Consider the following 54,162-nt stretch of genomic DNA (forward strand, 5'->3'; position numbering starts at 1 on the left):
GTCTCGGCCGGCGACGCGACCAGCCGCCGCACCCAGCGGAGGCGGTCGTAGACGCGGAGCCGCTCGCGGCTCTCCGCCCAGCGGTCCGCGCTGCTCCGGTCTGCGGATCTCCTGTCTGCGTCGCGGCCGGTCGCCGCGCCGCCGTCGAACCGCGGGGAGCCGCCCCGGTCGCCGGGCTCGTCCGTCGCGTGGCGCACGCCGGTGACCGAGGTGGTGTCCGGGTCGTCGAGCGACGACGCCGCGACGGTCTCGGTGCCGCCGACGCCCTGCGTCACGCTGTCGACGTAGACGACGAAGCCGAAGGTGGCGAGCGGCACGCCGAGGTAGACGACGACGCGGAGGAGCGGGAGGGTGTCCTGTAAGACGAGGCCGATGACGACGAGGATGGTGATGAAGAAGAGCGGGCCGGCGACGAGCGCGGTCACGTACGCCTCGGCGAACGTCGAGAGCAGCTCGAGGTACTGCTCCTGTTTCGCCTCCGCCTCCGCCTGGTAGCGCTCGTACTGGTCGTTGAGGAACGCCGACACCGACTGCCCGGTGCTCAGGACGGAGGCGAGGTTCTCCGAGAAATCCGCCAGGTCTTCGCTGGGCGTCCGCCGCGAGATCCGCTGGAGCGCGGTGAGCGCGTCGGTGCCGAAGGCGTTCATGTCGCGGACCGCGACGGAAAGCTCCGTGGCGGCCTCGCCGTACACCGCCTCGTTCTCCGCGAGCGTGTCCATCACGCGCGGGAACGCCATCCCGGAGCGCGAGAGCGCGTACATGAACGCGACCGTCCGCGGCAGGGTGGCGTCGATCTCGGCCGCGCGGGCGTAGGCCCGCTGATCGAGCAGCCGCCAGCGAGCCACGTACGCGCCGAGCGCGAGCCCGGAGCCGACGGTCGCGGAGACGACCGCGAGCAGGACGAACAGCCTGCCGAGCCCGAGGTCGGCGAGCCGCGCGACGACGGCGACGAACTCGACGGAGGCCGGGAGCGCCTCGCGGATCGCCGCCTCGCCGACGTCGAGCGCGGCGAGCAATCCCCCGGCCGCGTACACGCCGATCACGCTGCCGGCGACGCCGAGGACAGCGGCGTACAGCAGCGTCCGGGAGGCGTACACGCGGTGGGTGGTGCCGGCGACGTGCGCCGCGCGCATCCGGTCGCGCTGGGCCTGCCGCCGCGCCTCGTCCTCGCCGACGTAGTCGCCGAACGCCGACAGCGCGACGCGGGTGACGAACAGGTCCGCGCGGTCGTCGACGAACGGCAGCGCGAGCGCGAGGCAGGCCGCGACCGCGACGGCGAGCGGGAGGTACTCGATCATCGGTCCGCGGCGTCTGGGTCGACGCCGTCGGCGGCCCCGGGACCGCGGTCGGCCCCGTCGCCCGCCGCGACCGCGTCGGTCTCGTCCGCGAGGTCGTCGGGATCGACGCCGTCGGCCGCGGCGGCGCGGTCGTCGAGCTTCTCCATCACGCGGTCGGCGTCCGCGTAGTACTCGTTGACGAGGGCGGTGAACGTGCGGTAGTCGTCGATGCCGAGCGCGGAGAGCAGTTCGATGAAGCGCTCGCGGCGCCGGACCTCGCGGAGCAGCTCGGACCGGGACCAGCCGCGCTCGTCGGCGATCTCCTCCAAAAGCGAGGAGTCGTTACGCCTGAAGCTGTCGGTGTCTGGCACCCACTCGAACGCGGAGGAGTAGTCGAGCTCGCCGGTGCGCTGGTCGATGCCGCCGATCTCGCCGATCGTCTTCGCGCGGCGGACCCGCTCGTCGTCCGAGCGCGTGAGCGTCTGGACCGAGAGCATGTCGAGCGACTGCACCATCGCGCGGGGGACGTTTATCGGCTCGTTCTCCAGCCGGTTGATCACCGTCTCGATCGAGTCCGCGTGCATCGTCGAGAAGGTGGTGTGGCCGGTGTTCATCGCCTGGAACAGGGTGATCGCCTCCTCGCCGCGCACCTCGCCCACGATGATGTACTCGGGGCGGTGGCGCAGCGCCGAGCGCAGCAGGTCGTACATGTCGATGTCCGTCCCCTCGTACCGGCGCTCGCGGGTGACCGCGGAGAGCCAGTTGTCGTGGTACAAGGAGAGCTCGCGGGTGTCCTCGATGGTGAGCACCTTCGCGCGCGGCGGGACGAACATCGACACCGCGTTCATCGAGGTGGTCTTCCCGGAGGCGGTGCCGCCAGCGAAGATGAGGCTCTTGTTGTGTTCGATACAGAGCCAGAAGTACGCCATCTGCTCGACGGAGAAGGTGCCGTACTCCACGAGGTCGACCGGGGTGAACGGGTCCTCCGCGTACTGGCGGATGGTGAACGCCGAGCCGCGCGGGGTCACCTCCTCGCCGAGCGCCAGCTCCGCGCGCGACCCGTCGGGGAGCGTCGTCTCGACGATGGGGTCGCCGACGGAGACGTGGCGGCCGGACTGCTGGGCGAGCCGGATCACGTAGCTGTCGAGCGCCTCCTGGCCGAACGAGACGTTCGTCTCGATGTCCGTGTACTGGTCGTGGTAGACGAAGATCGGGAGGTCGTAGCCGTCACAGGAGACGTCCTCAATGTGGCGGTCGTTCAGGAGGGGGTCGACCTTCCCGTAGCCGCGGAAGTCGCGGTAGAGGTAGTACGCGAGCGCGTGGAACGTGTCCATCCCGGCCTCGACGCCGTACCCCTCGAGCAGCGTCACCAGCTCCGTTTTGAGCGTCTCCTCGTCCGTCTTCCCGGTTCCCTCGCGATAGAGGAGCGGGTCGCGGATGTCGTCGACGATGCGGTCGAGGAGGCCTCGCTCGAACGCGTCGAGCTCGGGCTCGACCGCGTAGTACCGGTGCTCGCTCTCGACCTCGTCGTAGGTGATCACGACGTACGCGTACGGGGCGTTCACCCAGTACCGGTCGACCTCGCGCTCGTCCTCGGGAACGACGAACGACGCGAGCGGGCCGTCCTCGCCCGGGCTGAACGGGCGGACGTCGAGCGTCGATCCCTGGAGCAGCTCCCACGTACGCGAGAGGCGCCGCTGGAGGTCCTCGATCCGGTCGCCGAGGTCGCTCCCGCCGGCGTCACTCGCCATGGATACGAGGACGTAGTGGCGGGGGGAAGTTAAACTACCCCCGACGATTATCACGAGCGAGGCCGGGGACGCTCCAGGGCGGTGCCGACACAGTGCGGACGACCGGGGGCACCGTCGACGCGGACGACCGGGGGCACCGTCGATGCGGCGCTGTCGGCTCCGCGGCCCCGATCCGCCCGTTACGTTGATACGGCCGGACCGCAAAGCGTTCGATAGGAAATGCGGCGTGACTACTTCGATCTGACCGTCGAGGGCGTCGGGGACGGCGCCGACTCCCGGTCCCCACCGCTGGTGCGGATCGACTTCCACGGGCCGGAGGAGCTGCTTCGCGAGCGACTCTCCGGGGGCGAGAGCGACGGCGCCGACGACGGCGACCTGCTCGCGGCCGACCAAATCGACGTCGCCTTCCGGCTCCGCGAGCCGCTCGGCGAGGCGGACGACCCGGAGGGCGTCGTCGGCGTCACCAACCGGTACACCGGCGACTTCGTCCTCGAACTCAACGAGACGGCGACGGACGTCCTCCCGTTCATCCATGCCGCGCGCGACGCGACCGACGACGGCGACGCCCGGTACCGTGTCGAAATCGACGTCGACGGCGACCGACTCGTCGCCTACGACAAGGACACCTTCCTCGTGTACGACCACGAGGGGAACCTGCTCCGCAGCGAGAGCCTGATCCCCTCGGGCGTCGAGCTGTAGGCGCGACGGTTTTTCCGCGAGTCAGAGGCTGACGCTGTCCGGCACGAACCGCACCGAGTCCCCGGGCCGGAGGTCGAACGCGCCGTCGCCGCGGCCGTCGTTGACGTCGCACTCCGCGTAGCCGTGGCTCCCGACGGTGACGAGGCGCTCGCCGGGGTCGACGGCGCCGAACGTCTCCGCGACCGGCGTGAGGTCGCCGTCGACGCGGACCCAGTCGCGGCCGCGGACCAGTTCGCCGGGGACGTTGGTGATCACGTTGCCGAACCGGTCGATAGCGAGCACCTCGCCGTCGACGGCGATCACCTCGCCGTCGCCCTCCTCACTCCCCTCGGCGCGCTCGACCGTCGGCTCCGGGAAGCTGATGTCGACCGGGTCGCTCGCGGGCGTCAGGTCCTCCATCGCCGCGAGCGTCTCGGCGACCGCGTCGGCGTCGGGAGCGCCGTTCGGCGCCCCCGAGACCCCGTCGAGCGCCGCCCGGATCCGGGCCGCGGTCGGGGCGAACACGTCGCGGCCGTGGAACGTCTCGCTCGCGGGGTCGTCGACCGCGACGGTCCAGGCCTCGACGTCCGACTCGTCGGCCGCCAGCGCCCGGGCCGGCGGCATCGCGAGGCCGTTGTCCGGAGCCACGACGACGTGTGCGCCGGCGCGGACGACCAGAGCGTCGCGGTCGGTGCCGACGCCCGGGTCGACGACGGCGCAGTGGACCGCCGGCGGGAACTCGGGGAGGACGAACCGGAGCCAGAAAGCCGCCGCGCGGGGGTCCCCGCGCGGGAGGTCGTGCGCGACGTCGATCATCTCGGCGTCCGTGTGCCGGCGGATCACTCCCTTCATCGCGGCGGGGTACGGCGAGCCGAAGTCCGAGGTGAGCGTGATCATGTCAGAACCCGCGGTCGGCGCAGATTTAAAAGGAACGGGCGGCCGCGCCGCTCACTCGACGACCGCGGTGGCGCGTGCCGACGAGCGCCCGGAGGGCGTGAGCGGCAGCGAGGCGCGACGCGCCTCTGGCAGCCGGCGGCCGCGCCGCCGGCGACGAGGCTGGGGCTTTGGAGGTAGTCGCCGTCGATTCTGGAGCAGCTATGTATCAGCAGTCGGCTTGCCCGTTTGAGGCAGTCACCGCCCGGGCAACGATATATAAACAGCCGCCGGGTCGCATCGACGCGTCCGAAACGCGGTGAGCGACCTACTGATCCGAGGGCTCGTCGCCTAACGTGTCGGTCTCGGCGATCCGGCGGATGCGCTCGACCCCGTCGACCTCGCGGATCACGTCGACGACGGCGTCTGGGACGAGGTCCTCCCAGTCGCGGCCGCGGATCATCCGCTCCCGGAGCTCGGTGCCCTCCAGCACGTCGCGGCGGAACATCGGCGACTGGCGCACCTCGACCCCGGCCTCCTCGAAGAGGCGGACCACGAGCGGGTTGTTCGAGTACGCGACGTCGAACCGCGGGGTCATGCTCTGGACGTGGCTCACCCAGACGGAGTTCCGGTCGAGGTCCTCGATGGGGACGACGTAGGTGGTGGCGTCCAGCTTCTCGACCGCCTTGGTCACCATCATCACGCGCTCGCCGGCCGTGAAGGGGTTCCGCGTGGTGTGGGAGTCGCCGGCGGAGCCGATCCCCAAGACGAGCTCGTCGACCTCCGCCGCGATCTCTTCCACCATGTGCCGGTGGCCGTCGTGAAACGGCTGATACCGGCCGATGTAAAACCCCCGCATGAATCTACGTACCGTCGGCGTCATTTATAAACCCCGTGGGAACGGTCGCACGTCGAAATCGGGGGATATAAGCCTTCAAAACGGTGTTTGCTGCCACCCAGCCGGTGCCTCCGGGGGGAGAAAGTATATCAGTAGCCGACCCGTCCTTTTGGATAGCGACACCCGATTCTATGAGCAACGAGAAGGACACGAACGACCCGACGGCCGACGACCCCGACGAACCGCCCCACGGCGGCGTCGACGACTCGAGTCCGGCGGGGAACGGCGAGGACGCCGAGCGAGGCGACCCCGAGCCCGACGACGGTCCGGCGAACGAGCCCGGCGTCGAGGAGGTCCCGGACTCCGACGGGGAGTCGACCGCGGACCCCGACGGCGAGGACGACCCCTGGGACGACGGGGTCGTCGTCGACGACGACGGGTTCGACGGGACCGACGTCGTCGGGGAGGGTCCCGACGGCGGCCGGAACGGCGACGCCGCCGAGCCGGCCGACGACGGCGACATCGACGAGCTCGGCAGCACCGTCGAGGTCGAGGGCGCCGAGATCGAGGAGGACCCGGACGAGGACGACCTCCTCGGCGGGCTCAAGATCGACACGACGGCCGAGATCGAGATCCCCGACCGGCTCGTCGACCAGGTCATCGGGCAGGAGCATGCCCGCGACGTGATCATCAAGGCGGCGAAGCAGCGCCGCCACGTGATGATGATCGGCTCGCCCGGGACCGGGAAGTCGATGCTCGCGAAGGCGATGTCCGAGCTCCTCCCCAAAGAGGAGCTCCAGGACGTCTTAGTGTATCACAACCCCGACGACGGCAACAAGCCGAAGGTGCGGACGGTGCCGGCCGGGAAGGGCGACCAGATCGTCGAGGCGCACCGCGAGGAGGCGCGCAAGCGCAACCAGATGCGGTCGCTCCTCATGTGGATCATCATCGCCGTCGTGCTGGGCTACGCGCTCATCATCGTCGGCCAGATCCTCGTCGGCATCATCGCCGCCGGGGTCGTCTACCTCGTCTTCCGCTACCTCAACCGCGGGTCGGACGCGATGATCCCGAACCTGCTGGTGAACAACGGCGACACGAAGACGGCGCCGTTCCGCGACGCGACCGGCGCGCACGCCGGCGCGCTGCTCGGCGACGTCCGGCACGACCCGTTCCAGTCCGGCGGGATGGAGACGCCCAGCCACGACCGCGTCGAGGCGGGCGCCATCCACAAGGCGAACAAGGGCGTGCTGTTCATCGACGAGATCAACACGCTCGACATTCGCAGCCAGCAGCACCTCATGACGGCGATCCAGGAGGGCGAGTTCTCGATCACGGGCCAGTCCGAGCGCTCCTCGGGCGCGATGGTCCAGACCGAGCCCGTCCCGACGGACTTCGTCATGATCGCGGCCGGGAACCTCGACGCGATGGAGAACATGCACCCGGCGCTGCGCAGCCGTATCAAGGGGTACGGCTACGAGGTGTACATGGAGGACACCATCGAGGACACCCCGGAGATGCGCCGCAAGTACGTGCGGTTCATCGCCCAGGAGGTCGCGAAGGACGGCCGCCTGCCAGAGTTCTCCGCCGAGGCCGTCGAGGAGATCATCCTCGAGGCCAAGCGGCGCTCCGGCCGGAAGGGCCACCTCACGCTGAAGATGCGGAACCTCGGCGGGATGGTCCGCGTCGCGGGCGACATCGCCCGGGGCGAGGACGCCGAGATGACGACCCGCGACCACGTGCTCCAGGCGAAGGGGCGCTCGCGGTCCATCGAACAGCAGCTCGCGGACGACTACATCGAGCGCCGGAAGGACTACGAGCTCCAGGTCTCCGACGGCTACGTCGTCGGCCGCGTCAACGGTCTCGCCGTGATGGGCGAGGACTCGGGGATCATGCTCCCGGTGATGGCCGAGGTGACGCCGACCCAGAGCGGCGGGCAGGTGATCGCCACCGGCCAGCTGAAGGAGATGGCCGAGGAGTCGGTCCAGAACGTCTCGGCGATCATCAAGAAGTTCTCCGACGAGAACATCTCCGAGAAGGACATCCACATCCAGTTCATCCAGACGGGCCAGCAGGGCGTCGACGGGGATAGCGCGTCCATCACGGTCGCGACCGCCGTCATCTCCGCCCTGGAGAACGTCGGCGTCGACCAGAGCCTCGCGATGACCGGCTCGCTGTCGGTCCGCGGCGACGTGCTCCCCGTCGGCGGGGTCACCCACAAGATCGAGGCGGCCGCGAAGGCCGGCTGCGACCGTGTGATCATCCCCGCGGCCAACGAGCAGGACGTGATGATCGAAGACGAGTACGAGGAGATGATCGAGGTCATCCCCGTCTCGCACATCAGCGAGGTCCTCGACATCGCCCTGGAGGGCGAGACCGAGAAGGACTCGCTCGTCTCCCGGCTGAAGTCGATCACCGGGTCGACGCTGAAGGACGGCAACGTCTCCGGGCCGTCGAACCCCAGCCCGCAGTAGACGGTTCGGCGCTTCCCCTCCGATTCTCCGCTCTCGCTCCGCCCCGCGAGCCGCCGCGCCGCGAGCGGGTCGCGGAGTCGGAGATCCCGGGCGTCTCCGATGCCCCCGATCGGCTCGGCGGCGATGAGATCACCGAGGGCGCCGTCGCTCGGGGCGGCGACGACGAGGAGCCGAACTCACGGCCCGCTTCGGGGTGGTTCGAAACGCGGTGCGCTTTTATAATGCCACATAATTCGGCGTGCCGCCCATTACGGGCGTGGTTTTAGGCACACCTAAATGACGGCCGCGCTGGTCGACGTTCCGCCGGACGAGTGGATCGAACTGGTCGACGTGCCGGACGACGAGTCGCGCGCTCGGTTGCTGCGGCTCGGCCTCCTCGACGGCCGCGTCGAGTGTCGCCGGCGGATCCGTAACGGGCCGGTCGTCGTGCGGCGTCGCGGGACGGAGGTGGCGCTGGGACGGTCGCTCGCTCGGGACATCACCGTCGAGCGAGCGGGACGCGACGGCGAACGCCGATGACGGCGAACGGGGAGGCGGCCGGCGGGCTCGGGACCGGCGACGGCGAGGCGATCGTGGCGCTCGTGGGCGCCCCGAACGCGGGCAAGAGCGTGCTCTTCGGCAGGCTCACGGCCGAGTACGCCGACGTCTCGAACTACCCCGGAACAACGGTCGAGACGACCGCGGCGACCGTCGGTTCGACCCGCCTGACCGACACTCCCGGGGTCCACGGGATCTCGTCGTTCTCCGAGGAGGAGCGAGTCACCAAGGAGGCCGTCCTCGAGGCGGACGCGGTCGTCAACGTCGTCGACGCCACGCAGCTCGACCGAGACCTGTTCGTGACGCTACAGCTGCTGGACATGGGCGTTCCGACGGTCGTGGCGTTGAACATGATGGACGAACTCGAGGCCGACGGTGTCGACGTGGACGTCGACGCCTTGGAGGCGGCCCTCGGCGTCCCGGTCGTGCCGACCGTCGCCGTCACCGGATCCGGCGTCGACGAACTCAGGGACCGCCTCCCGGAGGCGTCCGCCCCCGCGTCGACGCCCGTCGACTCGTACTACGACGCGCTCCCCGACGCGGTCGAGGCAAGCCGGGCGGAGAAGACCCTCCTCGTCGAGGGCGACGAACCCACGGCCCGGCGCGTGGCCGCCCGCGGCCTCGTGGCCGACGGGCGAGACGCGCCGCTCGCGGACGCCGGAGCGCGGGAAGCGGTGTACCGCGAGCGCCGGAGTCGGGTTCGGTCCATCGTCGAAGCGGTCGAACGGGAGGCCGGCCCCGGGTGGGCCGCCGAGCAGCGGCTCGGCGACCTGCTGATGCGGCCGATGACGGGAGTGCCGATCGCGATCGGACTCCTCGTGGCGGTCTTCTACGTCATGGGCGTGGTCGTCGCGCAGCGGGTCGTCGGCTACGCGGAGGGCGTGCTCTTCGACCGGTATTACAACCCCGCGGTCGAGGCGGCCGTCGCGGACCTGTTCCCGGCGGGCGAGTGGGCCGCGCCCGTCGAATTCCTGCTCGTCAACGGCAACCTCGGACTGCTGACGATCACCGTCCAGTACGTTCTCGGCGTCCTGCTCCCGCTGGTGGTCGCGTTCTACCTCGTGATCGGGACGCTCGAGGACGCGGGCGTCCTGCCGCGACTGGCCGTCTTGACCGACAGGGGACTCAGCCGGATCGGCCTCAACGGCCGCGCGGTCGTTCCGCTCGTCGTCGGCGTGGGCTGCGTGACGATGGCGGTCATCTCGACCCGAATGGTGGGGTCGCGTCGGGAGCGCCTCATCGCGACGGCGCTGCTGGGGCTCGCGATACCCTGCTCGGCGCAGATCGGCGTCATCACGGGGCTGCTCGCCGGGCTCGGACTCGCCTGGTGGGTCGGTTATCTGGCGGTGCTGCTCGGGGTCCTCGGGGTCGCCGGCGTCTTCCTCGACCGGACGCTCCCCGGCCGAGCGGAGCCGCTGATCGAGCAGCTGCCGCGACCGCGCGTCCCCCGCCCGGGCAACGTCGCACGGAAGACGGCGAACCGGAGCGCCGCGTTCCTCAGAGAGGCGATCCCCCTGTTCGGGGTCACTGCGGCGGCGGTGTCGACGCTGGATTACGTCGGGGCGCTGGACGCGATCGTCGAGGGGCTCCGACCGCTGACCGCGGCGCTCGGCCTACCGCCGTCGTTCGGTCGGGTTCTCGTCTTGGGGCTGATCCGGCGCGACTTCGCCGCCGCCGGGATGACGGACATGGCGCTGTCGGCGTCCCAGACGTTCGTCGGACTGATCGTCGTCACGCTGTTCGTCCCCTGTATCCTCACGATGGCGATGATTCTCAGGGAGCGCGACGCGCGGAGCGCGCTCCTCGTGTGGGTCGGCTCCTGGGTCACGGCGTTCACCGTCGGCGGGGCCGTCGCGGCCGCGCTGGAGGTGATCGCGTGAACTGTCCGCGCTGCGAGTACGAGTTCGACCCGGCGAACGGGCTCTCGTGTCCGCGGTGTGGCGCCGCCGTGTCCTGTTCGGACGTCTCCTGTGCCGAGTGCGGCGCCTGTTCGCGGCCCTTCCATCGCCTTCGGCACGGGGTCGCCGAACGGCTGCGCGGCGGGAAGCGGCGCGACGACGGAGACGGTCGTGACGAGTCCGCGGAGGAGTCCTGACGGCCGCCGCGACGACGCCCGACGGACATCGCGACGGACGGGGCGCCGAGCCGGCGAACGGCGAGCGGACGCGGGGACCGGCGCGCGGCATATCCCGACGCGGACGGCCCCCCGCGTCAGCCGACCGCCTCCCCGCGTCACCCGACCGCCTCCCCGCGTCACCCGACCGACTCCCCGCGTCACCCGACCGACTCCCAGTTCCGGTACAGCGCCACGCCGAACGCGAGGACGATCCCGCCGACGCCGACCTGCCGACCGACCGTCCCGAAGTCACCGTCGAGCCCGGCGAAAACCGCTCTGACGGCCATTATCGTGGTGACGAGCGCGACGAGCGCCAGCACGGCGTGCCGTGTCTCCATGGGCGACCGTAACCGCTTCGCCACCCAAAGAGGCGGGTTGGCGCAGGACAACCGCGGGGCGCCTCGTCGAGGGCTCGACGCCGGGAAACGGGGGGTCCGACCGGCGCTTGTCCTGTGCCAACTCCGGGGTTATGGACGAGGAGTACGGAGCGTCGAACGAAGCGATCGACCGCGGCGCACGGCGGAGCGACCCTCCGAGACAGCCACACCCACAATATGATCGACCCAGTACTCGCAAGCCGATTCCAGTTCGCCCTGACGACGATCGTTCACATCATCTTCCCGGTGATGAGCATGGGACTGGCTCCGTTCCTGATCTACTTCACGTGGAAGGACATCCGGGGCGGCGATCCGGTGTACGAGCAGTTGCGTCGGTTCTGGACCAAGATCTTCGCTATCTCGTTCGTCGTCGGGACGGTCACCGGCATCGTGCTCGAGTTCGAGTTCGGAACCAACTTCGCGGCGTTCTCGACGACCGCCGGCGAGCTGTTCGGCGGCCCGCTCGCCGTCGAGGGGATGATGGCGTTCATGCTGGAGGCGACGTTCCTCGGCATCTTCGTGTTCGGTCGCGAGCGCGTTTCCGACCGGCTCTACATGGTCTCAAGCCTCGCCGTCGGCGTCGGGACGTGGCTGTCCGCCGTCTGGATCCTCATCGCGAACTCGTGGATGCAGATGCCGCGCGGCTACGAGCTCGTCGCCGAGGACGGACAGGAGGTGGTCCACCTCGTCGACCCGGTCGCGGCGTACCTGACCCCGCGGTTCGGGTACATGTACGTCCACATGCAAAACGCCGCCGTCGAGTCGGTGGCGCTGTTCATGGCCGGCGTCTCCGCGTACTACGTCTACCGACACCACGTCTGGGGACACCAGACGGAGAACATCGCCTTCTGGCAGAAGACGCTCAAGATCGCGCTGGTCGCGCTGCTGATCACGGCCCCGCTACAGGTGCTCCAGGGCGACCTGTACGCGCGGCACGTCTACGAGACGCAACCGCAGAAGTTCGCCGCCATGGAGGCGGTCTGGGACACCGAGGCGTACGTCCCGGAGTACATCTTCGCGATTCCAACTGACCTGAGCCAGTTCACCGACCCCCGCGCGAAGGAGCTGTTCGGCATCGGCATCCCGGGCGGGGCGTCGTGGCTCGCCAGCGGAGGCGACGCGACCGCGGAGATCCGCGGACTGAACACGTTCGACACGGAGGCGCCGCCGGTCGCCATCGTGTTCTGGTCGTTCCGCGCGATGGTCGGGATGGGCTTTTGGTTCATCCTGCTCGCGTTCTGGGGCGGCTACCGGTGGTACACGGGCGAGCTGTTCGAGGACGGGCTGCTCCACAAGGCGCTGATGGCGTCCAGCCTGCTCGGGATCGTCGCGGTCGAGCTCGGGTGGGTCGTCACGGAGGTCGGTCGTCAGCCCTGGGTGATCCAGGGCGTGTTGAAGACGAGCGAGGGGGTCTCTCCCGGCCTCACCGGGACGGAAGCGATGGTCACGCTCGCCGGGTTCGTCGGCGTCTACGCCGGCATCCTCGCGCTGTACACGTACGTCGTCGCGCGGGTGATCCGGGAGGGGCCCCCGAGCGTGCCAGGACCGCGTCCCCGCGCCGAGCGCGACACCGGGCCCGCGGAGGTGCCCGGCGATGACTAGCGCCGTCGACGCGCTCGCGGCGGGGCCGGTGTTCGGCCTGCCGCTCCCGGAGCTGTGGTTCGCGCTGGTGTTCGCGATCCTCGGAACGTTCCTGTTCCTCGACGGCTTCGACTTCGGCGCTGGCGCGATCTTCGCGACGCTTCGCGAAGACGCGGCGCGCGAGGCGGTGCTGTCGGCTATCGGGCCGTTCTGGGACGGGAACGAGGTGTGGCTCGTCGTCTTCGGCGGCGCGCTGTTCGCCGCCTTCCCGTCGGTGTACGCGGGGCTGTTCAGCAGACACTACCTGCTGATGTTCGGCATCCTCGGCGCCCTCATCCTCCGGGGACTGGCGCCGGAAATGTACGAACAGCGCCACGACGAGCGCTGGCAGCGGTGGTGGGGGCGGTCGTTCGTCGCCGGCAGCGTCCTCGCCCCCTTCCTCCTCGGCGCGTTCGCGGGCAACTGGCTCGTCGGGACTCCCCGGTCGCTCACGCTCGCCGGCGTCGTTACGGGCGTCACAGTCACGGCGCTGACCGTCGTTTCCGGCGCCGCGTTCCTCCGGCTGAAAGCCCGGGACGCGCTTCCCGAAACGGTGACTCAGATCGGAGTCGGGGCGGTCGCGGCGTACCTCCTCGCCGTCATCGCGACCCTCGGCGTCCTGGCGACCCGACTCCCGGCCGGCGTCGACGCGCTCCTGTCGCTCCCGGTGCTCGCGCTGGTCGCCGCCTCCGTCGCGCTCGGCGTCGGCTACGCCGTCGCGCTTCGACGCGGGGCGAACGTCGCCGCGCTCGCGGCGGCCGCGGGACTGACGTACGGGCTGACCGCGGTCGTCGCGGTCCTCATGTACCCGCGCATCGACCCGGCGACCGGGGCGACGGTGAGTGACGCCGTTGTCTCGACGTTACCGCTGAACCTCATGTCGATCGGCGCGGCGCTGCTGTTGCCGCTGATCGCCACGTACTTCGCCGTCCTGTACTCGGCGTTCAGCGGCCCGATATCGGCCGAGGAGGCGTACTGAGATGAACGACGACCCAGCGGCGAACGCGCCGAGTCGGCGGTCGCCGGTCGGAACGCTGCTGCTCTCGCGCGTGCTCATCACGTGGGCGGAGCTCACCGTCGTCGGGTTCGGCGGGGCCGTCGCGGGCGGCGCCGCGTCGGGGCCGCCGCAGCTCGTCGTCTACTTCGCGACGGTCCTCGCCGCGGTCGCCGTGTTCATGTACAACGTCGACCGGCTCGTCACCGCTCGCGTTCGGGAGGCGACGTGAGCCGAGCGCCTCGCCAGCGGGCCCGCTCGCGGTGCCGTGCGGGGGCGAACGACCGTCAGTCCCCTCGGCGGTTCGACGGTCCGAACGGGCCGATACCGTGGCGCTTGGCGACGATGCCGAACAGCAGCGCGGCGCTCGGGAGGAACAGCAGCGCGCCCAGCGCGGTGACCGCGTCGTCGCGGGCGAGTCCGAAGGCAAACCCGCCGATCCCGCCGACGAGCGCGACGAGGGCCGGGATCAGGAGGCGGCTTCGGAGCGCGGCCGGCGTTCCCCGATTCGAACGTGGAAGCACCATACGAGATAACGTAAGTGCGTCGGGCCCGTATCAGGCGTGTTGTCGAGGGCCAACTTCCCGCCGGAGCGCGGCCGACCGCGACGGTTCGGTCGCCCGTGAGGCGGACGCGGCGAACCGAAATCGCACGACAGAACGAGCTCCCCGTCAGATGTACGACTTCACGTTCACCATAACCTACGAACCCGGCGCCGACGAGTACGTCGACCTGTTCATCGACCGCGAGTCCCTCCAGTCGGAGGCGACCTACTCGTGTCTCGATCCCACGGAGCTGTGGAAGCTCGAATCGGTGACCGGCGACGCGGCCGACCTCGACGCCGTCGACGAGCTGCTCCTGGACGAGTCCGTCGACCGCGAGTCGATCAGCGCTCGGGAGTGTCGCTCGAACCGCACGACGAGCCTGTTGACCCACGAGCAGCGGCGGCGAGTGACGTACACGTACGTCTCGGACGTGGACTACTGCGAGTCCGTGCCGCTGATCGCGGCGAAGTACGTCGACGGAGGCGTCCTCTTCGAGCAGACGCGGTCCGGCGATACGGTCCGGTGGCGCGTGTTGGTCCAGGACGACTCGAAGATCGGGCTGTTGTACGACACGCTGGCCGCGAAGCTCGGCGACGGGCTGTCGTTCTCGTTCGAGCACCTGACCGAGGTCGACCACTGGGAGAGCGAGCTGCTCTCCCGACCGGACGTCCCCGCCGAGCAGCGCGAGACCCTGCTGCTCGCGGTCGAGCGCGGCTACTTCGAGACGCCGCGGGGCGTGACGCTCGACGAGCTCGCGGCGGAGCTCGGAGAGCCCCGCTCGACGGTGTCCTACCGGCTGCGACGCGCGACCGCTGAGTTAGCGAAACGATTCGCGGACCAACAAGCATGACCGCCGAACCCCCCACGGACGACGATCAGCGAGACCCGACAGCCGCGTCGACGGGCGGCCGCTACCCGACGGACGTGCTCGTTAGCGCCGACTGGGTGAACGCCCGGCTCGACGAGTTCAGCTCCGTCGCGACCGACCTGCGGCTGCTCGAGGTCGACGTCAACGCCTCGTTCTACGAGGAGGGGCACGCGCCCGGCGCCGTCGGCGTCGACTGGCGGACCGACCTCCGGTCGGCGGAGGCACACGACATCCTCTCCCCGGCGGAGATGACTGCCTTCCTCGAATCGCGCGGGTTCACCGAGGAGACGACCGTCGTCATCTACGGCGACAACAGGAACTGGTTCGCGGCGCACCTGTACTGGCAGCTCGCCCACTACGGCCATCCGGACGTCAGGATCATGGACGGCGGCCGCGAGTACTGGACGGAACACGGCTACCCGACCACGACGGAGCCGGTCGCGCCGCCCGACGTGACGTACGGCGACGCCCCCGACGCGCCGGCCAGACCGGAGGTGCGCGCCGGGCGCACGGACGTGCGGGCGGCGATCGGGACCGACGCGAAGCTCGTCGACGTGCGCCTGCCCGAGGAGTTCCGCGGCGACGTCACGAAGCCGCCCGGCAGCGACGAGGGAGCGATGCGGGGCGGACACATCCCGGGAGCGACGAACGTGTTCTGGGCCGAGAACGTCCGCCCCGACGGCCTGTTCAAGTCGCGCGAGGAGCTCGCGGACGTGTACGAGTCTCGAGGGGTCACCCCCGACGACGACGTGATCGTCTACTGTCGGATCGGGGAGCGGTCGTCGGTCACGTGGTTCGTCCTCGAGGAACTGCTCGGATACGAACACGTGCGACACTACGACGGCTCCTGGACCGAGTGGGGGAACATGATCGGCGTCCCGATCGAAGTCGGCGAGCCGGGCGGCGACAGTTAGCCGCCCGGAGCGGTGGCGGCGGAGTTGTCCTGCGACAAACGGACACACTAGCCGCTGTGCGTGTAATCCCCGATGATGAGCGATCCTCACGTCGAGTCGAAGGCGGAGCGCACAGGAGACGGGGACGGAGCCCGGAGAAACGAGCCCGCGTCACCGGTCGTTCGCGATGAGTGACGCCGGCCCGAAACGCGACGAGTCGCAGTTCGTTCAGCGGCTCCTCGACGCCCTGAGCGAGGAGACGAACCGGACGATCCTGACCGCGCTCGACGAGCCGACCTCGGTCGCCGAAGTGGTTGAGGAGTCCGGTATCCCGATGTCGACGGTGTATCGGCGCTTGGACGTGCTCAACGAGTTGGACCTAGTGACGGAACACGTCTCGATAGACGCCGAAAAGGGACGGTACCGGCGCTACGAGCGGAACGTGAGCCGCGTTTCCATTGCCGTCGACGAGCGCGGGGGGCTCAGGACTCGGGTCGAGCGCCCGAACGGCGAGCCCGACGAGTCGGTGACTTGGGGGCCGCCCGCGGGGTAACGCCGCCCTCGACGACGGGCGCCCGCGGTGGACCTGTGGCGGGAGTCGCCTCCCGTGACGCTCCGGCGGGCGGCCGCGCCGGGCCGCCGGAGCGGGCCTCCGTCGCCCCGCCCCCTTTTTATCCCGGGGACGTTTACGGCGGACGATGAGCGGGAAACCGACGGTCGGGGAGTACATGACCCGCGAGGTGGAGACGGTCAGTCCGGACGAGACGGTAGCGACCGTCGCGCGCCGCATGGCCGACAGCGACGGGCACAACGGGTTCCCCGTCACCCAGGGCCGCACCGTCGAGGGGTTCGTCTCGGCCGGGGACCTGCTGCTCGCCGACGACGACGCCCCCGTGTTCACGGTGATGACCGAGAACCTGATCGTCGCGCACCCGGACATGAAGGTGACCGACGCCGCCCGCGTAATCTTACGCTCCGGCATCCAGCGGCTCCCGGTCGTCGACGACGCCGACAACCTCGTCGGGATCATCTCGAACACCGACGTGGTCCGCTCGCAGATCGAGCGCGCGACGCCCGGCAAGGTCGGGAAGCTGATGCGAACCCTCTCGCAGATCCACGGCGTCGAGCTCGACGAGGAGCGCCGCGAGGTGGCGATCGCGGACCTGACGCCGACGCAGGCCCGCGTGTACGCCGACGAGCTGGAGGGCCGACAGTACGAGCTCGAACACGGGCTCGCCGAACCCCTCGTCGTCATCGACAACGGCGGCACCCTCTACCTGGCCGACGGCCACCACCGGGCGATGGCCGCGCGCGAGGCCGGCATCGAGACGATGGACGCCTACGTGATCGTCCCGCGGACCCCTGTCGATCTGGGGATGGCGAAGACCGCAGAGAAGGAGGGGCTCCGCGTCGTCGCCGACATCGAGATCGTCGACTACGCGCGACATCCCCTCGTGGAGACGACGAAGCGGCTTCAGTGACGCCGTTCTGCTGCCCGGGGAGCACCCACCCCATCCGCGGTCCCGTCCGGCGATAGATTGATAGTGCTGGTGTCAGGAGGAGTGGCACATGGCAACGGGGAACACATTAGTCGAACTCGACGAGGTGACGAAGCGGTTCGGCGACCTCACCGCGGTCGGCGGCGTCGACTTCTCCGTTCGAGAGGGCGAGTTCTTCACGCTCGTCGGTCCCTCCGGCTGCGGCAAGACGACGACGCTCCGGATGATCTGTGGCTTCGAACACCCGACCGAGGGAGAGGTCCGGATAGACGGCCAATCGATGGGATCGGTTCCCCCGGAGGCCCGGGAGACGAACCTCGTGTTCCAGCAGCTCTCGCTTTTCCCGCACATGAGCGTCGGCGAGAACGTCGGGTACGGGCTCGCGAAGTCGGGCGTCGACGCCGACGAGCGGTCGGAGCGCGTCTCCGAGTACCTCGAACTCGTCGACCTCGACGGGTTCGAGGACCGGAACCCGACGGAGCTCTCCGGCGGCCAACAGCAGCGCGTCGCCCTCGCGCGAGCGCTGGTCAACGAGCCGGCGGTGCTGCTGCTCGACGAGCCGCTCTCCAGCCTCGACCGGAAGCTCCGGAAGCAGATGCAGGTCGAGCTGCGCCGGATCCACAAGCAGACGCAGGGGGGCTTCTTCTACGTGACCCACGACCAGGAGGTCGCGATGACGCTCAGCGACCGGATCGCCGTGATGAACGACGGCCACATCGAGCAGATCGGTCCGCCGGAGGAGATCTACCGCGAGCCCGCGTCCGAGTTCGTCGCGGACTTCATCGGCGACACGAACCTCATCGACGCGCGGACCGTCGAGCGGGACGGAACGACCGTCGCGGAGGTCGGCGGCGAAGGTGGGTTTACCGTGCCGGCGCCGGACCGAACCGGCGAGGTCACCGTCTCGATCCGACCGGAGGACTTCACCATCGCGGACGGGGACGGCGTCCTGCGCGGCACCGTCGTCGAGCGGTACTTCCAGGGCGACCAGACGAACTACCTCGTCGAACCCCACGGGGACGTGGACGAGCTCCAGGTGGTCATCCAGGGGCGCGAGTCGGCGGTCGACACCGGCGACGACGTCGCACTGGCCGTGGTCGACGGCGCCCCGACGGTGTTCTGATCGGTCGTCGCCCTCCGTCGGACCGTTTCCGCGGTCACGGTCGGGGCGGCGAAAGTAACCGGAAAGCGGGGCCGCCCGCTCGGGGCCTCACTCCTCCTCTTCGGTGACCGTCCCGGCGACGTAGCCGGTCACGTTGCCGACGTTCATCGCGACCGCCAGCGCGATCGCGATCCCGAACACGATGATCGCGGAGACCGCGTTGAGCTCCGGCGCGTCGAGCTGTCGGATCCGGCTGAACATCCAGATCGTCAGCACGTCGGTGTTGGGACCGGTGAGGAACAGCGCGCGGATGTAGTCCTCGAACGACCGGATCCACGCGAACAGGAACCCCGCTCCGACGGCCGGGGCGATTACGGGGAGCGTCACGTCGCGGAACACGGTCAGCGGGTCCGCGCCGAGGTCTCGGGCCGCCTCCTCCAGCGACTCGTCGTAGGTGTACAGCCGGGCCGAGACGATGAGGAGCACGAACGGGAGCCCGTACAGCGAGTGGGCCAGCACCACGGTGGCGAACCCCGGGAGAATGCCGAGGAGGTTCTGGAAGTAGATCCGCAGGGCCACCCCGAGGATGATCCCCGGGATCACCATGGGGATGATCCCGAAGGTCCGGTACACCTCCCGGAGGCGGAACCGGTAGCGGGTCAGCGCGAAGCTGGCCAGCACGCCGAGAATCGTCGCGATAGACGCCGCGACCGTCGCGATGGTGAAACTCCCGACGAGCGAGGATCGCATCGAGTCGCTGCGGAGTGCCAGCCGGAAGTTGTCGAGCGTGAGTCCCTCGAACGGGAAGATCGTCACGGCGTTCTCCGCGAACGCGAGGAAGATGATGATCGCGAGCGGCACCCACAAAAAGAGGAGCAACAGCCCGGAGACGACGTACAGCGAGGTGCCGAGGAGCCGTTCGACGGTCTGATGCCCGACCAGCCGCTCAGTCGATCCAGTCGTCTCGGTCGACTCCGAGGTCTCGGTCGCCATCTCAGGCACCCCCCAGTTCCTCGATGCTCACGTACCGGAACGCGAGGATCATCGCGCCCACGATCGAGACGAGCACGAACATCGACGCCGCGCTCGCGTACCCGATCGAGTAGGTCCCGGCGACCCGGCTCTCGATGAGCATGCCGATCATCTGGACCTTGCCCTGCCCGAGGAACGTCGGCGTGATGAACGCGCCGACGCTGGGTACGAAGACGAAGAGGCTCCCGCCGATGATCCCCGGAAGCGTGAGCGGGATCACGTGGTCGCGGAGCACCTCGACCCGCGACGCGCCGAGGTCGCGGGCGGCCTCGATGATCGAGAAATCGAGGCCGTCGAGGCTCGCGTACAGCGTCAGGAGCATGTACGGGAAGTACGCGTGCGTGAGCCCGACGACGATCGCCGGGACGCCGTAGTTGAAGATCCCGAGCGGGGCGTCGATCAGCCCCCAGCTCATGAGCGTGCTGTTGATCACGCCGCCCGGACCGAACATCAGGACCCACGAGTACGCCCGGACGAGGTACATCGTGAAGAACGGCAGGAGCACGAAGAAGATGACGAGCTTGAACAGCCGCCCGCCGCTCCGCGCCAGCAGGTACGCCAGCGGGAACGCGAGCGTGAGACACAACAGCGTCGTCACGGTGGCGATGACGTACGAGAGCCACAGCGCCGTGACGAACGGGGTGTTCCAGATCGCGCCGCCGCCGTCGAACAGGGAGCGGTAGTTGTTCAGCGTCGGCTCGTAGATTATCTGGTACGTCAGCGAACTGACCTCGAAAAAGCTCACGGCCACCATGAACGCCAGCGGCGCGACGAGCAGGGTGAGTATCCACGCCGCGCTGGGACCGACCGTGACGCCGATCCGACTGCGTGGTCCGCTCAGCAGCCTCACCACTCTCGCCCGCGCGCTCTCGTCCCGCTCGTCTGCGGCCATCTATGCTGCCTTGACCTCTTCCCACGTGGAGACGTACGCCTCCTCGACGTCCGAGGCGATGTCCTTGAGCGAGTACATCCCTTCGAGCCGCGACGGGTCGATCCGCCCGTACAGCTCGTTCTGTTCCTCGGTCAGCTCGTCGGCCACGTTGGGATTCGTGCTGGGCGAGAAGCCGGCCTCGGCGAGCGCCGCTCCGTTCTGCGGCGTGATGAACTCGTTTATCACCTCCCAAGCGGTCTCCTTGTTGTCCGATGCGGCCGAGACGACCGCGGTCTCGTACCACGCCAGCGCGCCCTCTCTGGGAGCGACGAACTCGACCCAGTCGTCCCCCTCGCTCCGCATCTGGACCGTCTCATTCCGCCCGCTGTGGCCGACGAGGAAGTTACCCTGACGGAACTCCTGGATGAACGTCGGGTCGAGGGCGATGTACCCCTGAAGCCGCGGCTTCTGCTGGATGAGCAGCTCCTGTATCTCGGAGAGCTGGTCCTCCGTGAACGTCATCCGCGCCCCGGACATCGCGTCGTCCATGCCGAGGTACAGCGCCGCGGCGGGGATCGACTTCGCCGCCTCGTCGTACATGATGATCTCGCCGTCGAGGTCCGCGTCGACGTAGTCGTCCTCGAACAGGATGTCGTAGCTCGGCTCGTGGTCCGGCACGCTCCGGGAGTCGTAGGAGTACCCGTACCAGCCGAAGCGGATCGGCACGCCGTACGCGTTCCCGCTCTCCGTGAACTGGTTGTCGACGAACGACTGGAACCGGTCGTACATGGAGCCGAAGTTGTTCACCACGTCGTTGTTCACCGGCGCGACGAGGTCCGCGTCCATGAACCGCGGGACGAGGTTGTTGTTCGGGACGGCGATGTCGTACTGTTCGTCCTGGCCGGAGCTCCACTGCGAGAACATCTCCGTCGACGACGTCGAGGGCGTGATGTTCAGCTCCACCCCGTCGAGCGTGGACTCGATGTTCTCTTGCATCTCGGCGTACTCCTCCCACGTGATGATGTTGATCGTGGTCGTCCCGTCGCCGCCCATGCTACCGCCGTCGCTGCCGTCACCGCCGTCGCCGCCGCTACACCCGGCGAACGCCGCCACGCCGGCGGCGCCCGCGCCGGCGATGTACTGACGGCGGCTCACGCCGCGGCGGGTCGCGTTCGATTGGTTGTTCGTCACATGAGACCTATTGTCAGGATCTGACGCCATATCCCGATGACATATATTGTGGATTGATAAATTTTACCCCAAAGACGGTCGTGTAAGCTCCTTAGCTCGGCTCGCGCGCGCTCGGCCGTCGCGGAAGCGAACCGCGACGTCGGTGACCCCTCGTCCGACGGGCGGACCGATGCCGGAGTCCGACCGTGGGCAGGCTTTTGTAAATCGGCGTAGACGTTCCGCGCATGGGATCACGGATTCGACGCGCACTCTCACGGGCGACGCTCGCCGCGGTCGGCGCGGCCGTCGGCGCCGCTGTCGGCGGACTGATCAGCAGACAGGCGGCCTCCAGCGGGGGCGCGCTCGGCGCGCTCGCGGGGGCGACGCTCGCGGATTTCCGCTCCGATTCGGCGGGCGTCTTCGGCGCGCTCCGCCCCGACGAGGACGACGAGGACGGCGAAGCCGAGGCCGACGCGGCCGACGCGGCGGCGTGAGCGGCGCGGCCGCGGGTCGCATCGGGAACGTCTATACCGCCGGGGCGAGTAGCCGCCGGCAATGAGCGACACCGACGCCGGACCGGACGCGAGCGCTGCGTCCGACGGCGGGGGCGGCTGGTTCGAGGCGCCGCCGGCGGACGCGACCGGCGATATCGATAGCGAGACGGAGAGCGACGACGCCGCGACCGCGGCGGCCGCGGCGGGGGTGCGCGACGGGAGCGCCGCGGCGCCCGCCGACTGGCCCGCGCGCGCCGTCGAGTCAGGGTTCGCGGACGACGCCGACGAGTACTACGACCGACTCAAGGCCGCGACGACGCGCGCGACCCGCGAGGCGGTCCGCGAGCGGGAGCGCGCCGACGACGCGCAGCTGATCCACGCGGTCCGGGCGATGGACGACGCCGAGCGCGTCGCCAACGAGCTCGCCGAGCGCGCCGTCGAGTGGGCGGGGAGCCTCTTCGACGACGTCGGCTCCGGCGTCGACGGCGCGCGCGAGGTCGCGGCCCGAGAGCCCGAGAACGAGGTCGAGCGGCGGGCGGTCTCCCTCGCGGAGCGCGCCGCGGAGCTCGACGACGAGCGGGCCGAGCTCGCCGAGACGATCGGTCGGATCGCGCCCGCCGTCGCGCCCAACCTCACCGAGATGGCCGGGCCGGAGCTCGCCGCGCGGCTGATCGCGCTCGCGGGCGGACTGGAGTCGCTCGCGAAGAAGCCGTCCGGCACGGTTCAGGTGCTCGGCGCCGAGGACGCGCTGTTCGCGCACCTCTCCGGGCGGGCGCCCTCGCCGAAGCACGGGATCATCTACACCCACGAGTTCGTCCGCGGGACGCGGCCGGCGGACCGCGGCTCCGCGGCGCGCGCGCTCGCCGGGAAGCTGACGCTCGCGGCGCGCGCCGATCACTACGCCGGCGAGCGGCGAGCGCAGCTCCACGACGACCTCCGCGAGCGGATGGCGACGATCCGGGCGCGGGCGGACGACGGGCCAAGCGAGGGCGGCGACAGCGGCGGAGCGGCGAGCGACGGAGGGGTCGACGATGAGTGACCCCGCGCTCCCCGACGGCGTCGAGCGCCGCGAGGTCGACGGCGAGGAGCGGCTGGCGACCCGCGGCGAGCCGGTGTACGGCGAGCCGACCGCCGACGGCTGGCGCGCGTGGGACCCCGAGCGGTCGAAGCTGGGCGGGATGCTCGAACTCGGGTTGGAGACGGGCCTGACGGGCGGCGAGACGGTCCTCTACCTGGGCGCCGCGAGCGGCACGACGGTCAGCCACGTCGCGGACTTCGCCGGCCCGACCTACGCGGTCGAGTTCGCGCCGCGGCCGGCGCGTGACCTGCTCGACGCCGCCGAGCCGCGCGACCGGCTGTTCCCGCTGCTCAAGGACGCGCGGAAGCCGGACACGTACGCGCACGTCGTCGAGGCCGACGTGGACGCGGTCGTTCAGGACGTTGCCACGCGCGGACAGGCGGACGTCGCCGTGCGCAACGCGGAGTTTTTGACCGAGGACGGGCGGCTCCTGCTGGCGATCAAGGCGCGCAGCGAGGACGTGACGGCGGCGCCGGAGGCGGTGTTCGAGGGCGCGCTCGACCGGCTCCGAGACGCGTACGAGATACTGGAGACGCGGCGACTGGACCGGTTCCACGAGGACCACCTCGGCGTCGTCGCGACGCCGAAGTGATCACTCGTCCGGGTCGAAGATGTCCTCGATCCGGCAGTCGAAGTGATCCGCGAGCGCGAACGCCAGCTCCAGCGACGGGTCGTAGCGCTCGCGTTCGATCGCGTTGATCGTCTGGCGGGTGACCTCGACCGCGGCGGCGAGGTCGGCCTGGCTCTCGTCGGTCTCGTCGCGCCTGTCGGGGATATCGTTTCTCATGTGCGCCGCTTGTAGTAGAGGTGGGACGCGCCGAACACGACGAAGACCCCGAAGAGGGTCCAAGTCGCGCCGTAGAACTCGCCCGGAAGCGTGACGAGGCCGCTCTCCTGTAATGCGAGTCCGCCGGGCGTCCCGAGGACGAAGACGTAGGCGAAGACGTTCATCGTGGTCTGGCTGGCCTTGCGGCTGATGGTGCCGTCGCGCTCGTCGTACAGTTCGACGGGGCTGAACCGCTGGACGAGCCCCATGCCGAGGCCGCCGGCCCAGTAGAGGGCGACGCCGAGGACGAAGCGGTCGACCGCGATGCCGATCCACAAGGCGAGGATACCGGCACCGAGCAGTCCGTAGGCGATGCGCTTGTACCGCTTTCTGGTGGAGGGCCGAGCCGTCGCGGAGGTCGTGTGTTCGCTCATGGTGGAGGGTAAAGCGAGCGCGGGTTGTGTGTAAAGCTCGCTTTACAGTAAAGGGTGCTTTACGTTGGATAATAAATCTATCGCAGAGCAATACATCGAACGCACACGGTTCGAGAAGGCGGGTATTCCGCGTCTTCGGGGTTCACCACGAGGGCGGCGAGAAGCCGGCGTCTTCGAGGATGGGCTTCCAGCGCTTCTGGACCGAGAGGCGCGAGACGTCCATCGCGTCGGCGACGGCGGACTGCGAGCGCTCCTCGCCGCGGATCAGGCCGGCGGCGTAGAGGCTGGCGGCGGCCGCGACGCGCTTCCCGCGGTCGTCGTCGGGCGCGCGGGAGAGGAAGAGGTCGACCGCGGTCGAGCGCGTCTCCTCGTCGAGGTCGAGCGAGACGCACGCCTCCTCGACCAGCTCGATCCACGCCTCGTTGTCGACTCGGTCGCTCGCCCGGTACACGCGCCGGGGTAGTCGAGCGAGATATATAAACGGTCCGCGGTCGCAGCCGCGGAGTCGACCGCCCTCGCCGCTCCGAAGGAGAGCGGCTCCGCCGCGCTGAAGTCGCCCGCGCACGTAGTGAGTGTATGTCGACTCAGCAGTGGAACGAGACGCGGGTCCGGGCGCTTCACGACGACCTCGTGGCGCTGTACGAGCCGGTCGACCGCGTCGCCGAACACGGCGCGGACCCGACTGCCGAGCCGGGCGAGGGCGTCCGCCAGCTGGTGACCACCATCCTCTCGCAGAACGTCGCCGACGAGAACACGAGCCGCGCCGCCGAGGCGCTGTTCGACCGCTACGACGACTTCGCGGCCGTCGAGGGCGCCGACCACGAGGAGCTGAAGGAGACGATCCGCGTTGCGGGACTCGCCGATCAGAAGGCCGCCCGGATCCAGCGCGCGCTGACCGCGATCCGGGAGGAGACCGGCGGCGCGTACTCGCTGGCGTTCCTCGACGCGATGCCGACCGACGAGGCGAAAGACTGGCTCACCGAGATCAAGGGCGTGGGCCCGAAGACCGCCAGCGTCGTGTTGAACTTCCACTTCGGGAAGCCCACGATGGCGGTCGACACCCACGTCGAGCGCGTCTCGAAGCGGTTCGGACTCGTCCCGGAGTCGGCCTCGAACGAGCGGGCTCACGAGGCGCTCGACGAACAGGTGCCCGACGAGCTGACCTACCCGCTTCACGTGTTGTTGATTCGGCACGGTCGCGAGCACTGCTCGGCGCGCGGCGCCGACTGCGACAACCCCGTTTGCGACGCGTACTGCGACTGCGAGTTCTGTCGGTGAGCGCGGCCTCTATGGTTCTCGGGTCGATAGGATCGGTCATCCATGTACGCGCTCGCCGGTGAGGTTCTAAACGCCGTCCAGTGGATCGATCGGCTCGGCGTCGAGTTTGTCAGCGCGATCCGCACGTCGCTTCTGACCGTGATGATGACCTCGATGACCGGGCTCGGCTCCGTCACGGCCGGGGTCGTGTTCGTCGGGCTGTTCTACCTCGCCGGCTGGCGCGAGGAGTTCGTCAAAAGCGTCGTCGCGCTGTCGCTGCTCGGCGTCGTCGTCTGGGGGCTGATGTCGCTCGTCGACCGACCGTTCCCGCCGAATCCGATCTGTATCACCGAGAGCGACACCGGCGTGACGAGCTCGTTCCCCTCGGGACACGCGGCCGCCGTGACGGCGTACGCGACGATCGCGCGCAACTCCGATGAGCTCCCCTTCGCGGTCGCCGCGGGCTTCGCCGGGCTGATCTCCTTCTCGCGGATCTACCTCGGGACGCACTACCTCTCTGACACCCTCTTCGGAATGGGGCTCGGGGTCGTCGCGGTGCTGTTCGCGGAGTGGCTCCTCGATCGGGTCGGCGAGGAGGCGGTGCTCGATCTGCTGCCGTTCGACACCGACATCTGAGCGGGAGATCGGGGCGTCGCGGGTCGCTAGCGACAACTATTTTTGAACCACTCGGGTACGGTAACTCGCGCGCGGGTTGCCGAGCCAGGCCAAAGGCGTAGCGCTTAGGACGCTATCCCGTAGGGGTCCGCCGGTTCAAATCCGGTCCCGCGCACTGAGCGAAGGAGCGGAGCGACTGAGCGAGGGAGCAGGAGCGGATTTGAGCCCAGCGAGAAACGCGCAGCGAACGGAGTGAGCGAGCATTTCTCGCCTCGGTTCAAATCCGGTCCCGCGCATTTTGCGGCGAACAATCCGTGAGCCGCAAATACGTGCTGAGGATTCGAACCCCGAGAGGACAACAGATATAACCTCAGTCACGGCGTAATGCGGCCAGATGCCACGCCGTCCGAATATCTTTCTCCTGTCCGCCGACGCGCTCAGAGCGGACCACGCGACCGAACTCGTCGACGCGGTCGCAGAACGGACGGGCGGGACTCGGTTCTCGAACGCCGTCGCGCCGGCCTCGCACACGGCCAGTTCGATCCCGGCCCTCGCGACCGGGCGGTTCATCGACGAGGAGGGGACGGTCGGCGACCCGCTCCTCCCGTCGTCGCTCTCGGCCGACGGCTACCGCACGCGGCTGCTGACCGACAACCCCATCGCCGCCGACGCGCTGACCGAGCGGTCCGTCGGGGAGGCCGGCGGGCTGAGCAACCTGTTGGACGACCTGCTGCCGCGCGGGGTGACCCGACCCGTCGAGCAGGCGTACTTCCGGCGCATCTGGCCGATGATGCGCCGCCTCGGGCTCGCTGCCCCCTACTACCGGCCGGCGGCGCGGCTCCACGAGCGCGCGCTGGACGCGCTGTCGGGGGAGACCGACCCGGTGTTCTGCTGGCTCCATTACATGGACACCCACAGTCCCTACTACGTCCCGAACGACGGCGAGGCGGCCGCGGGGCTCGACCCGGACCGGGCGGCCGCGATGAGTCGGAGCCTCACGATAGGGGACGCCGCGGACGTGGGCCGGGCGGAGGCCGAGACGGTCGCGCGGCTGTACCGGCGGGCCTGCGACCACCTCGGCGGATCGGTCGTCGAGTTCGTGAGCGAGCTCCGGGAACGGGGGCTGTACAGGCCCGACCGAGACGTGCTCGCGGTGACGGCCGACCACGGGGAGTGCCTCGACCCCGAGCGGGGGGTGTTCGGCCACCTGCCGCCGGCCTCGTGGGAGTCGCTCGTCCACGTTCCGCTCGTCGTCGCGCGGCCAGACTGGCCGGAGTCGACGGTGGACGAGCAGGTCTCGCTCGTCGACCTGCCCGACATGCTCCGACCCGAACCGGGAGCGGCCGCTCCGCCGACGGCGTTCGGCCGGGAGTACGTCGAGACGGTCGCGGGGACGCTCACGGCCGCGGGAGTCGTCCGCGGGGTCCGCCGGGCGGACGGGGAGAAGCTGTTCGGGCGGCGGACGGCGGACGGCACCGACGTGGTCCACGCCCGCTACGAGGTCGGGGATCCGGCCGCGGAGACCGTCGTCGGGGAGCCGTACGGCGACGGCGCGACGGCGACGAGCGTCCCCGAGGGGCTGCTCGAACGGGCCGCCGACGCGGGCGGTCTCGTCGGCGACGAGCAGTACCTCTCCGGTGTCGACGAGTCCCACCTGCGGGCGCTCGGCTACGTCGAGTAGCTGCGGCCGCTCGGCCACGTCGAGTAGCTGCGGCCGCTCGGCTACGTCGAGTAGGGGGACGCGTCACGCGCCGATCACTGGCGGGCCGTCGCGCAGCAGGACCGCGCCGGCGAACAGCCAGATCGCGACCTCGACGTAGAACGATGGCGTCCAGAGGTACTGGAGCGCGAACGACCCGGGACCGGCGCCGATGGAGTTCCAGCTCCGAACGAGCGGCCAGAGGAGGAACACGGTGTTCTCCGGTCGGCCGTTGATGGTGATGTGGGCGGCGTCCGCGACGAGGTGCGTCGCCCAGCCGACCCCGACCGCTGCGGCGGCCGTCATCGCCGTCGCGGCGCCGTACCGACGGGCCGCCAGCCAGCCGGCGCCGAGGACGCCCGCGAACAGCGCGGAGTGGACGACGGAGTGGTACGTGGGGACGAGCCCGACCATCGCCAGCGGCTTGTCGACGAGGTCCGGAAGCGCCGCGCCCGCGACGACCCACGGCACCGGGAAGCGGTTCCGCGCGACGAGCGCGCCGATGAGGAGGTGGGTCGCGAACAGCATGGGCGTGCTACGCGCTATCGGGATTTCTGCGTTGCGCTCCGACCGACGTGCGTCTCACCGCCGGGGAAGGTGGAGTGCCTGAGTCGGATCCGTTACGCCGCGTCCGCCGCCGACACCCGCACCACCTGCTTGCCGATGTTGTCGCCGGAGAACAGGCCGAGGAAGGCGTCGGGTGCGTTCTCCAGCCCCTCCACGACCGTCTCGCGGTGTTTCAGGTCGCCGCTCGCGACCCACTGCCCCAGGCGCTCGCTCGCCTCGACGAACCGGGTCGCGAAGTCGGCGATGAGCAGCCCCTGAACCTTCGCTCGTACCGGGATCAGCTGCGGGAGCTTGCGCGGTCCGATCGGGGCCTCCTCGTCGTTGTAATGGGCGATCTGCCCGCAGACGGCGACCCGGGCGTCGAGGTTCAGCTTCGTGAACACGGCGTCCGTGATGGGGCCGCCGACGTTGTCGAAGTACACGTCGACGCCGTCGGGCGCGGCCTCGTCGAGCGCGGCGCGGTAGTCGTCGGTGGTCTTGTAGTTTATCGCCGCGTCGAAGCCGAGATCGTCGGTGAGCCAGTCGGTCTTCTCGTCGCTGCCGGCGAAGCCCACCACGCGGCAGCCGTTGCGCTTCGCGATCTGGCCGACGACGGAGCCGACGGCGCCCGCCGCGCCGGAGACGACGACCGTGTCGCCGGGCTTCGGCTCGCCGACTTCGAGGAGCCCGAAGTAGGCGGTCCGCCCGGGCATGCCGAGGACGCCGAGGTACGCCTCGGGGTCTGCGACGCTCGGGTCGACCGGCGCGACGTCGTCGGCGTCGAGGGTCGCGTAGTCGGCCCACTTCCCCTCGCCGGTCACGAGATCGCCCGCGTCGTACGCGTCGCTCTCGCTTTCGACCACCTCGCCGACGACGCCGCCCTTGAGCGCGTCGCCGACGTCCCACGGTTCCGCGTACGACTCCGCGTCTCGCATCCGGCCGCGCATGTACGGGTCGACCGAGAGGTATCGGGTGCGGACGAGGAGTTCGCCGGGTTCGGGGGCCGGGACGTCCGTCTCGCGCAGGTCGAAGCTGTCCTGATCGGGCTCGCCGGTCGGCCGCTCGGCGAGAAGCCACTCGCGGTTGGTGTTCGTCACGGTCGCCGTTGACGGCTGCGACCCAATAGGGTTTGGACGCCAGCAGCCGTCGAGGGGATCCGGAAGTCGGGGCCGGCAAGGGGATCCGGAGGCGGAGGGCGGCGAGGTCGGGCCGCGCGAACGCGGTGTCCGGGTCGTCGCCCGTCGCCGCGAACGCCGTCGACCGGTCGGTGAGGCCGAACGCGGCGACGGTGAGGTCGCCCGTTTCGAACGTCGCGGGTTCATCGTCAGCGTCGCCGTCTCCGTCGTCCCCGTCAGCGGTGGGACCGCCCGCGTCGCGGCCGGGCGGAGCGGCAGCGCGGCCGGCGACTCCGGCGACGCCAGCGGCGAGCAGCGACCGGCGGTGCCAATCGTCGCGTGGCCTCGACGAGCGGCGACGTCAACCCTCCGAACGGACGGCGGAGTGGTTCAGCAGGGTGGCGAGGAGAGAGCGGCTACGCGACGGCGACGCCGTTGCGGGTGAGGTAGTCGCTCGCGGCCTTGATCTCGACCGGGCTGCCGATGATCCGGAACTGTTCGTCGCTCTCGACGACGGTGACGGTGAAGCGGGCTTCGAGGTGCTCCCGGTGTCCGTCGAGCGCGCGGCGCGGGAGGACGATCTGCGTGCTGTCACGGAGGCTCGACGGGTCTGGCATTCGGCGTGGGTGGGAATTATTCGGCGCCGATATAACCGTGTCGAAGTATCGGCGTTCCAACCACTCTCCCGGCGGCGATCCGTCGGTTCGCGGGCGGTCGTCGGGGGATTCGGTCCGCGGCGGCGCGGCGGCGAACCGAAGGAACACCTTTAACGAGCCGACCGGCCGAGAGTATCGTAATGGGACTGGAGGAGGAGATCGAGGACCTCCGCGAGGAGATCGCCGAGACGCCCTACAACAAGTCCACCGAGGCACACATCGGGCGTCTGAAGGCGAAGCTCGCGGAGAAGAAAGAGAAGCTGGAGAACCAGTCCTCCGCCGGCGGCGGCCACGGCTACGCGGTCGAGAAGCACGGCGACGCCACGGTCGCGCTGGTCGGGTTCCCGAGCGTCGGCAAGTCCACCCTCATCAACGCCCTCACCAACGCCGACAGCGAGGTCGGATCCTACGAGTTCACGACGTTGGACGTCAACCCGGGGATGCTGAAGTACCGCGGCGCGAACATTCAGATCCTCGACGTGCCGGGGCTGATCGAGGGCGCCGCCGGCGGTCGCGGGGGCGGGAAGGAGGTGCTCTCCGTGGTCCGGACGGCGGATCTCGTCGTGTTCATGCTCTCCGTCTTCGAGATCGAGCAGTACGACCGCCTCCGCGAGGAGCTGTACGCGACGAACATCCGCCTCGACACCGAGCCCCCGAACATCAACATCCGGAAGACCCACAAGGACGGGCTCGGCGTGACGATGAGCGACGACGTGAGTCTCGACGAGGAGACGGTGAAGCAGGTCCTCCGCGAGTACGGCTACGTCAACGCGAAGGTCACCATCCCCCACGATCTGACCATCGACGAGCTCGTCGACGCCGTGATGGACAACCGCGAGTACCTCCCCTCGATGGTCACCGTGAACAAGGCGGACCTCATCGACAAGAGCTACCTCCCGACGGTGAAAGAGGAGCTGCGCGAGCGGGATTTGAACCCCGACGACGTGCTCTTCATCTCCGCCGAGAAGGAGCTCGGCCTCGACGGGCTCAAGGAGCGGCTCTGGGAGGAGCTGGGCGTCATTCGTATTTACATGGACAAGCCCGGTCGGGGGGTGGACTACGAGGAGCCCCTCATCCTCTTCGAGGGCGACACCGTCGGCGACGCCTGTTCGAAGCTCGGCGGCGAGTTCGACGAGCGGTTTAAATTTGCTCGCGTGTCCGGCGACAGCGCGAAGCACGACGACCAGCAGGTCGGGAAGAGCCACGAGCTGGCCGACGAGGACGTGCTCCGGATCGTCGCGCGGAAATAGGTCTGTGAGCTGATCACAGCAGTAGGGCGGTTGTTCCCTCTTCTGACGCGTTCATCGTTCTCAGATGACGAGCGGACAACAGGCAGGGATCCGTTGAAATCCTCAGTAGGGGATACGTTCTGAACTGTATCCGATCAGTACTGGGGCTCACGAATCGCTCAGTACAGGGCGCTCACGAATCGGTCAATACAGACGAAGTGGAAATCACCCGTATCTGACGGTTTTAATGCTGTTGTTGAAAATGAAGCAACATGACCCCGAAGAAGGCTATTACAGTATACATTACGCTCCCTTGTCTCCTATACGGCGTATTCTTTATCTTAGCAGTCACACGGTATTCCGGCATGATTGAAAGAGAGACGCTGTATGCCGCACACACAGTGTTTGCTGGTTACATCGCCCTCATTGTCTACACAAAACGGGACCAACTGACCACAATATAAGCAGTTCTCATCGACCGGCTGTTTCAGGTGAGAACTTGTCTGATAAAGAAAACTCGACAGGACCCAAACGGAGACGAACATCTCCAAAGCCCCAGCCGTGAGGACTCGCGCGCCTTGTTGCGCTCCTCACTCGGTCGCTCACGCCGTTCACTCCCTCGATGCGGTGCTTACTGCGGCGTGCTTCGTCCTCACGGCTGCCCCTTTGAGTCCCATCCCGCACAGCACCGCAACCTCACGCCTCCCCAGCCTCGTCGCGGCCGTTTAAAAACGGCCGCGACTCCCTCGCACGCGCTCCTCGTGGCCGCCGGCGGCGGCCACTCGGAGGCGCGCGCCGCCGCACAGCCTCAGTCTTCGTCTTCTCGGATCTCACGCCTGTTGCCCCCGCCCGACCGAAAGGCGCTTTTCGCGGGGCCGCGACCCTCGGGTATGCTCACGGTCGCGCTCGCGGGCAAGCCGAACGCCGGCAAGTCCACCTTCTACACCGCCGCCACGATGGCCGACGTCGACGTCGCCAACTACCCGTTCACGACGGTCGACCCGAACCGCGGGGTGACCTACGTCCGCACCGAGTGCCCCTGCCTCGACCGCGAGGAGCGCTGCGGGGCGGAGAACTGCCGCGACGGGAAGCGCTACGTCCCGGTCGAACTGCTCGACGTGGCCGGGCTCGTCCCGGGCGCCCACGAGGGCAAGGGCCTCGGCAACCAGTTCCTCGACGAGCTGACGAACGCCGACGTCGTCTTGAACGTCGTCGACGCCTCGGGCGCGACGAACGCGGAGGGGGAGCCGGTGGAGGTCGGGAGCCACGACCCCCTCGACGACGTGGACTTCGTCGAGGAGGAGATGGACCTCTGGCTCGCGGGCATCGTCGACCGCAACTGGGAGGGCGTCGAGCGGCAGTCCCGCTCGCCGGACTTCGACCTCGAAGCCGCGCTGTCGGACATGCTCACCGGCTTCGGCGCGACCGAGCGCGACGTGACCGCGGTCCTCCGCGACCTGGAGTACCCCGACGACCCGAAGGCGTGGGACGACGCCGACCGCGAGGCGCTCGCGCGGGCGGTCCGCCGCCGCACCAAGCCCATCGTCGTCGTCGCGAACAAGGTCGACGCGGCGCCCGCCGGCGCGGTCGACCGCATCCGCGAGGGGACCGACAAGCCCGTGATCCCCGCGACCGCCGACGGCGAGCTCGCCCTCCGGCGCGCCGCGGAGGCGGGCGTCGTCGACTACGACCCGGGCGACGAGTCGTTCGAGGTCGTCGGCGACGTTTCCGACGACCAGCGCGCCGGCCTCGACGCCCTCCGCGAGTCGATGGCGACCCACGGTGGCACGGGGGTCCAGACCGCGCTGAACGCGGCCGTCTACGACCTGCTCGACCGGATCACCGCCTACCCGGTCCAGGACGCCGGCAAGTGGACTGACGGGACGGGGAACGTCCTCCCGGACGCGTTCCTCCTGCCTTCGGGGGCGACCCCCCGCGACCTCGCGTACGCGGTCCACTCCGACATCGGCGAGGGGTACCTCCACGCGGTCGACGCGCGCGCCTCGCGTCGGATCGGCGAGGACCACGAGTTGAGCGAGGGCGACGTGGTGAAGATCATTTCGACGGCGGGCCCCTGATCGGGGCGGAGCGACGCGCTCTCGGTCCTGCCGGGTCCTTCCGGGCTCCGCCGCGTCCCGGTCCGAGCCCTGCCGCCGCTCACTCCAACGAGCGCGCGTACGTCACCTGTTTGGGCTCGAACCCCGCGTCCCAGTAGAACCGCCGCGCGCCGTCGTTGCCCCACTCGCAGGAGACGGTGACGTAGTCGCGGTTCTCCTCGCGAGCCATCTCCGTCACCCGGTCGACGACCGCCGTGCCGTTCCCCTCGTTCCGGTGGTCCGGGTCGATCTCGAGGTTTACCACGTCGAGGTACCGGCCACGCTCTCGGGAGGGTCGGTCACCCGTTTCGAGGGTGACGAACCCGATCGTCTCGCCGTCGACGACGACGAGGTAGTCGGTCACGTCCGGGTCGTCGAGGTGTGCGCGGAACCCGTCGTCCGGGACTTCCGCCACGTCGGCGTACGCGATCTCGTTCAGCGCCGAGTACCGCTCCATCGCCGTCGCGAGGTCGTACCACCGCTCGACGAGGGCGTCGAGGTCGCTCTCGTCGGCCTCCACGAGTTCCATGCCGCCCGGTGACGGCGGGCGACCACTTCAGCCTTCGTTCGGCGTGCGTCGGCGTCGCGTCCGGGGCGCCGAGGCGGGCCGAGCGCCCGCCGTGCGACCGACAGGCACATGCGGGTCGCCCGAGACGGGTCGGTAGAGAGCGGCCATGCTCGGGCTCGAACACGACTTCCGGATCGTCGACACCCGCGCGACCCTCGACCCCGACGAGTCGTCGGTCGCCACCCACGGGCGGGACATCTCGCCGGAGCGGCTGGAACGCGAGATGCTACAGGCAGGCATCGTCCGCGCGGTCGCGAGCCCCGGCCAGCGCGCCGCCGGGCGGAGCTACCTCCGCGCGAACAACGCGGTCGCCCGGCTGTCGATCGACCGCCCGTTCGTCGCGTTCGCCCGCCTCAACGGCCCACGCGACTCGGGGACGGGGCCCGTGTCGGCGGTCCGGAACCTCCGCGCCGAGCGCGACGACCACCACACCCGCCCGGACGACGTCGAGCAGTACTCCTACGACGACCGCTTCCACGGCTTCACGCTCGCGCCCCACGTCGACGGCCTCCCGAACGAGGACGTGCTGGCTCGGCTTGAGGACGCCGACCTCCCCCTCTTCGTCCACGCGGGCCGGGAGTTCCCGCCCGAGGCCGTCGAGACGGAGCTGCTCGGCTACGACCTCCCGATCGTGCTGGGGAGCTTCGGGGGGTATCCCTTGGACGCGGACCTGATGAACGAGACGCTCGACCTGCTCGACGAGTACGACCGGCTGTACGTCGACACGAGCGCGGTGCGGTACCGCGAGGTGCTCGAACGCGGCGTGTTGGAACATCCCGACCGCGTCCTCTTCGGCTCCGGCGCGCCCGACGTCCACCCGAACGTCGGCGTGATGGAGGTGCTCACTCTCGACGTCTCCGAGGACCTGATGGCCCGCGTCCTCGCGAAGAACCCCGCCCGCCTCGTCCCCGCGCTCGCCGAGGGCGCGGACGTCTGACGCCGGAAACCGTCGCCCGCGGACCGTCTCCCGGCGCCGAAGCGACGGCCACTTGTCGCGTCGCCGCCGACCGCCGACAATGAGCGACGAGGACGCAGACGCCCCGTGGACCGCCGTCGACGACCCCCACGTCGAGGTCGTCCGCGCGGTCGGCCACGAGAACGTCACCGCCGAGCACGCGAGCACGTTCGAACTCACGACCGACGACTGGCTCACCCCCGCCGGCGACTGTATCGTCGGCGTCGAGGCGGACCGGACCCCGCGAGACTTCTCGACCGAGTTCCGCGAGGCGTGTCGGGACGCGGACGCGACGATCGAGGCGACGCTCGTCGTCGAGGCGGGCGACGAGACGTTCGAGGAGACGGTCACCGGCCGCGGCGACCCCGGCCTCGCGCTGCTCGACGACCGCTCGATGGTCGGCCGGACGAGCGGCTACACGGACGACGAGCGCACGATACTCGTCGACGGCGACGGCGCGGCCGCCGACCTCGACCGCGACCTCGTCGCCGCGCTGGCCGACGGTGCGGACCTCACGCTTCGGTTGGCGGTCGAGCCCGGCGAGTAACGACCGCCCCGGTGCCTCGGCCCGCGCCGCGTGCCCCCGTGGCGGTCGCGTCCGCACCGGCCGCCGCGGCGGAACAGCGTCCCACCGGCCGCCACGGCGGAACAGTCGCGACAGACGGCCGCCGTCACGAAACCTGACAACCCTAAATGAGTTCACTGTTGTTCCGCAACCCTTTTGCGGGGGTCGCGGGATGAACAGTGTATGAGCGACGTGAAAGCGGAACTCCGCGAACAGTTCTTAGAGGCGTTCGGCGGCGCAGACTTCCCCGTCGAGAACCAGATGGACCTCGTCCCCGCGCTGCCGGACGGCCCGGCGACGAAGTTCGAGGCCGGCGACGTGAGCTTCACCGCGATGGAGATGGCGGCGAAGCTCGGCAGCGAACAGGAGTTCCCCTACGACACCGCCGAGGAGCTCGTCGACGACATCCTCGACGGGCTCGAAGCGAAGGGAATGATCTGAGCCGGCCGACCGAAACGGAACGTTTCTGCCGACGCTCCCACGCTCCGTGACCCCGGTAGCCGACGCGCCGGCGGGAGGTTGATTACCGCGGAGCCGCTACGGCGGGTGTGTTCGCCGAGCTCACGACGCTGGTGCCGCGGTGGGTCCTCTGGGGTGTCGGCCTCGGGATCGCCGCCACCGGGGTGGTCGCGCTCGCATTCTACCTCGGGGACCGGTTCGTGCCGGCTCCGGCCGCGTCGGCCGGCCGCCGCGGCGCCGCCGGCGACGAGCGCCGCCGCCGCGAGATCCGGACGTACCTGACCGGGGCCGACGAGCGGTTCGCGGAGGACCACGCCTTCGACGACGTGTCGGTCCCCTTCTACCTCCCCGAGCGCGGCGTCGCCATCACCTTCGACGCGCACGACTACTTCCGGCTGGAGGGCGAGGGCGTCTACACCGTCCTCTGCGAACACGAGATGCCGGGGCGCGGGCTCGGCCGTCGGCTCCCGTTCGACGTCGACGAGCCCGACTGGGCGACCGCCGAGTCCGGTTCGGACGCCGGCCGCTCCGCCCGTTTCGGCGGCGGTCGCTTTGGAACCGACCGCTCCGCTACCGGCCCCTCACGGCCGGGCGGCCCCGCCGGCCGCGCCGATCCCGTCGGCGACGCCTTCGACGAGCTCGGCCTCGACCGCGACGCCGACCTCGACGCGGTGAAGGGCGCCTACCGCGAGCGCGTCAAGGAGACGCACCCCGATCAGGGCGGCGACGAGGAGTCGTTCCGGCGCGTCCGCGAGGCGTACGCGACCGCCCGCAACCACGTCGACGGCGGTCCGGCCGACCGCGACGCGGACCGCCGCCGCGAGCGCTCGACCGGGTACGGGCGGTGACGGGGCGGGACGCCGAGGCAGGGGCCGGAGTCGGGCCCGAGACCGGAGCCGGAACCCCCTTCTCAGACGTCGCGTTCGCGGAGCGCGCGGTGTACCTCTCGGAGGCCGACGCGCTCGTCGTCGCCGACCTCCACGTCGGCCGCGGCGAGGCCTCCGCGGTCTCGCTTCCGCTCGGCGAGCGCGCGGACCTCGTCGACCGGATCGGCGCGCTGCTCGACCGGTTCGACCCCGCGACGGTCGTCGTCGCCGGCGACGTCGTCCACACCTTCGACCGGGTCAGCGACAGGGCCCGCGAGGCGCTTGACGCGCTCCGCGACGCCTGCGACGCACGCGGCGCCGCCCTCGAACTCGTCGCGGGCAACCACGACGCCGCGCTCGCGGACGCGTGGAACGGCCCGGTCCGCGAGGAGTTGGTTCTCGGTGGGGCCGGGGACCGCGAAGCCGGCGTCAGCGACACGTCCCGAACCGTCGTCTGCCACGGCCACGAGGCGCCGTCTGCGGCGGCGGACCGGTACGTGATCGGCCACGTCCACCCCACGATCGAGATCGAGGGCGACCGCCGTCCCTGCGTCCTCCGCGGCGAGGGGACCTACCGCGGCGCCGACCTCCTCGTGCTGCCCGCGTTCACCCGGCTCGCCCCGGGCGTGGCGGTCAATGACGCCGTGAGCGCCGGTCTCGACTCCCCGCTCGTCGGCGACGCGGCCGCGCTCGCCCCGATCGTGTACGACGCGGATCGCGGGGAGCCGCTCCGGTTCCCGCCGCTGGGCGCGTTCGACCGGCTGCTGTGACGCGCTCCCTCCTCTTCTCCCTCCCCCGAGGACCGACTCGCGGTCCCTCGGGGGCCGCGACCCGACGCCGGAGTCCGCAACGAACGTTTATGTGAATTCCGCGTGAGTTTCTCACGCATGGAAGCCGCGAGACTCCACGAGTACACCGACGACATGAGCGAGGGGCTCACCATCGACGAGGTAGACAGGCCGGCGGCGACGGGGCCGGACGACGTGATCGTCGAGGTCGAGGGGGCGGGGTGGTGCCAGACGGACAACCACATCATCGAGGGGATGTGGGCCGAGTACGTCCCGCAGGATCTCCCCTTGACCCTGGGCCACGAGAACGCCGGCACCGTCGTCGAGACCGGCGACAACGTGGATCTGGTCTCGCCGGGCGACCCGGTGATCTGTCACCCGGTCCAGACCTGCGGCACGTGTCGCCCCTGTCGGCTCGGCGAGACGATGTACTGCGAGAACGACGCGTTCAACGGGCTCACCACCGACGGCGGCTTCGCCGAGTACCTCCACACCAGCGAGCGCTCGGTTATCCCGCTGCCGTCGGGCGTCGAGCCGATCGACATCGCCCCCCACGCCGACGCCGGCATCACCGCGTACCACGCCGCGAAGAAGGCGGTCGCCGACCTAAACCCCGGCGACCACGCGGTCGTCATCGGCGTCGGCGGGCTCGGCCACATCGGCCTCCAGTGTCTCGACGCGATGAGCGCGGCCCGGGTCACCGCGGTCGACCTGAAGGACTCGGCGCTGAATCTGGCCGACGGCTACGGCGCCGACCACCTGATCAATCCGAGCGAGGACGACGTCGCGGCCGAGATCGAGTCGATTACGGACGGCACCGGCGCGGCGCAGGTGCTCGACTTCGTCGGCGAGGACGTGACGACCTCCTACGCCCCCGAGATCACCGCCGCCGGCGGCGACCACCACGTCATCGGCTACGGCGGCCACGTCCACGAGCCGTCGCAGGCGCTGGTGAACGGCGAGTTCTCCTTCGTCGGCAACATCGTCGGCCGGTACGCCGAGCTCCAGGAGCTCGTCGCGCTCGTCGAGCAGGGCGACGTCGACCTCCACACTAGCCGCTACGACCTCGGCGAGATCAACGCGGTCGCCGAGAAGCTCGAACACCGCGAGATCGACGGGCGCGCCGTCATCACGCCCTGAGAAGAGACAAGCCGACGTTTCACCTACGGCAAGAGCTTTCCTCGGCGTGAGTGATGTCGTGGTATGGACAGTTCGACCTCGTCCGCGGCCGGTGCGCGCGCGTCTCGACGCTGGTCGCTCTTCGCCGGCGTCTACGCGTTCGCCTGCGCCGCGCTCACCGCGGCCTCCCTCTCGACCGTGCTCGGCCTCTTCGGCGAGGTGATCGGCCTCCCGACCGCGCTCGTCGTGCCGATCCTCGCGGCCCCGGCGCTGTTCGCCGGCGCTCTCGTCTGGTGGGCGCTCGTCGAGCGCCGCGGGACGGTCACGTACCTCCGGGGGGCCGCGTTCGGACTGCTCACGGCGCTCGTCACGGGGACCCTCTGGACTGCTCGGTTCGTCTCCGTCTGGAGCCCGGAGATGCTCGCGGCCGATCCCGTGCGGCTGCTCGTCGGGTTCGTGTTCGCCGCGGTCTCCGTCGCGGGCGTCGTCGTCGGCCTCCCGATCACCTACGTCCGCCGGCGGAGCCGAGGGGCATCCGACGGCCCCGGGACCGCTAACTCCTTGTGACCGGCGCGCACACGGGACCCCATGGACGAGAACGGCGCCGACGGCGCCGCGGACACCGCCGACACCGCCGGCGCCCCCGCCGACCCGCTCGCCGACGCGGACGTCTATCGGGTGCTCGGGCCGGACGGGAGCCCGCTGTCCGACGCGACGGTTCCGGACCTCTCGGACGAGCGGTTCCGCGCGATCTACCGCGACCTGGCGGTCACCCGCCGGTTCGACGAGCGCGCGGTGAGCCTCCAGCGGCAGGGACGGATCGGCACGTACGCCCCCTGCGCGGGCCAGGAGGGGTCGGCGGTCGGCTCGACGCACGCGCTCGCGGACGACGACCTGATAAGCTACCAGTACCGCGAGCACGGGGCGGTCGTCGTCCGCGACCTCCTCGGCGAGTACCTCCCGTACTGGATGGGCCACGAGTCCGGGACCGAGGCGATCGCCGACGGAAACGTCTTCCCGCTGAACATCGGGATCGCGGCACACCTCCCGCACGCGGTCGGCGCCGCGTGGGCGTTCGATTATCAGGAGGAAGACCGCGTCGTCGCCTGCCACTTCGGCGACGGCGCGACCAGCGAGGGCGACTTCCACGAGGCGATGAACTTCGCGGGCGTGTTCGACACGCCGACGCTGTTCTGCTGTCACAACAACGGGTGGGCGATCTCGATCCCGGGAGAGCGACAGACCGCGAGCGACACGTTCGCGCAGAAGGCGACCGCCTACGGCTTCGACGGCGTCCGCGTCGACGGGATGGACCCGCTCGCGAGCTACGCGGTCACGCGGGAGGCGGCCGAGCGCGCTCGCGGCACCGGTGACGACGCGGAGAGCGACGACCCCCGCCCCGTCCTCATCGAGTTCGTCGAGTACCGGTTCGGCGCGCACACGACCGCCGACGACCCGACCGCCTACCGCGACCCCGACGACGTGGACCCGTGGCGCGCGCTCGACCCGCTCGACCGGATGGAGGCGTTCCTCCGCGAGACCGGACGGATCGACGACGAGGGCGTCGCGGCGATCCGCGACGAGGCCGCCGACGTCGTCGCCGACGCGATCGACTTCGCGGAGTCGATAGAGGCCGACCCGCGCGACATGTTCGACCACGCGTACGCCGAGCTCCCGCCCGAGGTCCGCCGCCAGCGCGACGAACTGCTCGGGGCCGTCGAGGAGCACGGCGAGGACGCGTTCCTGCGGGAGGAGTAGCGTCGACCGCGAGGGGGTGCCGCCCGCGCTCCGAGGACCAGCACGCCTATTGGTCCGCCGAGAGGTGTGCCCGCATGAACGACGCCGCCCTCCGGACCCGCCTCGACGCGATCCTGCTCCTGCTGGCGACGAACGCCCTCCTCCTGTTCGGGGTCGGGTTCCGGTACGCGAGGGAGATTACGGTGGGGGTGGCCGTCCTCGCCGCGCTCGTCGGGTACGGGCTCGTCCGGGGACGGCGGTCCGGCGCGCTGCCGTGAGACGCGCACGGCACGGTGTGGCCGGGGCGGTTACAGGTGCTCCGCCGCCGCCTCGGCCGCCTTCCGGCCGCTCTCCAGCGCGCCCTGGATCGACGACCACTCGGTGTAGTCGCCGGCGAGCGTCACCGGTCCGTCAGGGTCGTCGACGTCCGGAAGGTCGGCGTGGACGCCCGGCGGCTGCGCGAACTGTGCGAACCGGATCCGGTGGACGTCGAGGGTCTCCAGCCCGGAGACGTCGCGCTCGGGGAACCACGCGTCGAGGGCCTCGCGCACGTCGCCGCGGAGGGCCTCCTCGTCGCGCTCCAGCGAGTTCCTGCCGAGGAACGTCGCGGCCAGCAGCGCGCGGTCGTCGGGCGCGTACTCGGGCGCGACCTCCGACATGGGGACCACAGCGTTGGGTGATTCCTCGGCCGCGTTGAGCAGGATGCGCTCGCCGGTCTCGAACGACTCGCCCGCCGGGAGCGCGTACCAGCCGGTGACGTTCGGCACGCCCTCCGTGGGGACCGACTCGACGCCGGTGAGCCGCCGGGCCTCGGGCGGCGAGGTCGCGACGACGACGGCGTCCGTCTCGCGGGTCGAGCCGTCCGCGAGTTCCACGGTGGCGCCGTCGGCGTCGGCCGCGCCGGACCGGAACGGGATCCGGCCCTGCCCCGCGATCCGGACCGCATCCACGTCCTCGCCCGTCTCGATTTCGACGCCCGCCTCGCGGGCGCGGTCGGCGAGCGCAGCGGGGAGCGCGGCCATCCCGTCGGCGGGGACGCCGATGGAGCCGCGGCCCATCGCGCGGAACGTGTACTCGAAGACGTGCTTGGAGGTCGAGAGGGTGCGGTCGAGGGTGATCCCGCCGTAGAACGGCTCCACGAAGTTCTCGACGTAGTCGTCGGCGAACCCCCAGTCGCGGAGGTACTCGCGGATCGGCGCGTCCGGCCCGGCGAAGAACTCGCCCTCGTCGCGGTTCGCGAGGTCGTACCGGAGCGCGAGCGTCCGGAGCTTGTCGGAGAAGGAGACCTCGTCGTTCAGGAGGGAGGGAATCGCCGAGAGCGGGTCGCGGAGCGGATCCCCGAGCGTCGAGCGCGAGCCGGGGCGACAGATCGTCGCGCCCGGGGCGAACGTGCGCAAGTCGAGGTCGTCGAGACCTCCGGCGCCGAGTTCGCGTTTGACCGCGGGGTAGCTGGAGAAGAGGACCTGGAAGCCGCGGTCGAGCGTGAACCCGTCGATCGTCTCCGTCCGCACGCGCCCGCCGACCTCGGGCCGTCGCTCGTACAGCGTCACGTCCGCGCCCGCCTCGGCGAGCCTCGCCGCGGCGACCAGCCCCGCCAGCCCGCCGCCGACGACCGTGGCGTCTCCGTTCATACGTGAAGTATCGGGTCGCGGGTTTATAAGCGGCGGCGGGACGGACCGGATCGCTTTCCGCAAGGCACGTTGTTATATGTAAATCGACTGCCGACGCGAACGCTCACGAAGCCCCAGCCGCTCGGCCGTACGTAGTCGATTATAAATCGACTGCCGACGCGAACGCTCACGAAGCCNGCGAACGCTCACGAAGCCCCAGCCGCTCGGCCGTACGTAGTCGATTATAAATCGACTGCCGACGCGAACGCTCACGAAGCCCCAGCCGCGAGGCGGGCGCACGCTCGCTGCGCTCCTCAGTCGCTCGTTACACTCGCTCCCTGCGGTGCTTGCGTCGCCTGCGCCCGCCTCCCGGCTGCCCCTTCGAGTCCCGCCCCGCACGGCACCGCAGCCTCACGCCTCCCCAACCTCGTCAGTCGCCGTCGCTTCGCTCCGGCGACTGACTCCCTCGCACGCGCTGACTCGCGGTCGCCGAGGGCGACCGCTCGCAGGCGCGCGCCACAGCACTGCTGGAGGTTCATCCTCCCGCGACTCGGCTCCGAGTGCGAAGCGATTAGTCGCCGCCGCCGCAACGTTCGGTATGGCTGATTTCGAGACCACGCCGGCGTTTCGCGGTTTAAAAAGTCGGGCCTCGGGACGCGTCCACGAGACCGCCGACGCGGCGTCGATCGACGACGAGGAGCGGGCGCGCGGCCTCGACCCCGTCTACGACTACGACGCGGTCGACCCGGACGACCTGTTCGACCCCGCGGCCCGCGGGGGGAGCGGCGACGCCCGGACCGCGCCCGCGACTGCGAGGGGGCACTGGCGGTTCGATGCCCTGCTCCCCTTCGGGGCCGAGAGCGCGCTCACCGCGGGCGAGGGCGGCACGCCGCTCGTGGCCACCGAGCGGCTCGCCGACGAGCTGGACGTCGACGCGGTGTACGTCAAAGACGAGGGGCGGAACCCCACGGGGACCGTCCTCGACCGCGGCCTGTCGCTCGCCGTGACCGCAGTTTCGAAGCGCGCGGCCGACGGCGCGGACGTCGAGCCGCTCGTCTGCGCGAGCCCGGGCAACGCCGGGCAGTCGATGGCGGCGTACGCGGGCCGCGCGGACCTGCGATCGTACTCCTTCGTCCCCTCTCGCTGCGCGTTCTCGAACAAGTCGATGACGAACGTCCACGGCGGCGAGATGCGCGTGGTCGGCGGGCGCTTCCCGGACGCGGCCGAAGCGGTCGACGAGCAGCTGGAGACCGACTACTCCGACCTCGGCGAGTTCGCGACGCCGTACCGCCACGAAGGGGCGAAGACCGTCGCGTTCGAGCTCGTCGCCGACCTCGGCGACGCCCCGGACGTCGTCGTCGTCCCGACCGGCTCCGGCGAGGTCGTCGCCGGCGTTTATAAGGGGTTCTCGGAGCTGGAGCGGGTCGGCGCGATCGACGGGACGCCGAAGGTCGTCGCCGCGCAGGCGTCGGGCTGCGCGCCCATCGCGGCCGCGGTCGAGCGCGGCCTCGACGAGCCGGAGCCGTGGGGGACGCCCGACACAATCTGCGGCGAGCTGGAGATCCCGGACCCCGCGGGCGGCGCGGCGGCCGTCGAGGCGGTCACCGAGAGCGGCGGGACCGCGGTCGGCGTCGACGACGACGACATCCTCGCGAGCGCGGTCGCCGTGGCGCAGAACGAGGTCGTCGAGATGGGCGCGGCGGGCGGGGCGGCCCCCGCCGGCGCGTGGGCGCTCGCCGAGGACGACTTCTTCGACGGCGACGAGACCGTCGTGCTGCTCAACAGCGACGCCGGGCTGAAGACCCCGGACATCCTCCGCAGCCACCTGATGGGCCAGGGCATTTAAAAAGAAAACCGCCGATCCGGCCGGGGTCGAATCCGATGCGGGTTCGACTCAGTCGCGCCGTGCGAGCAGCCCGGTCGCGAGCAGCGCGAGTGCGGCCGCGACGACGCCGAATCCGGGCGCCGAATCGCCCGTGTTCTCGTCGTTTCCGTCACCGTCGCTCGCGTTCCCGTCACTTCCGTCCCCGTCGCTCGCGTTCCCGTCACTTCCGTCCCCGTCGCTCGCGTTCCCGTCCGCGCCGTCGGTCGACTCGCTGCCCTCGCCCTGGAGTTCGACCACCGCGTTCGAGAGCGTCGTCGTGGACTCGATCACGCTGCGCGGCGCCGGCTGGTTGAGGTAGTTCACGTTCATCACCACGTAGCTGTCCTCGGCGCCCGCGGTCGTGCTGGCGTACGGCTCCTGCTCGAGGATGGCGGCCTCGGAGTCGGTGACTAAGAGTAGCTCGGGGTTCGATTCGAGGATGACTTCGTCGGAGAGCTGCGGGTACCCCTCGTAGTCGGCCGCGACGTTGTCGGCCCCGCCGATGTTCATGATCGCGTCGATGAAAGTGTTGTTCGCCGCGACGTAGCCGCCGCCGAGCGGGTACAGCGCGGCGGGGCGGTCGACGTCGGCCGTCCGCTCCTCGGCGTCGTCGACGGCGTCGTACATCTCCTCGTTGGTCTCCGCGGCGGCGTCGCACGCGCCGACGAGCCGACCGATCGTCTCCGTCTTCTCGGCGATGTCCTCGACGTCCGTCGCCGCCGGGAAGTGGTAGACGGTCAGCCCCTGCTCGCGGAGCGGCTCGACGTCGGCCGCCGAAGAGTTCGGCGCCAGCACGAGGTCAGGCTCGGTGTCGACGACGCGCTCGACGCTCGCGCCGAACTCGGCGGAGACGTTCGCGCGCTCCTCGGCGCCGTCGAGGTAGAAGGCGAACTGGCTCACGCCGACGACGCGGTCCTGCTCGCCGAGCTCCCACAGCGTCTGCGCGGCCGACGGGTTGATCGTCGTGATCCGCTCGGGCCGCTCCTCCAGCGTCACCGTCTCGCCGGTGGCGTCGGTCGCGTTGAACGGGAACCCGCAGGCGCCGTCCGTCTGTGCGGGGCCGGTCCCCGTCGCGCCCGCGGCGCCGACCGCCGGCTGTGCGCCCGCCGTCGGTCCGTCGGTCGATATCGTCGGCTGTGCGCCCGCGACCGTCCCGGCGACGCCCCCGATCAGGGCGGTCGTCACCAGCACGGCCATCGCGATCGCGAAGCTGTTTCGCATCGGATCGAGGGGCGGGCTCGTCCAATAAGTATTTACCTACTACAAGTTGTGTTGGAGTACGTATGCGACCCTGGGTGCGATCGGCGGCGTGGTCGGCGGCGGGAGCCGCGCTGCTCGCGGTCGTCGTTGTCGGCAGCGCCGCGATCGGACCGGTTCGAATCCCGCCGGAGACCGTGATGAAGTCTGTGCTGAACGCGGTCGCGGTGCCGGCGGGGATCGAGACGAGCGCGGGCGGCGTCGGCCCGCTGCCGATACCCGGCGTGGGTCCCCTCACGATCCCGAGCGTCGACCTCGCGTTCGCGTCGCCGTTCGCGTTCCCCGTCGACTCCGTCCACCAGCAGATCGTCGTGGGCGTGCGGCTCCCGCGGATCCTGCTCGCCGCGCTCGTCGGCTTCGCGCTCGCGTCTGCCGGCACGGTGATGCAGGGGTTCTTCCGCAACCCGATGGCGGACCCGTCGATCATCGGCGTCTCCTCGGGCGCGGCGGTCGGCGCGGTCGCGTTCATCGTCTTCCCCGCCGCGCTCTCGACGACGATCGCCCTCCCGCTCCTCGGTCCCGTCGAGGTCGCGCTCTCGCGCGGCGCGGGGACGAGCCTCTTCGCGTTCGTCGGCGCGCTCGTCGCCGCCTTCGGCGTGTACGCGATCGCGACGCGGAACGGCCGGACCCCGGTCGCCACCCTCCTCCTGGCGGGCGTCGCGGTCCAGACGTTCCTCGGCGCGGTCGTCTCGTACCTCCAGCTTCAGGCCGGCGAGTCGCTCCGGCAGATCGTCGCGTGGCTGATGGGCCACCTCTCGGGCGCCGCGTGGAGCGAGGTCGCCGTCACCGCGGCCGTCGTGCCGCCGCTTTTCGCCGTGCTGCTCGCGTACGCCCGCGACCTCAACGTCCTCCTGCTCGGCGAGGAGGAGGCGCGCGGGCTGGGCATCGCGGTGGAGCGCACCAAGCGCGTGCTGCTCGCGGCGTCGGCGCTCGTCACGGCCGCCGGCGTCGCGTTCGCCGGCGTGATCGGGTTCGTCGGCCTCATCGTCCCGCACATGCTGCGGCTCGTCGTCGGCCCGGACCACCGGGTGTTACTCCCGTCCGCGGCGCTCGCCGGCGGCACCTTCCTCGTCGCGGCCGACACGGTCGCGCGCTCGGCGGCCGCGGAGTACCCGGTCGGCATCATCACCGCCGCGGTCGGCGCGCCCTTCTTCGTCTACCTGCTCGTGACCCGGGAGGTGACGGAGCTGTGAGCGCCGACCGCTCTCCCCCCTCGTCGCTGCCCGACACGGCGCTCTCGTTCGGCGACGCGCCGCTGCTGTCGGCCTCGGACGTGGCCGTCTCCTTCGGCGACCTCGACGTCGTCTCCGGCGTCGACCTCCGGGTCGAGCCCGGCTCGCTGGTCGGCCTCGTCGGGCCCAACGGCGCCGGCAAGACCACCGTGTTGCGCGCGGTGACCGGCGCCGTCGAACCGGACGCGGGGACCGTCGAGATCGGCGGCGACCCGGCCGCGTCGCTGTCGGCCAAGCAGGTGGGGCGGCGCGTCGCGAGCGTGCCGCAGGCGACGAACCTCGCGTTCGACTTCCGCGTGCGCCACGTCGTCGAGATGGGGCGGACGCCGCACCTCGGCCGCTTCGACGCCCACGGCGTCGAGGACGACGCCGCGGTCGACGCCGCGATGGCCGCGGCCGACGTCGCGCGCTTCGACGACCGGTCGATCACCGAGGTCTCGGGCGGCGAGCGCCAGCGCGTGCTGCTCGCGCGGGCCTTGGCGCAGGCGGCCCCGCTCCTCCTCCTCGACGAGCCGACCGCGAGCCTCGACGTGAACCACGCGGTCGAGACGCTCGAGCTGGTCCGCGCGTTCGTCGACGACGGCGACCGGGGCGCGATCGCCGCGATCCACGACCTGGACGCCGCGGCGCGGTACTGCGACGAGGTCGTCGTCCTCGCGAACGGCGGGGTCCGGGCCGCCGGCCCGCCGGAGTCGGTGCTGTCCGCGTCGACCGTCGGCGCCGCCTTCGACGCGGAGGCGTTCGTCGGCCGCGACCCGGCGACCGGAGCGCCCGCGGTGACCGCCTTCCCGCACAGCGACGTCGAGAGTCGGCGCGTCCACGTGATCGGAAGGGGGCGGCCGACCGCGCGCGTCGTCGCCCGACTGGCCGCCGCGGGCCACGAGCCCTCGGTCGGCGTGGTCCCGCCGGGCGACGCGGCCGCCGGCGCCGCCGCTGACGCGGGCGCGACCGCCGTGACGGCGCCGCCGTTCGAGGCGCCCTCCGAGGCGACGCTCGCGGCGGCCCGCGAGCTCGCGGCCGACGCGGACGCGACGCTCGCGGTCGGAACCGCCGAGGGCGGGCCCACGACCGCGGACGGCCCGGCGGAGGTGGTCGGGGTCGCGGACGGCCCGAACGCCGAGGTGGCCGCGGCCGCGGACCGAGTCGTCTCGGTCTCGCCGGACGCGAGCGGCGCGGAGCTGCTCGACGCGGTCGCGGCCACGACCGCGGACGGTGAGTGAGTTCTCGCGCTCACGCCGCCCGCGAAGCGTCACCGTTTATTCGCTCGCCCGCGTCCCTCCGACGATGAGCGTCCCCTGCGTCGCCGTCGACCGCGAGCGCGGTGAGAGCGTCCGGAGCCGGCTCGCCGGCGCCGACGCCCTCGACGGCGACCATCAGATCGCGGTCGAAGACGACACGATCTACATCCCCGTCTCCGGGCGCGACCGAGTGCCCGCCGACCTCGCGGACCGGGTCGTCGAGCGCGACGCGGCGGCCCGTGACCGACCCACGACGCCCGCGGAGATCCTCGGCTACGAGCCTTCCCTGGAGCGGCTCGGCGACATCGTCATCGTCGACGAGGACGACGACGAGCGCGCTCGCGACATCGCCGACGCCGTGATGGCCGCCGACCTCCCCTGCGACACCGTCCTCAACCGCGCGTCGCCGATCGAGGGCGAGCTCCGGGTCCGCCGGTGGGACGTGTTGGCCGGGAACGGCACCGAGACGGTTCACCGCGAGTACGGCCACGAGTTCGCGCTCGACGTCGCCGCGGTGTACTTCTCCCCGCGGCTCGCGACCGAGCGCCACCGGGTGGTCGAACAGGTCGGAGCCGGGGAGTCAGCGGTCGACATGTTCGCCGGCGTGGGGCCGTACGCGGTGCCCATGGCCTCTCGAGGCGCCGACGTGGTCGCGTGCGACCTCAACGAGCGTGCGGTCGAGTACCTCCGCGAGAACGCCGAGCGCAACGGGGTCGCGGACAGGGTGACAGCGGTCGCTGGCGACGTGCGCGAGATCGCCGACGAGTACGCCGACACGGCCGACCGGCTCGTGATGAACCTCCCGCACTCCGCCGAGGAGTTCCTGGAGACCGCCGTCGCGCTCGCCGGCGACGACTGCGTGATTCACTACTACGACATCCAACACGAGGACGACCCGTTCGGCCCGGGCCGCCGGGCGGTCGAGGCCGCCGCGGGCGACGACTACGCGGTCGAGGTCGAGGCCGAGCGCGTCGTCCGGTCGTACGCCCCCCACGAGTACAACGTCTGTCTCGACGTGCGCCTGACGCGCGCCGAGGGCTGACCCGGTCGCGACGCGCCGCCTCGGAACACCGGCACGACACGTCAGGGCGTCCGTTTATGAGTGTTACTCTCTAACACGTGTTCGTATGAGCGACGCCGCAGACCCAGAGGAGCGCATCGACGAGACGACCACCTGGCCGGATCTGGCGATCGGACTGTACGACAGACTGACCGGCCGGAACGCGGAGATTCACTACCAGTTCGACGATCTGACCGTCGAGGTGCCGAGCGGCACGGGCGACGACGCCGAACACGCGGAGTGGCGCGTCGACGGCGGAGTTCGGGTCACGACGAGTGAGTCTGAGTGAGTCGGGCCCGCGGCTCTCGGTCGAGACCGACGACCTGACGCTCTCGGTGGACGGCGTCGACGCGGCGGTCCACGCGACCGACCGCCGGCTGTTCGTCGAGGTCGAGAGCCTCCGCGACGCCCTCCGTATCGCCCGGCGGCTGCCGGACGAGTCCGTCTCGAACCGCGCCCTCGCCGAGCTGATGCGCGCGGGCCTCACCGCCGAGGTCAGGGTCCGCGGCCGAACGGTCGCGGTCGCGGGGGCCGACGCGCGACCGGGACCGCTCTCGCACCGGCTCGGCCTCGCGCCCGCGGAGCTGCGGCTCGCCGGAGTCGTCGGCGCAGGGTACGGCGACCTCTCCGCCGCGATCCGCCGGGCGCGGCGGCTGTTCTCGTAGCGTGGGTCGTCCGACGCCGCCCGAGCGCGCCGACCGGTCCGGTCGCTCGCGGGGAGCGGTCGAAACTGCGAGAACGCCGCGCCGCCCCGAGGGGGGTCGGGGGCGGGCGGCCGGGGCCCGTCACATGACAAGCGGTCGCGGCGGCGGTCTCGGACCAGAGGCGATTCTGCGCTTGGCGCGTCGGAGACGCGGTTCACACGGTAGCCGCGACGGGACGCTGCTGGGGATGACGGCCGCGCCGAGTCGCCGTGGGGGCGACGACCGGCGAGGCTATCGCCGCCCGGTACGGGCTTCGACCGGGCACGCACCGCCGGGGGATTCGATCCCCGCCGTCTCGGCGCGCGGGCGGTGTCAGCACACTCGGGTTGAAGTCCGAACACGTATTTAGTCTTTTTCCTTATACACTTGTATTGTGTTCCGATTTCTTGCTCGTCTCGAAACAGAAAATGAGCATATTCGAGACGTCCGTCCGGTTATTGTCGGAACAATTCGCCGATTTTACCGCGCGGCTCGGCGCGGCGGATCGCCGCCCCGTCCCCGTTTCGGAACCCTTATTTTTCCGTCCGGGAATTGAAGCATGCGTGCCGGAGTAGCTCAGCTGGCAGAGCGATTCCTTCGTAAGGAATAGGTCGGGGGTTCAAATCCCCCCTCCGGCTTCCTGCTGTGGACAACGTGAGCAGCGGAAGCCAAAGCGGGATTTGAACGAGGCCGGACGAGCGCGAGCGAGTCCGGCCGTTGTTCACAATCCCCCCTCTGGCTCTTCTGACGGACCAACGCGGAGTCGAAGGGTCGCAGCCATGCGCTGCCGGGTCCGTTTTCGATCGCTCAGTGAACCCTCTGATAAGCGGCATACGATCACTTGCTGTGGCTCGTTGGGTGAATTTCCGACAGCAGCGTTATTCAGCGGGAAACTGTACGTGGTGTATGCCGAGCGCACAGGAGAGCGAGTTTCTGACCGAGGCCAACGAGCGGATCGCGCGCCTCCCGGAGTCAGTCGACCGAGCGGCGGTCAAGCGCGTCCTGATCGTCGCGTACGTCCTCGACGAGGGCGTCCGCGTTCCGGTCGTCGGGTATCGCATCGGAATCGATCCGCTGCTCGGCATCCTCCCGGGTGCGGGAGACGTACTCACCGGCGGCGTCTCGCTGTATATCGTGGTCGAGGCGGCCCGTCTCGGCGTCTCCGACACGACGCTGCTCAGAATGATCGCAAACGTCTCGCTGGACCTGCTCGTGGGGGCGGTCCCGGTCGTCGGCGACCTCTTCGACGTCGTCTGGAAGGCCAACACGCGCAATTTCGAGCTGGTGATCGAAGAGCTCGCCGCAGAGGCGTAGGAGCTCATCGGAACTCGCTCGGTTCGAGGCCCGCCGATGTCGGGATTCCGATCGTTCGGTCACCGGCTCGCGTAAACTGGTTTATATTATCCAAACAATATTAGGCGTGTGATTATCTATCACGGGATCGTATCGGTTGATATGCGACCAAAATACGAGTGCGACAGCGAAGAAGTGTACGAGTGTTTCGGATGCGGTCGACGGACGGACTCGCCCGGCGAGTGCGAGTGCGGGGGTGAGCTGCTACACATCGGCCGCTCGCGGGACCTGTGACCCCGGTCGGGCGGAACGCTGTGCGGACCGCCGTCGGTCCGGTCAGGAGCCGTCGGTAGCGTCGCGCTCGTCGCCCCCGTTCCTGCCGCCGCTCTCCTCGTCGACGTCGCTCCCGTCGCCGTCGTCGCTCTCGTCCTCGTCGTCTCCACCCGAATCTGCCTCGGGGTCGTAGTCGGGGAGCGAGAGGACGTTCTCGCGGCCCAGTCGGAAGCCGTCGAGGTCGCCCTCGTCGCGCAGTCCGGTCACCACCTGGCTCGTCTTCGCGGCGGTCCAGTCCAGCTCCTCGGCCACCTGCTTCTGTTTCATCCGCCCGCCCTGCGCCTCGATCAGCCGGAGCACCTGCTCTTCGTTGCTCAACAGGTCGCTGTCGACGGGCGGCGCCTCGTCCGACCCGCCCTCCGATTCGCCGCCGGCGTCCGCGTCGGCGCCGTCGGACGACGACGCGTCGGTCGCGGCCGCGGCGGCGCCCGCCGCGCTCGGCGCCTCGTCTCCGGTCGCGTCGCTCTCGGTCACGGCGTCTCCGCCACCGCCCGCGAGGACTCCCGACTCCCCGTCGCTCCCGTCGTCACGCCGGCGATAGGCGACTGCGCCCCCGGCGACGGCGAGGACGGCGAGGAGCGCGACGATTCCGGCCGTCGGGAGCCCGGAGAGCGGCCCCGCGGGCGCGACCGAGATCCGCGGCTGGCCGGCCGAGAAGTCGACGGGTCCGTTCCAGACGACGGACCGGTCGCGCACCTCACTCGGATCCGGCGTCGTCTCCGCGAGGCGGTACCCCTCCGGCCACGAGACGATGAGCGACGAGGAGTCGTCGAGGAACAGCCCGTCGACCGCGTCGCCGACGCGCAGTCGGTCCCCGTCGACGGCGGCGAAGTTCGTCCACTCGAACCGGTAGGTCAACACGCCGTACGCCTGCGGGAGCTCGCGCCGCTCGGCGGTGACGGTCGCGTTCGACACCGTCATGTTGCGACCCGTCGTCGACTCGGCGGTCTCGGCGGTCGAGACCATGCGGTCGCGGAACCGGGTCGTGTACGCCTCCGTGTCGTTCTCCACGTCCGCGCGGAGCTGTTCGAACGCCTGCTCCTCTTCGTCGGTTGCGAGTCGGATCCGGTACTCGACCGTCCACTGCGCGTCGCCGTCCGGCCGAACGTCGACCTCCATCGACACGTCGTCCGGTTCGACGTCCATCTGGGCGAAGCCGCCGTCGAACGGCACCGCGCCCGCGCCCCCGGCGCCGAGCGCGAGACCGACGGCTCCGAGGAGGGCCAGGACGGCGAGGAAGATCGGCGCTCGCTGCACAGACTTTCTCACACGGACGGCCGGTAAATTCCTTCCCATCCGGGACAGTTTCGACGCCCCGTCGAGGGTCGGACCGTCCTGGGCGCCGCGTTCGGGGCCCGTCGTGAATCATCCATCGAGGCGCGAGGCGCTCCCGACGTCCGTCCACGGAGCACCCGGCGCCCCGTCGACCGACGGTGCGCCAGCGCCGCCGCTCGATCCGTTTCCGTCGGGGCCGCCGTCGCTCGGCCCGCCGCTCCCGGACCCGTCGCCGGAGCCGACCGGCGGACCGGTCGACGCGTTACCCGACCCGTCGTCGGTTCCGCTCCCGGATCCCGGCGGACCGAGCGGGTCCGACCCGTTCGCGGCGCCGGTTTCGGACCCGTTCGCGCCCGCCGCGTCCGGCGGTCCTGCTGACCCGTTACCGGGACCACCGACCGACCCGTTCCCCGGACCCGCTCCCGGCGGCCCGGCCCACCCGTTTCCCGGACCTGCTCCGGGACCACCGACCGACCCGTTCCCCGGACCCGCTCCCGGCGGCCCGGCCGACCCGTTTCCCGAACCGCCGCCCAGTGGCCCCTCGCCGGGCGGACCGGCGTCGCTCGGGGGCCCGCGTTCGGTCCCGTTCCCCGGCGGGCCGCGGCGTTCCGGACCGACCGGCCCGCCGACGCCCTCGCCGGCCACGCCCCGGGCGATGGCGGCGACCTCGGGGCCGCTGAGCTCGTTCGCGCGCTCGCGCAGCGTCGCCAGCCGCTCGTCGTCGACGCCCGTCTCGTTGCGGACGGCGGGCGGGAGTTCGGCCGCCGCGCTCGCGCTCCGGTTCAGCCCCCGGGAGAGCGTCTCGATCCGCGCGGTCGTCGTCGCCATCCGGGCGGCGTACGCGCCCTGACTCAGCTCGCCGGCCGCGCGGCGCTCGCGGAGCTCCCGCTGTCGTGCTTCCAGCTCCGCGAGCCGCTCCTCGGTCCGGTTCAGTCGCTCCGCGACGACGCCGGCGCGGCTCTCGTTCGTCTCGGCCTGCCGGAGCCCGACCTCGAAGGCGCGGGACTCGACCTCGCCCTCGATCTCGGCGCCCTGAACGCCGACGACGCCCGCGAGGCGTTCGCCGGGGCTGAGGTCGGTCGTCGCGTTCTCGGCGGTCCCGTTCTCGCCGTCGCTCGCGTTGATCGGCGAATCGGTCTGCGGCGCCACCGGCCCCGCCGGCGCGGCCGCGGCGGCCCCGGCGATCACCGCCGCGGCGACGGCCACGACGACGAGGCTCGCAATCCATCGGTTCATTACCTGCGTGTACACACTCCGTCCGTATATACCCGAAACTCCGTTAAGCCGGATCAACGCGGATTAATCGCAGGACGTGACGGGTGCCCCGGTCGCTCGCGAAAACGCGGGTCGTCTCGGCCCGGCACGCCCGAGGCCCGTCCGTTCGTCCGGGCGACTCAGTACGTCTTCGCGAAGTAGGCGGTCCGCTCGGCGTCGTCGTCGCACATCGCGCAGGTCTCGCCGTGGTCCCCGTCGGCGAGGGGGTCCTCGTCCTCGAACGGGACCATCACGATCTCGGCGGCCAGCGGCTCCTTGATCGGCTCCTCGCAGGCCTCGTCGCCGCACCACGGCGCCTTCACGTAGCCGCCGTGCTGGCCGAGCGTGCCGAGGATGTCGGCGCGGTCGTCGGCCTCGCGCACGCCCTCGTCGAGGGTCTCTTCGGCGGTCGCGTACAGCTTGGCGTATATCTCGTCGAACTGGTCGCGGACGGTCTCGGCGACGCCGTCGCGGTCGACCTCGACGCTCTCGCCGTCGGGGCGGTGGAC

The 54,162-nt window shown here is 70.4% G+C and carries 60 protein-coding genes and 2 tRNA genes (1 of these 62 only partly in view); 41 read left to right on the forward strand and 21 right to left on the reverse strand.

Annotated features, from left to right (window positions below):
• The coding region (locus C470_RS04255) for a type II secretion system F family protein (protein WP_008365522.1) at positions 1–1,298 on the reverse strand (1,298 nt) is incomplete at its 3' end.
• Complete coding sequence (locus C470_RS04260; RefSeq protein ID WP_004598255.1) at positions 1,295–3,028, reverse strand: type II/IV secretion system ATPase subunit; 1,734 nt, start codon at positions 3,026–3,028, stop codon at positions 1,295–1,297. The genes C470_RS04260 and C470_RS04255, both read right to left, overlap by 4 nt.
• 219 nt (positions 3,029–3,247) lie before the next feature.
• Between C470_RS04260 and C470_RS04265 the strand changes: the two genes are divergently transcribed.
• Positions 3,248–3,727, forward strand: coding sequence for a DUF5793 family protein (locus tag C470_RS04265; RefSeq protein WP_007994066.1), 480 nt, complete (start codon positions 3,248–3,250; stop codon positions 3,725–3,727).
• 21 nt (positions 3,728–3,748) lie between these two features.
• Here C470_RS04265 and C470_RS04270 read toward each other — a convergent pair whose 3' ends face one another.
• Together C470_RS04270 and C470_RS04275 are read right to left on the reverse strand one after the other, a co-directional pair.
• A complete protein-coding gene (locus C470_RS04270) occupies positions 3,749–4,603 on the reverse strand; it encodes an SAM hydrolase/SAM-dependent halogenase family protein (protein ID WP_008365524.1) in 855 nt (284 codons plus the stop codon).
• Between the two features lie 304 nt (positions 4,604–4,907).
• On the reverse strand, positions 4,908–5,438 hold the full coding sequence (locus tag C470_RS04275; RefSeq protein ID WP_008365526.1) for a nicotinamide-nucleotide adenylyltransferase: 531 nt from the start codon (positions 5,436–5,438) through the stop codon (positions 4,908–4,910).
• 170 nt (positions 5,439–5,608) lie between these two features.
• Between C470_RS04275 and lonB the strand changes: the two genes are divergently transcribed.
• The 4 genes from lonB (at position 5,609) to C470_RS04295 (ending at position 10,520) form a co-directional block, all read left to right on the forward strand.
• Positions 5,609–7,888, forward strand: coding sequence for an ATP-dependent protease LonB (gene lonB / locus C470_RS04280; RefSeq protein WP_004598259.1), 2,280 nt, complete (start codon positions 5,609–5,611; stop codon positions 7,886–7,888).
• A gap of 276 nt (positions 7,889–8,164) precedes the next feature.
• Positions 8,165–8,407: a FeoA domain-containing protein gene (locus C470_RS04285; protein WP_004598260.1), complete on the forward strand. Its 243-nt coding sequence runs from the start codon at positions 8,165–8,167 to the stop codon at positions 8,405–8,407.
• Positions 8,404–10,305: a ferrous iron transport protein B gene (gene feoB / locus C470_RS04290; protein WP_008365529.1), complete on the forward strand. Its 1,902-nt coding sequence runs from the start codon at positions 8,404–8,406 to the stop codon at positions 10,303–10,305. The genes C470_RS04285 and feoB overlap by 4 nt, the downstream gene beginning before the upstream one ends.
• The gene (locus C470_RS04295; RefSeq protein WP_004598262.1) at positions 10,302–10,520 is read left to right on the forward strand and encodes a hypothetical protein; all 219 of its coding nucleotides are present in this window, start codon (positions 10,302–10,304) and stop codon (positions 10,518–10,520) included. The genes feoB and C470_RS04295 overlap by 4 nt, the downstream gene beginning before the upstream one ends.
• Before the next feature lie 179 nt (positions 10,521–10,699).
• Here the strand turns inward: C470_RS04295 and C470_RS04300 are convergent, their stop codons facing one another.
• On the reverse strand, positions 10,700–10,879 hold the full coding sequence (locus C470_RS04300; RefSeq protein ID WP_049908590.1) for a hypothetical protein: 180 nt from the start codon (positions 10,877–10,879) through the stop codon (positions 10,700–10,702).
• A 216-nt stretch (positions 10,880–11,095) separates the two neighbouring features.
• Between C470_RS04300 and C470_RS04305 the strand changes: the two genes are divergently transcribed.
• The 3 genes from C470_RS04305 to C470_RS04315 are packed head-to-tail and all read left to right on the forward strand — an operon-like array spanning position 11,096 to position 13,764.
• Positions 11,096–12,520 carry a cytochrome ubiquinol oxidase subunit I gene (locus C470_RS04305; RefSeq protein ID WP_008365531.1) on the forward strand — a complete coding sequence of 475 codons (1,425 nt, stop codon included), beginning with the start codon at positions 11,096–11,098 and terminating at the stop codon, positions 12,518–12,520.
• A complete protein-coding gene (locus C470_RS04310; RefSeq protein ID WP_008365533.1) occupies positions 12,513–13,517 on the forward strand; it encodes a cytochrome d ubiquinol oxidase subunit II in 1,005 nt (334 codons plus the stop codon). The genes C470_RS04305 and C470_RS04310 overlap by 8 nt, the downstream gene beginning before the upstream one ends.
• Position 13,518: 1 nt before the next feature.
• The gene (locus C470_RS04315) at positions 13,519–13,764 is read left to right on the forward strand and encodes a hypothetical protein (protein ID WP_008365536.1); all 246 of its coding nucleotides are present in this window, start codon (positions 13,519–13,521) and stop codon (positions 13,762–13,764) included.
• Positions 13,765–13,819: 55 nt separating this feature from the next.
• Here C470_RS04315 and C470_RS04320 read toward each other — a convergent pair whose 3' ends face one another.
• Positions 13,820–14,059, reverse strand: a complete 240-nt coding sequence (locus C470_RS04320) for a hypothetical protein (RefSeq protein ID WP_007346222.1) — start codon at positions 14,057–14,059, stop codon at positions 13,820–13,822.
• Between the two features lie 148 nt (positions 14,060–14,207).
• Here C470_RS04320 and C470_RS04325 point away from each other — a divergent pair, with 148 nt between their 5' ends.
• The 5 genes from C470_RS04325 to C470_RS04345 all read left to right on the forward strand — a co-directional run bounded on the left by C470_RS04325 (position 14,208) and on the right by C470_RS04345 (position 18,460).
• Complete coding sequence (locus tag C470_RS04325) at positions 14,208–14,927, forward strand: helix-turn-helix domain-containing protein (RefSeq protein ID WP_007346221.1); 720 nt, start codon at positions 14,208–14,210, stop codon at positions 14,925–14,927.
• Complete coding sequence (locus C470_RS04330) at positions 14,924–15,859, forward strand: sulfurtransferase (RefSeq protein WP_008365538.1); 936 nt, start codon at positions 14,924–14,926, stop codon at positions 15,857–15,859. Before C470_RS04325 ends, C470_RS04330 begins: the two co-directional genes overlap by 4 nt.
• A gap of 166 nt (positions 15,860–16,025) precedes the next feature.
• Entirely contained in the window at positions 16,026–16,391 is a 366-nt protein-coding gene (locus C470_RS04335; protein WP_004598269.1) for a winged helix-turn-helix domain-containing protein, read from the forward strand.
• 145 nt (positions 16,392–16,536) lie between these two features.
• Complete coding sequence (locus tag C470_RS04340; RefSeq protein ID WP_008365540.1) at positions 16,537–17,319, forward strand: CBS domain-containing protein; 783 nt, start codon at positions 16,537–16,539, stop codon at positions 17,317–17,319.
• A gap of 88 nt (positions 17,320–17,407) precedes the next feature.
• Positions 17,408–18,460, forward strand: a complete 1,053-nt coding sequence (locus tag C470_RS04345) for an ABC transporter ATP-binding protein (protein ID WP_008365542.1) — start codon at positions 17,408–17,410, stop codon at positions 18,458–18,460.
• Positions 18,461–18,547: 87 nt separating this feature from the next.
• Here C470_RS04345 and C470_RS04350 read toward each other — a convergent pair whose 3' ends face one another.
• From C470_RS04350 to C470_RS04360, 3 genes are read right to left on the reverse strand one after another with little or no spacing between them, the layout of a single operon-like run.
• A complete protein-coding gene (locus C470_RS04350) occupies positions 18,548–19,432 on the reverse strand; it encodes an ABC transporter permease (protein WP_004598272.1) in 885 nt (294 codons plus the stop codon).
• Between the two features lies 1 nt (position 19,433).
• On the reverse strand, positions 19,434–20,363 hold the full coding sequence (locus tag C470_RS04355; protein WP_004598273.1) for an ABC transporter permease: 930 nt from the start codon (positions 20,361–20,363) through the stop codon (positions 19,434–19,436).
• Positions 20,364–21,533, reverse strand: coding sequence for an ABC transporter substrate-binding protein (locus tag C470_RS04360; protein WP_049908592.1), 1,170 nt, complete (start codon positions 21,531–21,533; stop codon positions 20,364–20,366).
• Between the two features lie 224 nt (positions 21,534–21,757).
• On the opposite strand from C470_RS04360, the gene C470_RS04365 reads away from it, so the two are divergent.
• From C470_RS04365 to C470_RS04375, 3 genes are all read left to right on the forward strand, one after another.
• Positions 21,758–22,006 (forward strand): glycine zipper domain-containing protein, encoded by a 249-nt coding sequence (locus C470_RS04365; protein WP_004598275.1) that lies wholly within the window; start codon positions 21,758–21,760, stop codon positions 22,004–22,006.
• Between the two features lie 61 nt (positions 22,007–22,067).
• A complete protein-coding gene (locus C470_RS04370; RefSeq protein WP_007346218.1) occupies positions 22,068–23,045 on the forward strand; it encodes an NOP5/NOP56 family protein in 978 nt (325 codons plus the stop codon).
• Positions 23,038–23,676, forward strand: coding sequence for a fibrillarin-like rRNA/tRNA 2'-O-methyltransferase (locus C470_RS04375; protein WP_008365548.1), 639 nt, complete (start codon positions 23,038–23,040; stop codon positions 23,674–23,676). Before C470_RS04370 ends, C470_RS04375 begins: the two co-directional genes overlap by 8 nt.
• Here the strand turns inward: C470_RS04375 and C470_RS04380 are convergent, their stop codons facing one another.
• From C470_RS04380 to C470_RS04390, 3 genes are all read right to left on the reverse strand, one after another.
• Positions 23,677–23,871 carry a helix-turn-helix transcriptional regulator gene (locus tag C470_RS04380; protein ID WP_008365549.1) on the reverse strand — a complete coding sequence of 65 codons (195 nt, stop codon included), beginning with the start codon at positions 23,869–23,871 and terminating at the stop codon, positions 23,677–23,679.
• Entirely contained in the window at positions 23,868–24,284 is a 417-nt protein-coding gene (locus C470_RS04385) for a DUF2178 domain-containing protein (RefSeq protein ID WP_004598279.1), read from the reverse strand. Before C470_RS04385 ends, C470_RS04380 begins: the two co-directional genes overlap by 4 nt.
• A 142-nt stretch (positions 24,285–24,426) precedes the next feature.
• Positions 24,427–24,735: a hypothetical protein gene (locus tag C470_RS04390; RefSeq protein WP_004598280.1), complete on the reverse strand. Its 309-nt coding sequence runs from the start codon at positions 24,733–24,735 to the stop codon at positions 24,427–24,429.
• A gap of 125 nt (positions 24,736–24,860) precedes the next feature.
• Between C470_RS04390 and C470_RS04395 the strand changes: the two genes are divergently transcribed.
• The 4 genes from C470_RS04395 (at position 24,861) to C470_RS04410 (ending at position 27,837) form a co-directional block, all read left to right on the forward strand.
• A complete protein-coding gene (locus C470_RS04395) occupies positions 24,861–25,562 on the forward strand; it encodes an endonuclease III domain-containing protein (RefSeq protein ID WP_008365552.1) in 702 nt (233 codons plus the stop codon).
• 42 nt (positions 25,563–25,604) lie between these two features.
• A complete protein-coding gene (locus tag C470_RS04400; RefSeq protein WP_004598282.1) occupies positions 25,605–26,177 on the forward strand; it encodes a phosphatase PAP2 family protein in 573 nt (190 codons plus the stop codon).
• A 69-nt stretch (positions 26,178–26,246) separates the two neighbouring features.
• Positions 26,247–26,331 (forward strand) — tRNA-Leu (locus C470_RS04405).
• 219 nt (positions 26,332–26,550) lie between these two features.
• Positions 26,551–27,837 (forward strand): sulfatase-like hydrolase/transferase, encoded by a 1,287-nt coding sequence (locus tag C470_RS04410; RefSeq protein WP_008365554.1) that lies wholly within the window; start codon positions 26,551–26,553, stop codon positions 27,835–27,837.
• Positions 27,838–27,900: 63 nt separating this feature from the next.
• Here the strand turns inward: C470_RS04410 and C470_RS04415 are convergent, their stop codons facing one another.
• The 3 genes from C470_RS04415 to C470_RS04425 all read right to left on the reverse strand — a co-directional run bounded on the left by C470_RS04415 (position 27,901) and on the right by C470_RS04425 (position 30,133).
• Complete coding sequence (locus C470_RS04415) at positions 27,901–28,383, reverse strand: hypothetical protein (RefSeq protein WP_004598284.1); 483 nt, start codon at positions 28,381–28,383, stop codon at positions 27,901–27,903.
• A 92-nt stretch (positions 28,384–28,475) separates the two neighbouring features.
• A complete protein-coding gene (locus C470_RS04420) occupies positions 28,476–29,498 on the reverse strand; it encodes an NADP-dependent oxidoreductase (protein WP_008365556.1) in 1,023 nt (340 codons plus the stop codon).
• A gap of 434 nt (positions 29,499–29,932) precedes the next feature.
• Positions 29,933–30,133, reverse strand: a complete 201-nt coding sequence (locus tag C470_RS04425; RefSeq protein WP_004598286.1) for a VNG_1110C family protein — start codon at positions 30,131–30,133, stop codon at positions 29,933–29,935.
• 179 nt (positions 30,134–30,312) lie between these two features.
• Here C470_RS04425 and C470_RS04430 point away from each other — a divergent pair, with 179 nt between their 5' ends.
• From C470_RS04430 to C470_RS04435, 3 genes are all read left to right on the forward strand, one after another.
• Complete coding sequence (locus tag C470_RS04430) at positions 30,313–31,422, forward strand: OBG GTPase family GTP-binding protein (protein WP_007346211.1); 1,110 nt, start codon at positions 30,313–30,315, stop codon at positions 31,420–31,422.
• 251 nt (positions 31,423–31,673) lie between these two features.
• Complete coding sequence (locus tag C470_RS15605; protein WP_049902618.1) at positions 31,674–31,865, forward strand: hypothetical protein; 192 nt, start codon at positions 31,674–31,676, stop codon at positions 31,863–31,865.
• 426 nt (positions 31,866–32,291) lie between these two features.
• Complete coding sequence (locus C470_RS04435) at positions 32,292–33,479, forward strand: redox-regulated ATPase YchF (RefSeq protein WP_008365558.1); 1,188 nt, start codon at positions 32,292–32,294, stop codon at positions 33,477–33,479.
• Positions 33,480–33,558: 79 nt separating this feature from the next.
• On the opposite strand, the gene C470_RS04440 is transcribed toward C470_RS04435, so the two are convergent.
• The gene (locus C470_RS04440) at positions 33,559–34,026 is read right to left on the reverse strand and encodes a GNAT family N-acetyltransferase (RefSeq protein WP_008365561.1); all 468 of its coding nucleotides are present in this window, start codon (positions 34,024–34,026) and stop codon (positions 33,559–33,561) included.
• 145 nt (positions 34,027–34,171) lie between these two features.
• Here C470_RS04440 and C470_RS04445 point away from each other — a divergent pair, with 145 nt between their 5' ends.
• From C470_RS04445 to C470_RS04485, 9 genes are all read left to right on the forward strand, one after another.
• The gene (locus tag C470_RS04445) at positions 34,172–35,002 is read left to right on the forward strand and encodes an amidohydrolase family protein (protein ID WP_004598290.1); all 831 of its coding nucleotides are present in this window, start codon (positions 34,172–34,174) and stop codon (positions 35,000–35,002) included.
• 79 nt (positions 35,003–35,081) lie between these two features.
• Positions 35,082–35,567, forward strand: a complete 486-nt coding sequence (locus C470_RS04450) for a DUF371 domain-containing protein (protein ID WP_007346208.1) — start codon at positions 35,082–35,084, stop codon at positions 35,565–35,567.
• Positions 35,568–35,768: 201 nt separating this feature from the next.
• Positions 35,769–36,026, forward strand: a complete 258-nt coding sequence (locus tag C470_RS04455) for an MTH865 family protein (protein WP_004598292.1) — start codon at positions 35,769–35,771, stop codon at positions 36,024–36,026.
• Positions 36,027–36,133: 107 nt separating this feature from the next.
• A complete protein-coding gene (locus tag C470_RS04460; RefSeq protein WP_008365563.1) occupies positions 36,134–36,892 on the forward strand; it encodes a J domain-containing protein in 759 nt (252 codons plus the stop codon).
• Positions 36,889–37,680, forward strand: coding sequence for a metallophosphoesterase (locus C470_RS04465; protein ID WP_008365565.1), 792 nt, complete (start codon positions 36,889–36,891; stop codon positions 37,678–37,680). Before C470_RS04460 ends, C470_RS04465 begins: the two co-directional genes overlap by 4 nt.
• 117 nt (positions 37,681–37,797) lie before the next feature.
• On the forward strand, positions 37,798–38,838 hold the full coding sequence (locus tag C470_RS04470; RefSeq protein ID WP_008365566.1) for an NAD(P)-dependent alcohol dehydrogenase: 1,041 nt from the start codon (positions 37,798–37,800) through the stop codon (positions 38,836–38,838).
• A gap of 63 nt (positions 38,839–38,901) precedes the next feature.
• On the forward strand, positions 38,902–39,384 hold the full coding sequence (locus C470_RS04475; RefSeq protein WP_004598296.1) for a hypothetical protein: 483 nt from the start codon (positions 38,902–38,904) through the stop codon (positions 39,382–39,384).
• 21 nt (positions 39,385–39,405) lie between these two features.
• Complete coding sequence (locus C470_RS04480) at positions 39,406–40,575, forward strand: thiamine pyrophosphate-dependent dehydrogenase E1 component subunit alpha (protein WP_008365569.1); 1,170 nt, start codon at positions 39,406–39,408, stop codon at positions 40,573–40,575.
• A gap of 74 nt (positions 40,576–40,649) precedes the next feature.
• Positions 40,650–40,832 (forward strand): hypothetical protein, encoded by a 183-nt coding sequence (locus C470_RS04485; RefSeq protein ID WP_004598298.1) that lies wholly within the window; start codon positions 40,650–40,652, stop codon positions 40,830–40,832.
• Between the two features lie 30 nt (positions 40,833–40,862).
• Here C470_RS04485 and C470_RS04490 read toward each other — a convergent pair whose 3' ends face one another.
• Complete coding sequence (locus tag C470_RS04490; RefSeq protein ID WP_008365571.1) at positions 40,863–42,185, reverse strand: NAD(P)/FAD-dependent oxidoreductase; 1,323 nt, start codon at positions 42,183–42,185, stop codon at positions 40,863–40,865.
• Between the two features lie 577 nt (positions 42,186–42,762).
• Between C470_RS04490 and C470_RS04495 the strand changes: the two genes are divergently transcribed.
• Entirely contained in the window at positions 42,763–44,010 is a 1,248-nt protein-coding gene (locus C470_RS04495) for a threonine synthase (protein WP_008365573.1), read from the forward strand.
• 48 nt (positions 44,011–44,058) lie between these two features.
• Here C470_RS04495 and C470_RS04500 read toward each other — a convergent pair whose 3' ends face one another.
• Positions 44,059–45,249 carry a PGF-CTERM-anchored ABC transporter substrate-binding protein gene (locus C470_RS04500; protein ID WP_008365575.1) on the reverse strand — a complete coding sequence of 397 codons (1,191 nt, stop codon included), beginning with the start codon at positions 45,247–45,249 and terminating at the stop codon, positions 44,059–44,061.
• Positions 45,250–45,311: 62 nt separating this feature from the next.
• Between C470_RS04500 and btuC the strand changes: the two genes are divergently transcribed.
• From btuC to C470_RS15610, 8 genes are all read left to right on the forward strand, one after another.
• The gene (gene btuC, locus C470_RS04505) at positions 45,312–46,478 is read left to right on the forward strand and encodes a vitamin B12 ABC transporter permease BtuC (protein ID WP_049897581.1); all 1,167 of its coding nucleotides are present in this window, start codon (positions 45,312–45,314) and stop codon (positions 46,476–46,478) included.
• The gene (locus C470_RS04510) at positions 46,475–47,737 is read left to right on the forward strand and encodes an ATP-binding cassette domain-containing protein (RefSeq protein WP_008365577.1); all 1,263 of its coding nucleotides are present in this window, start codon (positions 46,475–46,477) and stop codon (positions 47,735–47,737) included. The genes btuC and C470_RS04510 overlap by 4 nt, the downstream gene beginning before the upstream one ends.
• Positions 47,738–47,801: 64 nt before the next feature.
• Positions 47,802–48,797: a class I SAM-dependent methyltransferase gene (locus tag C470_RS04515; RefSeq protein ID WP_008365579.1), complete on the forward strand. Its 996-nt coding sequence runs from the start codon at positions 47,802–47,804 to the stop codon at positions 48,795–48,797.
• Positions 48,798–48,882: 85 nt separating this feature from the next.
• A complete protein-coding gene (locus C470_RS04520; protein WP_007346196.1) occupies positions 48,883–49,104 on the forward strand; it encodes a hypothetical protein in 222 nt (73 codons plus the stop codon).
• Positions 49,091–49,480: a hypothetical protein gene (locus tag C470_RS04525; RefSeq protein ID WP_004598307.1), complete on the forward strand. Its 390-nt coding sequence runs from the start codon at positions 49,091–49,093 to the stop codon at positions 49,478–49,480. The genes C470_RS04520 and C470_RS04525 overlap by 14 nt, the downstream gene beginning before the upstream one ends.
• 583 nt (positions 49,481–50,063) lie before the next feature.
• Positions 50,064–50,136: transfer RNA gene (locus C470_RS04530), tRNA-Thr, on the forward strand.
• Between the two features lie 268 nt (positions 50,137–50,404).
• Positions 50,405–50,812 carry a DUF4112 domain-containing protein gene (locus C470_RS04535; protein WP_008365582.1) on the forward strand — a complete coding sequence of 136 codons (408 nt, stop codon included), beginning with the start codon at positions 50,405–50,407 and terminating at the stop codon, positions 50,810–50,812.
• Between the two features lie 141 nt (positions 50,813–50,953).
• Complete coding sequence (locus C470_RS15610; RefSeq protein ID WP_152418639.1) at positions 50,954–51,085, forward strand: rubrerythrin-like domain-containing protein; 132 nt, start codon at positions 50,954–50,956, stop codon at positions 51,083–51,085.
• 42 nt (positions 51,086–51,127) lie between these two features.
• Here the strand turns inward: C470_RS15610 and C470_RS04540 are convergent, their stop codons facing one another.
• From C470_RS04540 to proS, 3 genes are all read right to left on the reverse strand, one after another.
• Positions 51,128–52,381, reverse strand: a complete 1,254-nt coding sequence (locus C470_RS04540; protein ID WP_008365584.1) for a helix-turn-helix transcriptional regulator — start codon at positions 52,379–52,381, stop codon at positions 51,128–51,130.
• 108 nt (positions 52,382–52,489) lie between these two features.
• Positions 52,490–53,635, reverse strand: coding sequence for a hypothetical protein (locus C470_RS04545; RefSeq protein WP_008365585.1), 1,146 nt, complete (start codon positions 53,633–53,635; stop codon positions 52,490–52,492).
• Between the two features lie 158 nt (positions 53,636–53,793).
• Positions 53,794–54,162: the 3' portion of a proline--tRNA ligase gene (gene proS / locus C470_RS04550; RefSeq protein ID WP_007994145.1), read on the reverse strand. Its footprint extends 1,107 nt past the window's final position; only the last 369 of its 1,476 coding nucleotides appear in the window; its start codon lies beyond the right edge, outside the window — the gene reads right to left on this strand; it ends in the stop codon at positions 53,794–53,796.

Origin of the sequence: Halorubrum distributum JCM 13561 (genome assembly GCF_000337395.1) — an archaeon.
Lineage (GTDB): Archaea > Halobacteriota > Halobacteria > Halobacteriales > Haloferacaceae > Halorubrum > Halorubrum distributum.

What these genes read in the sequence shown, in the direction of transcription:
- C470_RS04285 (WP_004598260.1), top strand. Translation starts at nt 8,165, where the DNA reads ATGACGGCCGCGCTGGTCGACGTTCCGCCGGACGAGTGGATCGAACTG.
- C470_RS04435 (WP_008365558.1), top strand. Translation starts at nt 32,292, where the DNA reads ATGCTCACGGTCGCGCTCGCGGGCAAGCCGAACGCCGGCAAGTCCACC.
- C470_RS04315 (WP_008365536.1), top strand. Translation starts at nt 13,519, where the DNA reads ATGAACGACGACCCAGCGGCGAACGCGCCGAGTCGGCGGTCGCCGGTC.
- btuC (WP_049897581.1), top strand. Translation starts at nt 45,312, where the DNA reads ATGCGACCCTGGGTGCGATCGGCGGCGTGGTCGGCGGCGGGAGCCGCG.
- C470_RS04470 (WP_008365566.1), top strand. Translation starts at nt 37,798, where the DNA reads ATGGAAGCCGCGAGACTCCACGAGTACACCGACGACATGAGCGAGGGG.
- C470_RS04270 (WP_008365524.1), bottom strand. Translation starts at nt 4,603, where the DNA reads ATGATCACGCTCACCTCGGACTTCGGCTCGCCGTACCCCGCCGCGATG.
- C470_RS04345 (WP_008365542.1), top strand. Translation starts at nt 17,408, where the DNA reads ATGGCAACGGGGAACACATTAGTCGAACTCGACGAGGTGACGAAGCGG.
- C470_RS04515 (WP_008365579.1), top strand. Translation starts at nt 47,802, where the DNA reads ATGAGCGTCCCCTGCGTCGCCGTCGACCGCGAGCGCGGTGAGAGCGTC.
- C470_RS04450 (WP_007346208.1), top strand. Translation starts at nt 35,082, where the DNA reads ATGAGCGACGAGGACGCAGACGCCCCGTGGACCGCCGTCGACGACCCC.
- C470_RS04395 (WP_008365552.1), top strand. Translation starts at nt 24,861, where the DNA reads ATGTCGACTCAGCAGTGGAACGAGACGCGGGTCCGGGCGCTTCACGAC.
- C470_RS04335 (WP_004598269.1), top strand. Translation starts at nt 16,026, where the DNA reads ATGAGTGACGCCGGCCCGAAACGCGACGAGTCGCAGTTCGTTCAGCGG.
- C470_RS04545 (WP_008365585.1), bottom strand. Translation starts at nt 53,635, where the DNA reads ATGAACCGATGGATTGCGAGCCTCGTCGTCGTGGCCGTCGCCGCGGCG.
- C470_RS04415 (WP_004598284.1), bottom strand. Translation starts at nt 28,383, where the DNA reads ATGCTGTTCGCGACCCACCTCCTCATCGGCGCGCTCGTCGCGCGGAAC.
- C470_RS04375 (WP_008365548.1), top strand. Translation starts at nt 23,038, where the DNA reads ATGAGTGACCCCGCGCTCCCCGACGGCGTCGAGCGCCGCGAGGTCGAC.
- C470_RS04300 (WP_049908590.1), bottom strand. Translation starts at nt 10,879, where the DNA reads ATGGAGACACGGCACGCCGTGCTGGCGCTCGTCGCGCTCGTCACCACG.
- C470_RS04440 (WP_008365561.1), bottom strand. Translation starts at nt 34,026, where the DNA reads ATGGAACTCGTGGAGGCCGACGAGAGCGACCTCGACGCCCTCGTCGAG.
- C470_RS15605 (WP_049902618.1), top strand. Translation starts at nt 31,674, where the DNA reads ATGACCCCGAAGAAGGCTATTACAGTATACATTACGCTCCCTTGTCTC.
- C470_RS15610 (WP_152418639.1), top strand. Translation starts at nt 50,954, where the DNA reads ATGCGACCAAAATACGAGTGCGACAGCGAAGAAGTGTACGAGTGTTTC.
- C470_RS04350 (WP_004598272.1), bottom strand. Translation starts at nt 19,432, where the DNA reads ATGGCGACCGAGACCTCGGAGTCGACCGAGACGACTGGATCGACTGAG.
- C470_RS04310 (WP_008365533.1), top strand. Translation starts at nt 12,513, where the DNA reads ATGACTAGCGCCGTCGACGCGCTCGCGGCGGGGCCGGTGTTCGGCCTG.
- C470_RS04305 (WP_008365531.1), top strand. Translation starts at nt 11,096, where the DNA reads ATGATCGACCCAGTACTCGCAAGCCGATTCCAGTTCGCCCTGACGACG.
- lonB (WP_004598259.1), top strand. Translation starts at nt 5,609, where the DNA reads ATGAGCAACGAGAAGGACACGAACGACCCGACGGCCGACGACCCCGAC.
- C470_RS04260 (WP_004598255.1), bottom strand. Translation starts at nt 3,028, where the DNA reads ATGGCGAGTGACGCCGGCGGGAGCGACCTCGGCGACCGGATCGAGGAC.
- C470_RS04535 (WP_008365582.1), top strand. Translation starts at nt 50,405, where the DNA reads ATGCCGAGCGCACAGGAGAGCGAGTTTCTGACCGAGGCCAACGAGCGG.
- C470_RS04400 (WP_004598282.1), top strand. Translation starts at nt 25,605, where the DNA reads ATGTACGCGCTCGCCGGTGAGGTTCTAAACGCCGTCCAGTGGATCGAT.
- C470_RS04495 (WP_008365573.1), top strand. Translation starts at nt 42,763, where the DNA reads ATGGCTGATTTCGAGACCACGCCGGCGTTTCGCGGTTTAAAAAGTCGG.
- C470_RS04485 (WP_004598298.1), top strand. Translation starts at nt 40,650, where the DNA reads ATGAACGACGCCGCCCTCCGGACCCGCCTCGACGCGATCCTGCTCCTG.
- C470_RS04455 (WP_004598292.1), top strand. Translation starts at nt 35,769, where the DNA reads ATGAGCGACGTGAAAGCGGAACTCCGCGAACAGTTCTTAGAGGCGTTC.
- C470_RS04380 (WP_008365549.1), bottom strand. Translation starts at nt 23,871, where the DNA reads ATGAGAAACGATATCCCCGACAGGCGCGACGAGACCGACGAGAGCCAG.
- C470_RS04500 (WP_008365575.1), bottom strand. Translation starts at nt 45,249, where the DNA reads ATGCGAAACAGCTTCGCGATCGCGATGGCCGTGCTGGTGACGACCGCC.
- C470_RS04445 (WP_004598290.1), top strand. Translation starts at nt 34,172, where the DNA reads ATGCTCGGGCTCGAACACGACTTCCGGATCGTCGACACCCGCGCGACC.
- C470_RS04475 (WP_004598296.1), top strand. Translation starts at nt 38,902, where the DNA reads ATGGACAGTTCGACCTCGTCCGCGGCCGGTGCGCGCGCGTCTCGACGC.
- C470_RS04265 (WP_007994066.1), top strand. Translation starts at nt 3,248, where the DNA reads ATGCGGCGTGACTACTTCGATCTGACCGTCGAGGGCGTCGGGGACGGC.
- C470_RS04325 (WP_007346221.1), top strand. Translation starts at nt 14,208, where the DNA reads ATGTACGACTTCACGTTCACCATAACCTACGAACCCGGCGCCGACGAG.
- C470_RS04365 (WP_004598275.1), top strand. Translation starts at nt 21,758, where the DNA reads ATGGGATCACGGATTCGACGCGCACTCTCACGGGCGACGCTCGCCGCG.
- C470_RS04370 (WP_007346218.1), top strand. Translation starts at nt 22,068, where the DNA reads ATGAGCGACACCGACGCCGGACCGGACGCGAGCGCTGCGTCCGACGGC.
- C470_RS04430 (WP_007346211.1), top strand. Translation starts at nt 30,313, where the DNA reads ATGGGACTGGAGGAGGAGATCGAGGACCTCCGCGAGGAGATCGCCGAG.
- feoB (WP_008365529.1), top strand. Translation starts at nt 8,404, where the DNA reads ATGACGGCGAACGGGGAGGCGGCCGGCGGGCTCGGGACCGGCGACGGC.
- C470_RS04490 (WP_008365571.1), bottom strand. Translation starts at nt 42,185, where the DNA reads ATGAACGGAGACGCCACGGTCGTCGGCGGCGGGCTGGCGGGGCTGGTC.
- C470_RS04425 (WP_004598286.1), bottom strand. Translation starts at nt 30,133, where the DNA reads ATGCCAGACCCGTCGAGCCTCCGTGACAGCACGCAGATCGTCCTCCCG.
- C470_RS04410 (WP_008365554.1), top strand. Translation starts at nt 26,551, where the DNA reads ATGCCACGCCGTCCGAATATCTTTCTCCTGTCCGCCGACGCGCTCAGA.
- C470_RS04320 (WP_007346222.1), bottom strand. Translation starts at nt 14,059, where the DNA reads ATGGTGCTTCCACGTTCGAATCGGGGAACGCCGGCCGCGCTCCGAAGC.
- C470_RS04275 (WP_008365526.1), bottom strand. Translation starts at nt 5,438, where the DNA reads ATGCGGGGGTTTTACATCGGCCGGTATCAGCCGTTTCACGACGGCCAC.
- C470_RS04480 (WP_008365569.1), top strand. Translation starts at nt 39,406, where the DNA reads ATGGACGAGAACGGCGCCGACGGCGCCGCGGACACCGCCGACACCGCC.
- C470_RS04385 (WP_004598279.1), bottom strand. Translation starts at nt 24,284, where the DNA reads ATGAGCGAACACACGACCTCCGCGACGGCTCGGCCCTCCACCAGAAAG.
- C470_RS04340 (WP_008365540.1), top strand. Translation starts at nt 16,537, where the DNA reads ATGAGCGGGAAACCGACGGTCGGGGAGTACATGACCCGCGAGGTGGAG.
- C470_RS04520 (WP_007346196.1), top strand. Translation starts at nt 48,883, where the DNA reads ATGAGCGACGCCGCAGACCCAGAGGAGCGCATCGACGAGACGACCACC.
- C470_RS04355 (WP_004598273.1), bottom strand. Translation starts at nt 20,363, where the DNA reads ATGGCCGCAGACGAGCGGGACGAGAGCGCGCGGGCGAGAGTGGTGAGG.
- C470_RS04330 (WP_008365538.1), top strand. Translation starts at nt 14,924, where the DNA reads ATGACCGCCGAACCCCCCACGGACGACGATCAGCGAGACCCGACAGCC.